Annotated in this window: 46 protein-coding genes and 3 tRNA genes (1 of these 49 running past the window's edge); 13 read left to right on the plus strand and 36 right to left on the minus strand. The window is 47.8% G+C overall.

Features of this window, described 5'->3' with window-relative positions:
• Window positions 1–135 precede the first annotated feature (135 nt).
• The 3 genes from T525_RS0108930 to T525_RS15915 all read left to right on the plus strand — a co-directional run bounded on the left by T525_RS0108930 (window position 136) and on the right by T525_RS15915 (window position 806).
• Window positions 136–354: a DUF1659 domain-containing protein gene (locus tag T525_RS0108930; RefSeq protein ID WP_027406915.1), complete on the plus strand. Its 219-nt coding sequence runs from the start codon at window positions 136–138 to the stop codon at window positions 352–354.
• 20 nt (window positions 355–374) lie between these two features.
• Complete coding sequence (locus T525_RS0108935; protein ID WP_027406916.1) at window positions 375–581, plus strand: DUF2922 family protein; 207 nt, start codon at window positions 375–377, stop codon at window positions 579–581.
• Between the two features lie 75 nt (window positions 582–656).
• Entirely contained in the window at window positions 657–806 is a 150-nt protein-coding gene (locus tag T525_RS15915) for a YvrJ family protein (protein WP_072031649.1), read from the plus strand.
• A gap of 321 nt (window positions 807–1,127) precedes the next feature.
• On the opposite strand, the gene T525_RS0108945 is transcribed toward T525_RS15915, so the two are convergent.
• From T525_RS0108945 to T525_RS0108985, 9 genes are all read right to left on the minus strand, one after another.
• Window positions 1,128–1,214 (minus strand) — tRNA-Leu (locus tag T525_RS0108945).
• A gap of 83 nt (window positions 1,215–1,297) precedes the next feature.
• Window positions 1,298–4,747: a 4-alpha-glucanotransferase gene (malQ, locus tag T525_RS0108950; protein WP_051533523.1), complete on the minus strand. Its 3,450-nt coding sequence runs from the start codon at window positions 4,745–4,747 to the stop codon at window positions 1,298–1,300.
• A gap of 26 nt (window positions 4,748–4,773) precedes the next feature.
• Window positions 4,774–6,207 carry a glycogen synthase GlgA gene (gene glgA / locus T525_RS0108955; protein WP_027406918.1) on the minus strand — a complete coding sequence of 478 codons (1,434 nt, stop codon included), beginning with the start codon at window positions 6,205–6,207 and terminating at the stop codon, window positions 4,774–4,776.
• A 15-nt stretch (window positions 6,208–6,222) separates the two neighbouring features.
• On the minus strand, window positions 6,223–8,706 hold the full coding sequence (gene glgB, locus T525_RS0108960) for a 1,4-alpha-glucan branching protein GlgB (RefSeq protein ID WP_027406919.1): 2,484 nt from the start codon (window positions 8,704–8,706) through the stop codon (window positions 6,223–6,225).
• An 11-nt stretch (window positions 8,707–8,717) separates the two neighbouring features.
• The gene (locus T525_RS0108965) at window positions 8,718–11,165 is read right to left on the minus strand and encodes a glycogen/starch/alpha-glucan phosphorylase (RefSeq protein WP_027406920.1); all 2,448 of its coding nucleotides are present in this window, start codon (window positions 11,163–11,165) and stop codon (window positions 8,718–8,720) included.
• Window positions 11,166–11,250: 85 nt separating this feature from the next.
• Window positions 11,251–12,351, minus strand: a complete 1,101-nt coding sequence (glgD, locus tag T525_RS0108970; protein ID WP_027406921.1) for a glucose-1-phosphate adenylyltransferase subunit GlgD — start codon at window positions 12,349–12,351, stop codon at window positions 11,251–11,253.
• Between the two features lie 31 nt (window positions 12,352–12,382).
• On the minus strand, window positions 12,383–13,546 hold the full coding sequence (locus T525_RS0108975) for a glucose-1-phosphate adenylyltransferase (RefSeq protein ID WP_027406922.1): 1,164 nt from the start codon (window positions 13,544–13,546) through the stop codon (window positions 12,383–12,385).
• 269 nt (window positions 13,547–13,815) lie between these two features.
• Entirely contained in the window at window positions 13,816–14,445 is a 630-nt protein-coding gene (locus tag T525_RS0108980; protein ID WP_027406923.1) for a YigZ family protein, read from the minus strand.
• A gap of 1 nt (window position 14,446) precedes the next feature.
• On the minus strand, window positions 14,447–15,106 hold the full coding sequence (locus T525_RS0108985) for a hypothetical protein (protein WP_027406924.1): 660 nt from the start codon (window positions 15,104–15,106) through the stop codon (window positions 14,447–14,449).
• Window positions 15,107–15,260: 154 nt separating this feature from the next.
• Here T525_RS0108985 and T525_RS0108990 point away from each other — a divergent pair, with 154 nt between their 5' ends.
• Window positions 15,261–16,973 carry an ABC transporter ATP-binding protein/permease gene (locus tag T525_RS0108990; RefSeq protein ID WP_027406925.1) on the plus strand — a complete coding sequence of 571 codons (1,713 nt, stop codon included), beginning with the start codon at window positions 15,261–15,263 and terminating at the stop codon, window positions 16,971–16,973.
• Window position 16,974: 1 nt separating this feature from the next.
• Window positions 16,975–17,262: a hypothetical protein gene (locus T525_RS0108995; protein ID WP_027406926.1), complete on the plus strand. Its 288-nt coding sequence runs from the start codon at window positions 16,975–16,977 to the stop codon at window positions 17,260–17,262.
• A 78-nt stretch (window positions 17,263–17,340) separates the two neighbouring features.
• On the opposite strand, the gene T525_RS14875 is transcribed toward T525_RS0108995, so the two are convergent.
• The 7 genes from T525_RS14875 to T525_RS0109030 all read right to left on the minus strand — a co-directional run bounded on the left by T525_RS14875 (window position 17,341) and on the right by T525_RS0109030 (window position 26,680).
• Window positions 17,341–18,660 (minus strand): SGNH/GDSL hydrolase family protein, encoded by a 1,320-nt coding sequence (locus T525_RS14875; protein WP_051533524.1) that lies wholly within the window; start codon window positions 18,658–18,660, stop codon window positions 17,341–17,343.
• 79 nt (window positions 18,661–18,739) lie between these two features.
• The gene (locus tag T525_RS0109005) at window positions 18,740–20,017 is read right to left on the minus strand and encodes a hypothetical protein (RefSeq protein WP_027406927.1); all 1,278 of its coding nucleotides are present in this window, start codon (window positions 20,015–20,017) and stop codon (window positions 18,740–18,742) included.
• Between the two features lie 36 nt (window positions 20,018–20,053).
• Window positions 20,054–20,419, minus strand: a complete 366-nt coding sequence (locus T525_RS0109010) for a VOC family protein (protein ID WP_027406928.1) — start codon at window positions 20,417–20,419, stop codon at window positions 20,054–20,056.
• Window positions 20,420–20,447: 28 nt separating this feature from the next.
• On the minus strand, window positions 20,448–22,358 hold the full coding sequence (locus T525_RS0109015; RefSeq protein ID WP_027406929.1) for an ABC-F family ATP-binding cassette domain-containing protein: 1,911 nt from the start codon (window positions 22,356–22,358) through the stop codon (window positions 20,448–20,450).
• Window position 22,359: 1 nt separating this feature from the next.
• On the minus strand, window positions 22,360–23,706 hold the full coding sequence (locus T525_RS0109020; RefSeq protein WP_027406930.1) for a hemolysin family protein: 1,347 nt from the start codon (window positions 23,704–23,706) through the stop codon (window positions 22,360–22,362).
• A 12-nt stretch (window positions 23,707–23,718) separates the two neighbouring features.
• A complete protein-coding gene (locus T525_RS0109025) occupies window positions 23,719–26,244 on the minus strand; it encodes a DNA topoisomerase 3 (protein WP_027406931.1) in 2,526 nt (841 codons plus the stop codon).
• Window positions 26,245–26,308: 64 nt separating this feature from the next.
• The gene (locus T525_RS0109030) at window positions 26,309–26,680 is read right to left on the minus strand and encodes a YkvA family protein (RefSeq protein WP_027406932.1); all 372 of its coding nucleotides are present in this window, start codon (window positions 26,678–26,680) and stop codon (window positions 26,309–26,311) included.
• Between the two features lie 207 nt (window positions 26,681–26,887).
• Here T525_RS0109030 and lysA point away from each other — a divergent pair, with 207 nt between their 5' ends.
• The 5 genes from lysA (at window position 26,888) to T525_RS0109055 (ending at window position 31,020) form a co-directional block, all read left to right on the plus strand.
• A complete protein-coding gene (lysA, locus tag T525_RS0109035; protein WP_027406933.1) occupies window positions 26,888–28,150 on the plus strand; it encodes a diaminopimelate decarboxylase in 1,263 nt (420 codons plus the stop codon).
• Between the two features lie 14 nt (window positions 28,151–28,164).
• Window positions 28,165–29,106 (plus strand): AEC family transporter, encoded by a 942-nt coding sequence (locus T525_RS0109040; RefSeq protein ID WP_027406934.1) that lies wholly within the window; start codon window positions 28,165–28,167, stop codon window positions 29,104–29,106.
• Window positions 29,107–29,225: 119 nt separating this feature from the next.
• Window positions 29,226–29,314: transfer RNA gene (locus T525_RS0109045), tRNA-Ser, on the plus strand.
• A 62-nt stretch (window positions 29,315–29,376) separates the two neighbouring features.
• Complete coding sequence (gene gltX / locus T525_RS0109050; RefSeq protein ID WP_027406935.1) at window positions 29,377–30,846, plus strand: glutamate--tRNA ligase; 1,470 nt, start codon at window positions 29,377–29,379, stop codon at window positions 30,844–30,846.
• 99 nt (window positions 30,847–30,945) lie between these two features.
• Window positions 30,946–31,020: transfer RNA gene (locus T525_RS0109055), tRNA-Glu, on the plus strand.
• Window positions 31,021–31,118: 98 nt separating this feature from the next.
• On the opposite strand, the gene T525_RS0109060 is transcribed toward T525_RS0109055, so the two are convergent.
• The 14 genes from T525_RS0109060 to T525_RS0109125 form a co-directional block, all read right to left on the minus strand.
• Window positions 31,119–32,120 (minus strand): GGGtGRT protein, encoded by a 1,002-nt coding sequence (locus tag T525_RS0109060; protein ID WP_027406936.1) that lies wholly within the window; start codon window positions 32,118–32,120, stop codon window positions 31,119–31,121.
• A gap of 34 nt (window positions 32,121–32,154) precedes the next feature.
• Complete coding sequence (locus tag T525_RS0109065; protein WP_037325573.1) at window positions 32,155–32,850, minus strand: iron-sulfur cluster assembly scaffold protein; 696 nt, start codon at window positions 32,848–32,850, stop codon at window positions 32,155–32,157.
• Window positions 32,851–32,955: 105 nt separating this feature from the next.
• The gene (gene gpmI, locus T525_RS0109070; RefSeq protein ID WP_027406938.1) at window positions 32,956–34,488 is read right to left on the minus strand and encodes a 2,3-bisphosphoglycerate-independent phosphoglycerate mutase; all 1,533 of its coding nucleotides are present in this window, start codon (window positions 34,486–34,488) and stop codon (window positions 32,956–32,958) included.
• 19 nt (window positions 34,489–34,507) lie between these two features.
• Complete coding sequence (gene tpiA, locus T525_RS16625; RefSeq protein ID WP_027406939.1) at window positions 34,508–35,260, minus strand: triose-phosphate isomerase; 753 nt, start codon at window positions 35,258–35,260, stop codon at window positions 34,508–34,510.
• 57 nt (window positions 35,261–35,317) lie between these two features.
• The gene (gene pgk / locus T525_RS16630; protein WP_027406940.1) at window positions 35,318–36,511 is read right to left on the minus strand and encodes a phosphoglycerate kinase; all 1,194 of its coding nucleotides are present in this window, start codon (window positions 36,509–36,511) and stop codon (window positions 35,318–35,320) included.
• Between the two features lie 99 nt (window positions 36,512–36,610).
• Window positions 36,611–37,624, minus strand: a complete 1,014-nt coding sequence (gap, locus tag T525_RS0109085) for a type I glyceraldehyde-3-phosphate dehydrogenase (RefSeq protein ID WP_027406941.1) — start codon at window positions 37,622–37,624, stop codon at window positions 36,611–36,613.
• Window positions 37,625–37,881: 257 nt separating this feature from the next.
• Entirely contained in the window at window positions 37,882–39,282 is a 1,401-nt protein-coding gene (scfB, locus tag T525_RS0109090; RefSeq protein WP_027406942.1) for a thioether cross-link-forming SCIFF peptide maturase, read from the minus strand.
• 81 nt (window positions 39,283–39,363) lie between these two features.
• Complete coding sequence (gene scfA / locus T525_RS15920) at window positions 39,364–39,507, minus strand: six-cysteine ranthipeptide SCIFF (RefSeq protein ID WP_071997203.1); 144 nt, start codon at window positions 39,505–39,507, stop codon at window positions 39,364–39,366.
• A 70-nt stretch (window positions 39,508–39,577) separates the two neighbouring features.
• Window positions 39,578–40,384 carry a polysaccharide deacetylase family protein gene (locus tag T525_RS0109100; RefSeq protein WP_232219208.1) on the minus strand — a complete coding sequence of 269 codons (807 nt, stop codon included), beginning with the start codon at window positions 40,382–40,384 and terminating at the stop codon, window positions 39,578–39,580.
• Window positions 40,381–41,337 carry a DNA-binding protein WhiA gene (gene whiA, locus T525_RS0109105; RefSeq protein ID WP_027406944.1) on the minus strand — a complete coding sequence of 319 codons (957 nt, stop codon included), beginning with the start codon at window positions 41,335–41,337 and terminating at the stop codon, window positions 40,381–40,383. Before whiA ends, T525_RS0109100 begins: the two co-directional genes overlap by 4 nt.
• A 36-nt stretch (window positions 41,338–41,373) precedes the next feature.
• Entirely contained in the window at window positions 41,374–42,687 is a 1,314-nt protein-coding gene (gene yvcK / locus T525_RS0109110) for a uridine diphosphate-N-acetylglucosamine-binding protein YvcK (RefSeq protein ID WP_027406945.1), read from the minus strand.
• A gap of 13 nt (window positions 42,688–42,700) precedes the next feature.
• The gene (gene rapZ, locus T525_RS0109115; RefSeq protein WP_027406946.1) at window positions 42,701–43,603 is read right to left on the minus strand and encodes an RNase adapter RapZ; all 903 of its coding nucleotides are present in this window, start codon (window positions 43,601–43,603) and stop codon (window positions 42,701–42,703) included.
• 26 nt (window positions 43,604–43,629) lie between these two features.
• Window positions 43,630–44,427 carry a Cof-type HAD-IIB family hydrolase gene (locus T525_RS0109120; RefSeq protein ID WP_027406947.1) on the minus strand — a complete coding sequence of 266 codons (798 nt, stop codon included), beginning with the start codon at window positions 44,425–44,427 and terminating at the stop codon, window positions 43,630–43,632.
• 32 nt (window positions 44,428–44,459) lie between these two features.
• Window positions 44,460–46,436: a penicillin-binding protein gene (locus T525_RS0109125; RefSeq protein WP_027406948.1), complete on the minus strand. Its 1,977-nt coding sequence runs from the start codon at window positions 46,434–46,436 to the stop codon at window positions 44,460–44,462.
• 193 nt (window positions 46,437–46,629) lie between these two features.
• On the opposite strand from T525_RS0109125, the gene T525_RS0109130 reads away from it, so the two are divergent.
• On the plus strand, window positions 46,630–47,076 hold the full coding sequence (locus T525_RS0109130) for an Lrp/AsnC family transcriptional regulator (RefSeq protein ID WP_027406949.1): 447 nt from the start codon (window positions 46,630–46,632) through the stop codon (window positions 47,074–47,076).
• A gap of 54 nt (window positions 47,077–47,130) precedes the next feature.
• Here T525_RS0109130 and rlmH read toward each other — a convergent pair whose 3' ends face one another.
• The 4 genes from rlmH to T525_RS0109150 form a co-directional block, all read right to left on the minus strand.
• On the minus strand, window positions 47,131–47,610 hold the full coding sequence (gene rlmH / locus T525_RS0109135) for a 23S rRNA (pseudouridine(1915)-N(3))-methyltransferase RlmH (RefSeq protein ID WP_027406950.1): 480 nt from the start codon (window positions 47,608–47,610) through the stop codon (window positions 47,131–47,133).
• 5 nt (window positions 47,611–47,615) lie between these two features.
• A complete protein-coding gene (locus T525_RS0109140; RefSeq protein ID WP_051533525.1) occupies window positions 47,616–48,707 on the minus strand; it encodes a S1C family serine protease in 1,092 nt (363 codons plus the stop codon).
• Between the two features lie 30 nt (window positions 48,708–48,737).
• Window positions 48,738–49,499 carry an MBL fold metallo-hydrolase gene (locus T525_RS0109145; protein WP_027406952.1) on the minus strand — a complete coding sequence of 254 codons (762 nt, stop codon included), beginning with the start codon at window positions 49,497–49,499 and terminating at the stop codon, window positions 48,738–48,740.
• 157 nt (window positions 49,500–49,656) lie between these two features.
• Window positions 49,657–50,094, minus strand: coding sequence for a Fur family transcriptional regulator (locus tag T525_RS0109150; RefSeq protein WP_369751944.1), 438 nt, complete (start codon window positions 50,092–50,094; stop codon window positions 49,657–49,659).
• 200 nt (window positions 50,095–50,294) lie between these two features.
• Here T525_RS0109150 and T525_RS0109155 point away from each other — a divergent pair, with 200 nt between their 5' ends.
• Window positions 50,295–52,490 carry a Tex family protein gene (locus tag T525_RS0109155; protein ID WP_027406954.1) on the plus strand — a complete coding sequence of 732 codons (2,196 nt, stop codon included), beginning with the start codon at window positions 50,295–50,297 and terminating at the stop codon, window positions 52,488–52,490.
• Window positions 52,487–54,427: a nicotinate-nucleotide--dimethylbenzimidazole phosphoribosyltransferase gene (locus tag T525_RS0109160; protein WP_051533526.1), complete on the plus strand. Its 1,941-nt coding sequence runs from the start codon at window positions 52,487–52,489 to the stop codon at window positions 54,425–54,427. Before T525_RS0109155 ends, T525_RS0109160 begins: the two co-directional genes overlap by 4 nt.
• A gap of 87 nt (window positions 54,428–54,514) precedes the next feature.
• On the opposite strand, the gene T525_RS15675 is transcribed toward T525_RS0109160, so the two are convergent.
• Window positions 54,515–57,088, minus strand: coding sequence for an ATP-binding protein (locus T525_RS15675; protein ID WP_027406956.1), 2,574 nt, complete (start codon window positions 57,086–57,088; stop codon window positions 54,515–54,517).
• Window positions 57,081–57,671, minus strand: the 3' portion of a protein-coding gene (locus T525_RS14885; protein WP_051533527.1) for a BMP family ABC transporter substrate-binding protein. Its footprint extends 516 nt past the window's final position; 591 of the gene's 1,107 nt are visible here — the last part of the coding sequence; its start codon lies beyond the right edge, outside the window — the gene reads right to left on this strand; its stop codon occupies window positions 57,081–57,083. The genes T525_RS15675 and T525_RS14885 overlap by 8 nt, the downstream gene beginning before the upstream one ends.

The following is a 57,671-nucleotide window of genomic DNA, read 5'->3' on the forward strand; positions in this document are numbered from 1 at the left end:
TTTTGCGTTGCCAGCAATACTTAATGAGATTGAGCCATAGGCGAAAATCGAATTTAGTAGTGCTCACTTACGAAGTGTGCGTAGAAAACCTTCGGCAAAGTCTTATTTTATCTTATTTTATGAGGAGGTTTTAGTATGACCAAAAAGATTAAAGTAACCAGTTCCATGCGGCTTCAGGTAATCACTGAGTCCGTTAACGGCAAGGAAACCTACAAGACTGTAGCTTTTTCCGGCATTGACTCCAAGATTTCCGATGACGATTTCATGGAGCTGGCAGAGGCTCTTAACTCCCTTATGGAGTATAGTCTGAGCAATGTAGGTAGAGTGAACAGCTATTCCCTTGTTACCGAGTAATGGAAGGAGGACGATGAATTATGGCACAGAAACTTTATTGCGAGTATGAACTCGATAATGATCCTAAGAAGATCAAGACCGTCATTGTTGCAAATCCCGCTGAGGGCATTACCAAGGCAGACGTTCTGGCAGTAATGCAGAAGTTCGTTGACAAGAAGGCTTATGCTGAGGTCACTGGCGTACATGACGCATATCTCAAGGAGACCGTTGTCACCAAGTTGGCCTAAGAAGGCCTAGTGATTGCCCCTCTGCTCGCCCTGTGGCCTGCAGGGGGGTTTTCTTGATAAAGGAGGAGTAAACCTATGGAAGAAACGATTTTATCGGCAGTCAGCACCGTAGGCTTTCCAATAGTAATAACCTTTTATCTGCTGATAAGGTTCCAGACTACCATGGACAAGTTCTGCGACAAGCTGGATGCCCTGATACTGGAAATCCGCAAGGAACACTCGTAAAGCAGTCAGCCAAACTGCCGCCCCGCAAACTACGAACCCAGTAGCTGCGCGGTGTGGCAGTTTTCTTTTGCGCCTGGTACATCCAAAGTACAGCCAAAAAAATAATCCGTGTTGCCATGCCTAAAATTTAGGTGGTGGTTTCACGGATTTTTGTGATTTTCTCCCATTCCCCACTTTGCCCCTCAAAATTGGTCAAAAAATGGGATGGTGTTGTCTCGTGGTGTCTCGTATTTTCCCCATTGCAACCCTATTGCAACCTTTTAGGGGAAAACCGAACAAAAAAGAACGGCCCCCGATTCCTCGGAGGCCTTTGATTTCAAGTGGTGCCGAAGGCCGGACTCGAACCGGCACGTATTTGCATACGGCAGATTTTGAGTCTGCTGCGTCTGCCAATTCCGCCACTTCGGCACTTTTTAGGTTATGCAACTGCGTCACACAACAGTGCTATGTTAACATGATATGCCAATATTGTCAACTGTTTTGGCATAATACTAACGATTATATTTCTCTGCCAGCTCTGCCAACCATTGGGCTGTATCTGACATCAGGGCTCCTGGCAGCATTCTCCAGCTCCAGTTGCCTCCGGAGGTTCCCGGCATGTTCATGCGGTTGTTGCCGTCAAGGGCCAAAATATCCCATACTGGGATAATGGCTGTACGGGCCCGTGATGCATAGGCGCGTTCCACCAGGGCTTTACAAAGGCTCTGGCTGTACTCCCCTTCATGTCCAAGGAGCTTGGCCACCGCATCCCTTGTTTCAATATCAATATCCTCATCAAGCCAACCCACCACTGTATTATTATCATGGGTGCCGGTATAAACAATACAGTTTTCCGGCTCCACGTAATTAATTCTGTGGAATGCGTTGAAATGAAGCTCAAACTGCAATACCTTCATACCAGGGAAGCCGCATTTTTCGCGGAGGGCCTCCACTTCATCAGTGATAATACCCAGATCCTCTGCCACTATTGGCATGCTGCCCAAAGCATTCTGGATCTTGCCAAAAAAGTCCATACCAGGACCCTTCACCCATTCACCATCAATGGCAGTTTCCGCATCCCCGTCAATTTCCCAATAGGACTCGAAGCCGCGGAAGTGGTCAATACGGACCATGTTCACCTGCTCAAACATACGGCATAGACGGTTTATCCACCAACGGTATCCGTCCTTGGCCATTTCATCCCAATCATACTGAGGGTTGCCCCACAGCTGGCCGGTCTTGCTGAAGTAATCAGGAGGTACTCCCGCCACCTTCAGCGGTCTGCCATCCTTGTCCAACTTAAAGAGCTTCTGATGGGACCATACATCAGCACTGTTCTGGGACACGAAGATCGGCATATCACCAAGTATCTTTATGCCCTTTCCGTTGGCATAAATCTTCAGCTCCTGCCACTGCTTGGAAAAGAGATACTGATAGAAGCATTCCCTGCCAATATCCTCAGCCAGTTCTTTTCTGGCTTTTTCCAATGCCTCCGGCTTACGGAGCCGCAAATCCTCCGGCCATTCAATCCAGCCCGCCTGAAGCTGCTGCTTTGAAATAGCCTTGAACAGGGCATATTCCTCCAGCCAATCCTCTTCCTGGCTGCAGAACCCTTCAAATACCGCCATATCATCAGCCTTGGCAGTGCTGAAGAAATTGTCTGCTGCCTTGGCCAGAAGCTTGCCCTTTATCTCACGGGCAAATTTATAATCCGTCTTATTCGTGGCTGGTCTTTCAGGAACCTTTATGTCTTCCTCTGTGAGAAGTCCCATATCCACCAGCTTTTCCAGGGATATGAGCATAGAATTGCCTGCAAAGGCAGATGGTGACGCATAAGGAGAATTGCAGTCATCCACCGGGGTGAGAGGCAATATCTGCCATATTTTCTGGTGTGCCTCCACCAAAAAGTCCACGAACTCGAAGGCCCGCTTTCCCAGATCTCCCACGCCATATTTGGACGGGAAGCTGGTAGGGTGCATCAGCACACCACATTCCCTGTTGAACTTGGACTCCTTCTTTACACATCTGTAAATCTTCACGCTGAAAGGCTTCATTGATACGTGAAGCACATCACGTACCACCTTCAGCTCCCTGCCATCCCCGAAGACATTGACGAAGCTCCCTGCCCAAAGGTCGCGAACGTCCACGTAGACAGTGCGCATCTCCTTGCCCCGGTTCATGAGCACGAGAAAAACATCATTTTCCGCAGGCTCGCCAAAGACGTCCTTGCCGTTATCAATAACCCTTGCATAGCCATATATATCCCCGTCAGAATAAATAGGCAGGAACTTGCCTGTCTGCAGGGCCACATTTTCATTTCTGAGGCGAATCAGCTGCTTATACCACTGGCGCAGCTCCTCGTCTCCGTTCTCCCAGTCATAAGGCAGACGGCAGAATGGATCCTTGAAGCCCTCCATGCCGATTTCATCACCATAATAAATACACGGAACACCCGGGAAGGTCATCTGCCATGCGGCAGCCATCTTCAGACGCTTCTTTCCCAGCTTCAGCTTTTCCTCGTCAAGCTTGAAGGAGGCCTGAAATCTTTCCGGCATTCCCTCACAGGACGGTGCCTCACCCAAAAGAGTCAGTATGCGTTCACGATCATGGCTTCCCAAAAGATTCATCATGGCGTAGAAATTTTGGTCCGGATAATTTTCCTTAAGGCTCATTATTCTGCGGCTGATCTGATAGCCGTCACAATAGCCCAGCAGAAAATCCATTACCACTCTGCGGAAAGGATAATTCATGGCAGAATCAATCTCATAGCCACAGAGATAATGGCGATTCACACCGTAAGCCACCTTATTGGAGGCATCCTCCCACACCTCGCCGATAAGCACGGAGTCCGGATCTGTCTTTTTCAGCTCCTTGTAAAATGCCTGGCTGAATTTTTCCGGCAGCTCGTCAATAACGTCCAAACGCCAGCCGCTGATGCCCTGCTTGTTCCAATAATGAAGAACACTGTCCTCTTTATGGATAATGTAGTCCATATAGGCTGGGGTTTCCTCCTTAACATTAGGAAGATTGGTAAAGCCCCACCAGCTTTCATATTTGTCAGGATAATCTATAAAGCTGTACCAGCTGTAGTAAGGCGAATCCTTGCTCTGACAGGCACCAACGGAATCGTAGTTGCCGTATTTGTTGAAGTAAATACTGTCCTCGCCTGTATGGCTGAACACACCGTCCAAAATGAAGCGGATGCCCATTTCCTTGGCCTCAGCACAGAGCTGGGCAAATTCCTCATTTGTACCCAGAACCGGGTCCGTCTTCATGTAATTTCCCGTGTCATAATGATGGTTGCTGGCAGATTCAAATATGGGGTTAAGATAAACCACCGATATTCCCAAATCCTTTAAATAAGGGAGCTTTTCCCTTATGCCGGCAAAATTGCCCCCGAAGAAATCATAGGCAATTATTTCCATGCTGTCCGGATCCTTGAAATAACGCGGCTTGTCCTTCCATGAGGCATGGTAGAGGGCATTTGGCTTCTCCACCATTTCATTCCCCTTGCGATAAAATCTGTCGGGGAAAATCTGATACATTACGGAATGCTTAAACCAGTCAGGAGTTTTTGCTTCCTTATTATATACAGTAATCTGATAGGCAGCGTGGGGACAGTCGGCAAGCTGCCCTCTGCCCCCCAGCATTTCATCATTGTTGCTGTAAAAACACAACTGGCCATCCACATTGATTATAAAATAGTACCAGAGCAGGGTCCCCTTTTTGGGCATATTAATATACCCCTCATAATGCTCGCCGTCTTCCATGCGGGCCATGGTATAAATGGTTTCCCCCACCCGGTCTTCCCAGAGGCGGACTTTGACGCAGCCAATCTTGGTTTCACTGTCGGTTTCCACCTTCAGTCTCAGCCGCACCTTGCTTTCCGTTGCAGCCGCCCCCACCGGGAAGCGATAAAATTCATTTTGTGAGTCGTGAACAATGTTTAGCAATGCAGCCACATAATGACCTCCTCACAGCATATTAATCAGGATAAAAGCTTATTATACATATCAATATATTCGCTTGCTGACTTCTTCCAATCGAAATTGGACTTAACGGCATTCCTCTGAAGCATGTGCCAAATCTGGATATTGTCATATTCCGTAAGGGCCCGCTTGATGCAGTACATCAGGTCATGGGCGTTGATGTTGGCAAAGGTGTAGCCGTTGCCGGTGTTATCATACTTGTTAAATGGTCTGATGGTATCCTTCAGGCCGCCAGTCTCACGGACAATTGGCACAGTACCATAGCGCAGGGCTATCATCTGGCCAATACCGCATGGCTCGTAGATTGATGGCATAAGGAAGAAATCCGCACTGCCGTAAATCTTCTGGGCCAAATCGTTGGAGAAGAAGATATTTACGGACACCTTTGTAGGGAAGCGCCACTGGAGCTCACGGAACCAATCCTCATATACCTTGTCTCCGGTACCCAGAATAACAAACTGGCATTCCTCATGGGTCAGAAGCTCGTCCAGGATTCTGATAATGAGCTCAATGCCCTTGTTCTCCACCAGACGGGAAACCATGGCCAGCATTGGAACACCACGATTTACAGGAAGTCCCAGCTGCTCCTGAAGTTTCTCCTTATTGTTAAGCTTCTTATCGAGGGAATGGATATCAAAATTCTCATACAGATATTTGTCCGTTGCCGGATTAAATACTGAATTATCGATACCATTAACAATACCACGGATATCCTCACTGCGGGAGCGAAGCAGGCCGTCCAGATTCTCCCCGAAGAATTCGTACTGAATTTCCTGGGCATAGGTGCGGCTCACTGTGCTGATTTTATCAGCATATACAATACCGCCCTTCATGAAGTTTACACAATCATTAAACTCCAGATCGCCGTTGTTGAAATACTTCCAATCAAGTCCCAGTACATCTCCCATGATGTTCTTGTCGAAAATGCCCTGATACTTCAAATTGTGAATGGAGAATACGGTCTTGATATTCTCATAACGGCTGTCCCCCTGGTGCTCCAGCTTAAGGAACACATTTACAAGTGCTGCGTGCCAGTCATTGCTGTTGATAATATCTGGCCAGAAATCCATGGTTGGCAGCAGATTCAGCACCGCACGGGAGAAGAAGGAAAATCTCTCTGCATCATCATAGTAGCCATAAAGGCCATCACGATAGAAATACTCCTGATTGTCTACAAAATAATAGGTAACGCCTTCATATTCCAGCTTGTCCACACCGGCATATTTTTCACGCCAGGAAACTGGCACAGTTATATCCCCAACATGCTCCATCAGATTGCGGAATTCCTCCGGAATATTGCTGTACTTAGGCAGAATAACCCGTGCGTCAACCCCTTCAGCCTTCAGATATTTAGGCAGGGAACCGGCCACGTCAGCCAATCCGCCAGTTTTAATAAAAGGAACTGCTTCAGAAACTACATACAATACTTTCATAACTTGCACCTCTCTCTATGCATCGGCCTTCTTCCGACCCCTGGTTGTTTTCTTAGGCTTCTCACTTACTTCTTTTTCATCCTTGGCCTTTGTCGTTGCGGCCTTACGGGTCCGGGTTTTTGGCTTTGCTTCAGTTTCAGCCTCCTGGGCAGCTGCCTTTGGTTTTCTGCCCCTGGTAGTCTTTGGCTTGGCTTCCTTTTCCCCTTCGTCTTCAGCCTTTGCGGCAGTTTTTCTTGTTCTGGTTGTCTTTGGCTTGGCTTCTGCTTCTTCCGTAGCCTCTGCCTTTGGCTTTCTGCCTCTGGTGGTCTTTGGCTTGGTTTCTGCTTCTTCCTCAGCCTTTACGACAGTTTTTCTCGTTCTCGTTGTCTTAGGCTTGGTTTCTTTTTCTTCCGTAGCCGTTGCCTTTGGCTTTCTGCCTCTGGTGGTCTTTGGCTTGGTTTCTGCCTCTTCCTCAGCCTTGGCAGCCGCCTTTGTGGTTGCTGTCTTCTTGGCTGTGGTGGTTTTCTTTTCAGCAGTTGCAGTTTTCTTTGCAGTTGCTGTCTTGGTAGTTGTGGTCTTCTTTGCGGTGGTCTTGCGGGTGGTCTTCTTCACCCCATCACCGCTGGGGGACTGCAATTCCAGATAAATGGTTGCCAAAGGCGGTACTGTTACCAAAATGGAGTTTTCTTTCCCCTGCCATGGCACATCCTCGGAAATAATGTCATAATCATTTAATACATTGGAGCCACCAAATTCCTCGGCATCACTGTTGAATACTTCGCGGTAAACTCCTGCCATAGGAACACCAAAGCGGTAGCCGTGGCGCACCTCCGGGGTGAAGTTTGTAATAGCTATTACGAAGGAACCATCCTCCGCTTTACGAATAAAGGATACCAAACTGTCATCAGCATTATCACAATCAAGCCACTCAAAGCCTCTCCAGTCAAAATCCACCTCCCACAGGGCTTTGTGGTCAACGTAAAATTTATTAAGGGCTCTTGAATACTCCAGCATCTGGGTGTGCTTTTCGTACTGCTCCACCAGATGCCAGTCAAGGCTGTCATCAAAATTCCATTCAATAAACTGACCAAACTCGCCGCCCATAAAGAGCAGCTTCTTGCCAGGGTGGGACATCCAATAGCCAAAGAAGGCGCGGAGTCCCGCAAATTTCTGCCAGTAGTCACCAGGCATTTTGCTGATAAGGGAACACTTGCCGTGAACCACTTCATCATGGGACAAAGGCAATACAAAGTTCTCGCTGAAGGCATACATCAGAGAGAAGGTAACCTTGTCATGGTGCCACTTGCGGTAAATAGGATCAAGGCTTACATAACGGAGAATATCGTTCATCCAGCCCATGTTCCACTTGTAGTTGAAGCCCATACCGCCCATGTAAACAGGCTTGGAAATATTTGGCCATGAGGTGGACTCCTCGGCAATCATCAGAGCCTGCGGGAAGCTCTTAAATACGGCCTCATTGAGCTTATGGAGGAAGTCAATGGCCTCCAGATTGCCATCGCCGCCAAATTTATTTGGTACCCAGTCCCCGTCCTGACGGCCGTAGTTCAGATAGAGCATATTGGCCACGGCGTCAATGCGCAGACCGTCAATATGATACTGATCCATCCAGAACATGGCATTGGAAATAAGGAAGCTCTGGACCTCAGTGCGGCCATAGTCAAAGTTTACAGTACCCCAGCCCGCATTATCTGCCCGCTGGATATTGTCGGATTCGTAAAGGTTGGTGCCATCAAAGTCACGAAGGCCCTGGTTATCCTTGCAGAAATGGCCAGGAACCCAGTCCATAATAATGCCGATACCATTTTGATGGGCTCTGTCCACCAGATAACGGAACTCGTCCGGCTTGCCATAACGGCTGGTTACAGCATAGTAGCCAGTGGCCTGATAGCCCCAGGAGCCATCAAATGGATGCTCGCAAAGAGGCATCAGCTCAATATGGGTGTAGTTCATGCTCTTTACATAGTCCACCAGCTGGTCAGCCATATCCATGTAGGAGAGGTATTCCCCGTCAGGGGTACGTCTCCATGAGCCAAGATGCACCTCATAGGTGAGCATTGGACGGCTGTAGGAAGGATGGTCCTCCTTAAACTTGGCCCACTTGCTGTCCTTCCACTTATAGTGGTTCATGTCATAGACGATGGAAGCAGTCTCCGGCTTTTTCTCAGCAAAGAAACCATAAGGGTCAGCTTTCATAATATGAGGACCCTCATGCTGTGGCAAAATAGCGTATTTGTATACAGTGCCCTCTCCCAGATCCGGGATAAAGAGGTTCCAGATTTCTCCGTCCCCCAGCTTGGACATCTTATTTACCCTTGTATCCCAGTTGTTGAAATCGCCCACAACTGAAACTTCCTTGGCATGAGGTGCCCAGACGGTAAATCTTACGCCCTTTTTGCCATCCTGCTCCATTATATGGGCGCCAAGCATTTCATAGGCACGGAAATTGGTTCCCTGATGGAACAAAAACAGATCAAACTCACTTAATTCAGATGTATTCATGTAAACCCCTCTTACTTAATTTCTACTGGTTCAATATCCCAAATATCCTCGGCGTACTCAGTAATGGTACGATCGGATGAGAAAATTCCGGAATTGGCAATGTTGATGGCAGAAGATCTGAGCCATGCATCATGGTCCTGATAACGGCGGACAATCTCCTCATGTGCCTCAATATAGGAATCGAAGTCCTTCAGAATGAAGAACTCATCATTACTGTTAATCAGATAATCAAAGATGGTCTGGAAGTTGCCGTATGTGCCATCAGTGAGCTGGTTCATAACGGTGCGTACACGCTCGTTGGTATTGTATTCATCCCAGGCATTGTAGTTGCCGTTTTCATAATAGGCGAGAACCTCCTCGGCTCTGAGGCCAAAGATTACGCAGTTATCATCACCCACCTGCTCGTGGATTTCAACGTTGGCACCGTCCAGGGTTCCAAGAGTAATGGCTCCGTTCATCATGAACTTCATGTTGCCGGTTCCGGAGGCTTCCTTGGAAGCGGTGGAAATCTGCTCGCTGACATCAGCAGCAGGATATACCATTTCGCCCAAAGTTACCCCAAAGTTTTCAAGGAATACCACTTTAATCTTGCCGTTAATGCTTTCATCGTTATTAATCTTGTCAGCCACGGCATTAATAAGGCGGATGGTTTCCTTTGCGGTGTAATATCCAGGTGCAGCCTTGCCGCCGAAGAAATATACCACTGGAACTGGCATATCATAATCAGGATCGTTCTTCAGACGGTTGTACTGATACATAATATGCATTATATTCATGAGCTGGCGCTTGTAGGAGTGAATGCGCTTAACCTGAATGTCGAAAAGGGAATCTATCTTAATACGAACCTTGTTGTGGGACAATACATACTGTGCCAAAGCACGTTTTCTGGCTCTCTTCACCTTGTTAATGGCCTTGAGGAAATCAGGGTCATCCACATATTTATTAATCTTCTTTAAGAGCCTAATATCACGGCGCCACTCACGGGTCAGCTTGTCATCAATAAGGTGTGCCAAATCGTTGTTGGCGCTGACGAGCCAGCGGCGATGGGTAATGCCGTTGGTCTTGTTGTTGAACTTTTTAGGGAATACCTTGTAGAAATACTTCAAGGTACTGGTCTTTAATATGTCAGAATGAATTCTGGCCACGCCGTTGACGCTGTAGGAGCCCACCACTGCCAAGCGGGCCATGTGAACCTGGCCATCCTCGATGATGGAAAGCTCGCGAACCAGTGCCTCATCTCCAGGGTACTTTTTGCGGATACCATCAAGGAAGCGGCGGTTAATTTCCTCCACGATCATGTAGATACGTGGCAGCAGCTCCTTGAAGAGGCCAACCTCCCATTTCTCCAGTGCCTCCGGCAAAATGGTGTGGTTGGTATATGCGCAGGTCTGGGTGGTAATATCCCATGCATCCTCCCATTCAATACCGTAGTCATCCACCAGAATACGCATCATCTCTGGCACTGCAGTGGCCGGATGTGTATCATTGATATGGATGCCGATCTTGTCGGAAAGATCATAAACGTTATCGTGGGTCAGCATAAAGTGACGGATAATACTCTGAACGCCGGCAGACACAAAGAAATACTCCTGCAACAGACGGAGCTTCTTACCATCGGAAAGCCTATCATCAGGATAGAGGTACTCAGTGATACGGCTTACCCACCGACGATACTCCTGACGCTGGTTTATCTCCTCCTGGGTCAGGGTGGCGTAGTCGGAGAAATCCATATTAACCTCTGCATTCCAGAGGCGCAGTGTATTTACAGTGGTATTCTTATAGCCGATAACCGGTACATCGTATGGAACTGCCATAATGTCAGTATAGTTCTCATAAACCAGCTTCAGCTCGTCCTCACCAGGCACTTCCTTCATATAAGCGTGACCGCCTACACGGACATTTACAGCCTTGTTAGGCTTTCTGAATTCCCAGGCGTAGCCATCGCGGAGCCAGTTATCCGGAATCTCAATCTGGGTTCCGTTAATAATTTTTTGCTCAAAAAGGCCATACTGATAACGGAGTCCGCAGCCATGGGCCGGCAATGCCAGTGACGCCATGGAATCGATGAAGCAGGCTGCCAGACGGCCCAGACCGCCATTGCCAAGGCCCGCATCAGGCTCCTCGTTATAGATGTCCTCAACCTTTAAATTCAGCTCCTTCAACACGCTTTTCAGGGCATTCTTCAAATCCAGATTAATCAGATTGGTGTCGAGAAGTCTGCCCAGCAGGAACTCTATGGAGAAATAATAAATCTGCTTGTTATCGTTAACAGCGTACTGTTTATTGGTTTTAATCCAGTTTTCAGTGGTGAACTGCTTTACCACTGCCGCAACGGCGTTGTAAATCTCATTTTTGGAAAGATCCGCCAACTCACGGCCATAAAGAATCTTGGATGTAAGAATAAATCGTTCCTTTAGTTCTTTTTTGATTTCATCAATATCTCTGTCGATAAATGCCATATAATCACTCCCATATAATTATAAAAAGCCAAACAGGCCCCTGACGATAGGATAGCCCTTATCATCAGCGGCCTGAAATCATTTATTAAATAACGGTGCTCTTAGCAATAATCAAAGGATAATTCTCAGCACCTTTTAACCACTGATCCTCAGAAACGACGACGTTCTTGTCGCAGATTACATCTCTGAGCATTGCATATTGCTCTATCTGGCATTGCTCCATAATGATGCAGTCCTTGATTTTAACGCCCTCTGCCACCTTTACGCCTCTAAAGAGAACGCTGTCCTCAACCTCGCCATAAATCTCACAGCCGTTGCCAATAAGGGAATTGGTAACCTTGGCAGTATTCTTGTACTGAACAGGAGCCGCATCCTTGGTCTTGGTGTGAATTGGGAAATCGCTCATAAAGAGCTCATTCCATATATCAGGATTTAATATGGCCTTGTTGGCGTTGAAATAAGCCATGGTGGAATTAATTCTGGCGGAAAAGCCCTTGTGCTCGTAGCCATAAATGCTGAAATCATCCATGTGACGGATAATTCCATCCACCAGCATACTGCTGCCACCCCGTTCAAAGGTGGAGGTGACCAGCTTTACCAGGGTGTCCTTACGCATGAGGTAGATGCCCATAAAGTCATTGGAGCCCTTGGTGGAGGTCATGCGCTTGGCGATGTCCGTAACCTTGCCGTTTTCGGCGATTTGCATGGAAGCAGCCTCCCCAGGCAGGTCCTCACGGGCCTTGCTGTAAACCATGGTAATATCTGCCCCTGTATTCTGGTGGAACAGGAGAATATGTCTAAAATCAATATTGTATACAGTATCAGCCTGTACCAGGAATACGTACTCAGCTGAACTGCGCATAACGAAATCTATATTTTGATAAAGTCCGGCAAGAGGAGTAGCATTTCCGTTATCGCCGTCATTTGGGAGATAAGCCAAGCCATCACGATGACGTGCCAGATCCCAATCCTTACCAGAGCGCAGATGGTCAAAAACTGGTCTTGCCTTTTTTGATACAAGAACACCTACATGGCCAATACCGGAGTTTACCAGGCTGGACACAGCAAAATCCAGTATGCGATAGCGACCAGCAATAGGAAGTGCGGCCACTGGACGGTGTTCACAAAGCTCCTTCAGCATACTATTGGCACCATCGAGTCTTATAATCCCCATTACATTACCCAATATGATCAACTCCATTTCTCGTTTTAATACATCAGCTTACCTGCTGCCCCGCATTTGCCTGCTCTGCCACAATGGTTTCCCCCTCCGGAACCACTGCAATAGCTCCATCAGAACCGGCAACATGAGCACCGGCGGCAATCACACAGTTCTGGGCCACAATGGCGTGGTCAATAACTGCATTTTCCTCAACCACGGTAAATGGCATGATTACGGAATTTGTAACCTTTGCCCCCTTACCAATCTTGACACCGGAGAACAATACTGAATGGTCAACCTCCCCCATAATCATGGAGCCCTCATTCAGCATCGAGCAGGTAACCTTTGCATCCTTGCCCAAGTAATGTGGTGGCAAAGATGGATTGTTGGAATATATCCTCCAAGCACTATTAAAGGAGAATGGAGGCTCATCCTGCAGCAGGTCCATATTGGCCTGCCAGAGGCTTTCAATAGTTCCTACATCCTTCCAATAGCCCTCAAAGGCGTATGAGAACATTCTTGCCTTGTCGTTAAGCATGGCAGGAATGATGTTCTTGCCGAAATCATGGGAGGAGTTGTCATCAGCAGCATCTTCACGAAGGTACTTGTCCAGGAAATCCCTGTTGAAGATGTAAATACCCATGGAGGCCAAGTTGCTCTTTGGCTTTGCTGGTTTCTCCTCAAACTCTACAATATGACCGTCCTTAGGATCGGTGTTCATAATGCCAAAGCGTGGTGCTTCATCCCAAGGCACCTCAAATACACCGATGGTGGCATCGGCTTTGTTGGCCCTGTGGGCTGCCAGCATCTTGGCATAATCCATGGTATAAATATGGTCGCCGGAGAGAACCAGCACATATTCAGGATCTACCATGTCGATAAAATTCAGGTTCTGATAAATGGCATCTGCTGTGCCCTTGTACCAGTCTGCCCCCTTGTCCCTTGCATAAGGTGGAAGAATAAATACACCGCCGTTGGATTTGTCCAGATCCCAGGCATCGCCTGTTCCCAGATAATTATGAAGCTCCAATGGACGGTACTGGGTCAGCACGCCGACCTTGTCTATGCCGGAATTGGCACAGTTTGAAAGTGGGAAATCAATAATTCGGTACTTGCCGCCAAACGGTACAGCCGGTTTGGCAATCTTTTTTGTTAGCGCCCCCAGACGGCTTCCCTGACCGCCTGCCAAAATCATGGCTACACACGTTGTCTTACTCATAAAACTCACCCCTGTGCTTAATCAGCTCCAGGCTCAGCCAATCGTAAACGTTCCCTTATCAGCCTTTACCTGAAATAAAAACTACCTCAATGAAAAATAGACCATATTTTTGTACTATAATTACTTCTATATTATAAAAAAAAATCCTGCAAAAAAGTAGATTTATTGAAAAAATAAACTTTTTCTCCTATCTTTTTTGCAGAATACGTATATTTTTATTATGTCAGAACATTATCAAAAATTATTTTCAAAGCTTTTTTATAAGCATTTTACACAGTAACTTCCAGATATTCAGGGTCAGCCACATGGATTGAACACCTTCCCGCAGTGAGCTCCACCAAATCCTTCTGAATTTTTTCCACATCATGAGGTTCAATGAGAAGCTTCACCGTCACCTTGTCAGTGTACTCCGTTTCTTCGGAGCGAATGCTGTTATTGCGGATCCAGTTTTCCACCGTCCCCAGCAAGGTGTAATCCATTTCTGCGGAAATCTTGCAAAATGGCTTTACCTCCACCTGGGGAGTAGCCTCCAATCCAAGTGATGCTGAATGATTGTAGGCCCGTATGAGACCCCCGGCCCCCAGCTTTATGCCACCGAAATAACGGGTCACCACCACAACAACATTGGTGAGACCATGCTGCTTGATGGCTTCCAGTATAGGATTGCCCGCCGTTCCACCCGGCTCACCGTCATCGTTTGATTTTTGCTGGCTGCTGTCAGTGCCCAATATCCATGCGGAACAATTATGACGGGCATCAAAATGTTTTTTCTTTATGCCCTGGACAAATTCCCGGGCCGCCGCCTCATCCTCCACATGGGCCGTATATGTATAAAATTTTGATTTCTGGATCTCATAATATGCGGTTCCAAAATCAGATGTGGTTTTGTACGGGCGCATATCAGTTTACCTCCGGAATGGTAAGATTGAACCTGAGAGAATTAATTTCATTGGCAGTGAACAGCATATCCGGCGAATTCATCAGCATGGCATCATTAAGATATCCCATCTGTACCTCATGTTCCTCCGTGGGCATCTTTTCCGGATCTGCCATCATTTTTGTGGCCCTTACTGTTTTCAGCTGGGCATCGGAATAGGCCTTGGTTTTTTTCAGAATAGATGCTGTCAGATCATAATTTGTATCATCCAGGCTTATTGGCGGTGCCATCTGATAAATATCATTGTGGAGATTAAGCACGTTGGACTCCAGCTGGTTAAGACGGTTATATGCTTCCCGCAGGGAAATCTCCTCATCCCTAAAATCCCTCATAATGCGGTGATAAGATACCCAGCAATAATCCAGGGCATCAACCTTTTTCTTGTAGTTGGTGTACCATTCACCAAAGGCCAGCTGCTGGGCCGTAATGTGGCGTATGGTGGACTCGTCCATTTTTTCGTAGGAGTTCAGGGTACTGGCATAATAGCCGTAGCCTGCAATGGAAAGAGCCAGCAGCATGGAACCGCAGAAGGCGTAAAAGGCCATCCGGCTCCTGATATTTTTTTCCAGCACCAGCACCGTCAGGGCCAGCACAATAACTGCAATTATAATTGGCAATAACATATAAAATCCCTTCAATAGAATTAAATCAAACAAAATCTATTAAGATATTATACACCAAACCGGGTCAGAGGGAAAATATCCCCATTTTCATACAATACCCTTTGAATGTTTGCTATAATTAATGATGTTATTGTTAATGAGAAGGAGATCCCGTATGAAGAAAAAAGATATTGCAAAAAGCATCTGGAAAATGATGCGCTCTTATTGGAAATCCGAGGAGCGATGGTGGGGCCGGGGGATGCTGGCAGTCATCATCATCCTTAATCTGGCCCAGGTTTATCTGCTTGTGGAGCTGAACCAGTGGAACAATGATTTCTACAACGCACTGCAAAATTATGATCTGGGAAACTTCTGGCCCCTGGTGGGACAGTTTACCCTTATAGCCTTCATGTACATCATAGCTGCAGTTTATGCCATTTACCTTCAGCAAATGCTGCAGATAAAATGGCGTACATGGATGACCAACAATTATCTTGGCAGCTGGATGAAAAAGCAGGTTTACTACAAGCTGCAGGTGTTAAAGTCCGACATGGATAACCCGGATCAGCGTATTTCAGAGGATATCAACTCCTTTGTTGATCTTACCCTCACCCTTTTCCTGGGGTTCCTTAAGCAGTTCACCATATTGGCAGCATTTATATTTGTGCTGTGGAGCCTGTCCGGCGCCTTGGAGATACCTTTGGGCGAAACTGTTTTCACCATTCCTGGATACATGGTATGGCTGTCCCTGCTCTATTCCATTGTGGGCTCCTGGCTGGCCCATTTGGTGGGCCGCAAGCTCATAGATCTTAATTATAATCAGCAGCGCTACGAGGCGGATTTCCGTTTCAATATGATAAGAGTCCGGGAAAACAGTGAGAGCATCGCCTTTTATCGCGGTGAAGCTCCTGAGGGCCAGGGCTTTCAGGACCGCTTTAAGATGGTGGTAAAAAACTTCTGGGCGCTCATGAAGCGCACCAAGCTTCTTAATTTCTACATTAATGGCTACGGTCAGTTGGCAATTATTTACCCTCTCATTATGGCGGCCCCAAAATATTTTTCCGGGGAAATGCAGCTGGGCGGGCTTATGCAGACCATCAGTGCCTTCGGCCGGGTGCAGGATGCCCTGAGCTATTTTGTTGACAGCTATTCCAACATCGCCCAGTATGCAGCGGTTATCCGCCGTCTTGGTGACTTCACCGCCCACATGGAGGAAGTGGATGAGCTGAAATCCTCCTTCAATACCCTGTATGAGAACAACAACAGGGTTACCCTTTCCAATATGGATGTACTGCTGCCTGAGGGCAGAAAGCTTATCGAAAGCCTTAATCTTGAGTTTACACCGGGGGAATATGCCCTTATCAGCGGCCCTTCCGGCTCGGGAAAAAGTACTCTTTTGAGGGCTCTGGCGGATCTGTGGCCTTATGGCAGCGGCACCATCGCAAGGCCTGATAACTGGCGTCTTATGTTTTTGCCCCAGCGTCCTTATTTGCCTCTGGGCACCCTGCGGCAGGCCATTTATTACCCACAAAATGTTCCCGAAAACGATACAGCGGATTTAGGAGCTTATCTGAAGGAATTTGGTCTGGCGGATTTGGCAAGCCGCCTTGATGAGGTGGACGACTGGAGCCGCATTCTTTCACTTGGTGAACAGCAGCGCATCGCCTTTATCCGCATTTTGCTCTTTAAACCACAAATGGTATTTATGGACGAATCCACCTCCGCCATGGACGAGGATATGGAGGCCCATTCCTATGATACCCTTAAAGCCAAATTGCCGGAGATGTCCGTGGTCAGTGTGGGCCACCGCTCCACTTTGGTATCCCGTCACAGCACCATCCTTCGCCTTATAGGCGGCGGTGCATGGATGGTTGAAAGGACTGTATAATATGCCCGGAATGCGTTCAAAATTCCCCATAGAGGATAACAAAAATAAAATTGAGCCTACCTTCAGCAATGGTGAAAAAGCGGGGATGGCCCTGTGTCTGGCCATGTTTCTCTTTGGCCTTTCCGACGGTGATCTGCCCCTTTGCTTTTTCTCCGCCTCCTTCCTTGTATATGAGCTTCACGTTCTTTTGAAAAAGGCCCGGAGAGATGAGGACTGGTTCATGTCCAATCTGCTGAAGGGCATGAGCATTGCCATGTTCGTCGGCTCCATTGCAATGGCCGTGTGCTAACGCACCTGTGTATAACCGCAAATTAGGATCAAATAAAAAATGCTGACCTCATAATAGAGGCCAGCATTTTTTTCGTAATCATTTTGCTGTTAAATTGTAGGAAGGGAAGGTGGTCAGCAGATAATTGCTGATGGTTTCACCAATTATTTTCTTTCCCAGGTGGTCCGGGTGAAGCCCATCCGTGGTAAGCTCAGCCTTTAAATATCCGTTACCATCAGTCAGTTCAGGAGTTACATCCACGTGATACGGCTGGTTCATTATCCACTGATTAAGGAGCTCCTGCTGCTCCTTCCAGTACCAGGCCGGGGTTTCAATTGTTGGCACCCGGGACATTAAATCAGGATTGATTGGCGTTGCAGTTACAAATACGGGAATAACGTTGTGACACTGACATTCTGCCAAAATCTGCTCCATGGCAGCAATGGTATCCCAGCCGTCCTCGCCAGCCCGGAAGTTGTTCACGCCTCCCATTATTATCAGCATTCCCGGTGAAAATGGCATTACATCACGGTCAAAGCGCTGGGCCATAACCTGGACGCTGTCACCGCTGCAGCCCAGATTTTTTATTGGCACCTGACAATAATATTCCCAGCTGTAAATGGCATAATCAGGAGGCACGTTGCATACGCCGCCCCCGTGGGTAATGCTGTCACCCAGGGCCGCTATCCGCACATGGTTTTCCACCTCAAAATATTTTGGCTCAGACCATTCAGTATTTGGAACCCCCGCCTTGTCCTGGGAACGGACCTGCCACATATAGCGACCAGGCCAGGTGTAGCCTCCCTCTTCATAGTAAATGTTGCTCTTGGTGGTCATTTCCTTAACCACGTCAAATCTGCCCGGAGAAAATTTATTCTCACGGCTCACTCTTATTTCATAGCCGCCACTGCCCTCAACGGGAATCCAGGAAAACACCGGATACAGCGGTGAATAGGCCATTTTCTCAAATTCCGTGGTGGCCAAAGGGGCTTTTGGATTTATCTCTTCCCCCACAAGAGGCTTGGGGTCACTGTATGGGCCTATTACATTGCCGTCATAATCCAATGGGCAAATCCGCCAGTAATACTCCTTTGCCTTGTACATGTTGGAGGTGTCCAGCTCATAGCCATTATTTGGTATGCGGTTAAAATGTTTTACCTCAGCATCCTTGCTGGTGGTATCACCATCCATTATAACCAGACGGTAGCTGACAGCTCCCGGAATGGTTTCCCAGCTGATTCTCACTTTTTCCAGGGGCTCACTAAGAGGGCCCTTTTCAACCTCAGCTTCAGCTGCGCTGGTTATAGTGCCGATGGCCTTGCCAAGGGTTTCAATATTGATGTCCTCAGCCACAAATACCCCGGAAAAGGATATTAATCCAGCCAAAACCGCCACAATAATTCTATTGGAAAACTTCATGTTATCTCTCCCAAGTACACAGATAGACTCGCATTATCCATGAAAATTGATTTACCCTATATATACTAGCTTATCACTATTAACGGCAGGTTGCAACGGCCGCGGCGATAGCGGCACCAATGCTTGACCCGTCCTTCACCAGAACCGGTTCCAGACCGCCTGCTTCTTCATCCATGATTTCATAAAGGGCACGTCTCACATTTTCCTGTATGTAAGGCATGTGCTGATACAGGGAACCATCCACAGCTATGTGCTGCGGCTCCACCTTGCTGCTTCCCGCCAAATGCCAGAGGGTCCCGGCCCAGGAGGCGGCCACAATACGGGCAGAACGGATGGCAATGGCCTTGGCCAGCTGGCGGAGCTTTTCAATTACTTCACTATCACTGGCCCCATCACCCAAGACAGTGCCAAAAATTTCCCCAGCCCTGACGGAATCCTCCATTATGGCGGACATATCCACGGCGGAAAATGATGGCTTTTCCGTTAATCCGAAAACTTCCTTGATAAGCCTGCTAAAGAGCTCCCCAATATATTTTCCCGATACCATTTTTTCCAGACGCTGACGCCCCGGCTGCTCAGAAGCCCTGTCCAGCTCCAGATCCCATTTGCTTGGCATCAGCTTGGAAAAGCCCCCGGATTCTGTATTAATGATACAGGCGGGTCTTCCCACATCGGGCATAACCTCCATGTAGCAGGTGTTGTACCCCGTGGCATAAATGCACCCAATGCGGGTATCGGGATATGTGTAAGCAGCAGCCAAAAGCAGGGCCACCGTGTCATTTAAAATAGCCACTGGCTTTATGTTGGCATAGCCCTTGCGAACCAGGGCCTCCCTCAGGAGAGCGTTTACATCCTCCCCCTCAACTCCAGGCACTGCAATTTCCTTGGCCCATTTAATGAGTCTGGCAGTGTTGATATCCTCCTGTTCAGTGCCAAAGGAGAAGGTATGGCCAAGATAATATTCCCTGTCCTTATTTCCTTCTGCAGCTTCTCCCACCGTTTCTGCCAAAAAATCAAAGAGTGCCTCTGATGTGGCGGAGCTGTTAAGGAGATTATATTCCGCTGTAACCAGGGGCTTTTCCACCCAGTTCAGCACCTCAAAATTGCTGTTGCCCAGGAGGCGCACCACGGAAGCCCGCACATTGGAGCCCCCAAAATCCAGGGCCAGAAATTCACCCTTTTCCTTGCCCTCGGGAAGGCCGATAAAGGATGGCAGCATTGCCAGAGAGGAATACTCACTTTTCTTTAATCCCTGCTCCAAATCCCAGCGAAAAGCCCCCGCCGCCTCGGTTATAAATTCTTGGCTGGCCTCCAGCTCCTCCATTATTTCCTTGTACAAGTTCTCATTAAAAGCCACCCCGTACACCCCCTTTAAAGTCCTTCTATAAAGAAATCAAGCCTTTGGCATTATTTCCGTTACATAGCCGTCAGGATCCTGAATAAAGTGAATTCCCGCCGGTTCCACCACTCTTAAAACACAGCCCATTTCCTGATGCATGGCCAGGGCCCCCTTGTAATCATCCACCCAGAAGGACAGATGTACAGGGTTTTCCCCTAAATTGTACTCACCTTCGTGGTCCTTCTTAAGGGTGATTTCCAGCTCATAGCCGGAGTCCTCCTCATCCACCATATAGGTGAGGTTAATATGAGGCAGGTCCTTGACGCTCTTGACCTTAAGGCCCACAGCCTTTTTATAAAACTCCACGGAACGCTCCACATCCTTAACTGCAATACTGCTATGTGCCATGGTAAATTTCATGTAAAAAACTCCTTATAAAAAAATATAATCAAGATTCCTGGGCCTTTTCCCCGAGATAAGCCCAGCGGTCCATAAGCTTGTCCAGCTCGGCGGAAAGGCGGTCCTGTTCCTCCGTAAGCTCCCGCAGCATATCATAATCTGAGCCGTTGATGGTCATCTGCATTTCCACCACCTTCAGCTCACTTTCCTTGCTGGCAATAACCGCCTCAATTTCTCCATATTCCCTGGCCTCATTGGCGCTAAGGCCCCGGCTTTTGCTCTTTGGCTTGGCCTTTTCCGGGGCTGGTGCTGCGGCGGCCCTGGCCCTTTCAGTCTGACGCTGGAGCTGCAGCTTTTCTGCCGCCTGGGCGTCGGCCCTTTCCTTGTAGTCGGAATAGCCACCCATGTAAATCTGCACATGAGCATCATCATCAAATACAAAGACCTTTTTGGCCATGCGGTCAGTGAAAAAGCGGTCATGGGACACGAAGATAATGGCGCCGTTAAAGTCCTCTATAAAATTCTCCAGCACTGCCATGGTGTCCAGATCCAGATCGTTGGTGGGCTCATCCAAAAGCAATACATTTGGCTCCTCCATTAAAATGCGGAGAAGGTAGAGACGCCGCTTTTCCCCTCCAGACAGGCGGGATATTTCCGTCCATTGCAGATCCGGCGGGAAAAGGAATCTCTCCATAAGCTGGCCTGCAGACAGCTTGGTGCCATCAGCCATGGTAATATAATGGGCTGCCTCCTGAATGTACTCCTTGGCCCTGAGGCGTCCGTCCATTTCCACATTTGTCTGGGCAAAATACCCCAGTTTCACGGTCTGGCCAATGTCCACCACGCCGCTGGTGGGCTGGAGACGCCCCGCAATTATGTTAAGGAGGGTGGATTTTCCCGTGCCATTCCCCCCTAAAATGCCGATTCTGTCATTTCTGAGGACAGTATAGGTAAAATCATTAATATAGGTTTTCCCTTCCCATTCATAGGTGACATTTTCCATCTCAATAATCTTTCTCCCCAGACGGCTGCCTGCAAGGCCGATTTCCACCTGATTGCGGTTAAGGTCCACCTTCTGGTCCCGCACCTGCTCATAGCGCTGAATGCGGGCCTTCTGCTTTGTGCTGCGGGCCTGGGCCCCACGGCGTATCCAGGCCAGCTCGTTACGGAGGAAGTTCTGACGCTTTCGCTCTCCCGCCTCCTCCTGCTCAATGCGGGCTGCCTTCATCTCCAAATACTGGGAATAATTGCCATCGTAGCTGTAGGTGCGTCCCTTGTCAAATTCCAGTATGCCGTTGGTTACCCTGTCAAGGAAATAACGGTCATGGGTTACCGTCAGAAGGGCACCCTTCCAGTGGGCCAGATATTCCTCCAGCCAACCAATGGTTTCACTGTCCAGATGGTTGGTGGGCTCGTCCAAAATCAGCAAATCACAGGGCTGAATCAGGGCCGTGGCCAAAGCCATGCGCTTTTGCTGACCGGAGGACAGGCTCCCCACCTTGGCCTCGAAATCGTGAATTCCAAGATGGTTAAGTATGGTCTTGGCCTCATTTTCCATGTTCCAGCCGTTGACGCTGTCGATTTTGGCAGAGGCATTAACCAGTGCCTGCTGAACCTCCTGGGACTGATCTCCCGCCCCGGTTTTGGCCAGAGCTGACTCATATTCACGGAGGGCACTCATAAGAGGGCTATCATCCTTAAATACCTCCATTAGCACGGTGTTTTCCATGTCAAAATCCTTGGACTGCTCCAAAAAGCTGATGCGAAGATTTCGCATGGTTACCATATTGCCCGTGTCAGCTGTAAGCTTCCCGGCCACCGTCTTCAAAAAGGTGGACTTGCCCGTGCCGTTTATGCCCACGATACCGATTTTATCGTTTTCATTTACATTAAGATTTACGTGACTGAACAAGACCTTTTCACCGTAGCTCTTGCCCAGCTCCTCCACTGTCAAAACCAAGTTATATTTCCTCCTCGGCGCTTATCTCCGGGTGGTCCTCCACCAGTGGCTTCCTTAACTGAAGCAGTATTCTGGTAATGCGCAGGTTGTCGATTTCCTCCACGAAGAAGTCCACGCTGTCGCAGGTGGATTTCATGCCTATCATAGGTGGTGACTGTACGTTGTTGTAGAGCCATCCCCCAATGGTATCAATGTTGTCCGCCTCAATTTCCATTTCAAAAATATCGCTGACCTCCTCCAAAAGGAGCATGGCATCAATGGAATAAATAAGGTCGGAGCGCTTTTCGATGGAAGGACGCTCCTGATCAAATTCGTCCTGAATTTCACCCACGATTTCCTCAATAACGTCCTCAATGGTAACCATGCCGGATGTGCCGCCATATTCGTCCACCACAATGGCCAGCTGGGAACGCTGTTTCTGCATCATCTTAAGAAGCATGCTGATCTTCATTGTTTCCGGCACCACCAAAGTACGGCGCACCAGCTTCCTCAGTACAGGACGTCGGCGTTTGTAAAGTGACTGCATTAAATCCTTAATGTGCAAAAAGCCTACTATATCGTCCTTGTCCTCACCGCATACAGGATAACGGGTAAGGTGCTCCTCCATGGCCACCTTGATATTTTCTTCAAAGCTGTCCTCCAGATAGAGGCACACCATATCGGTGCGGGGAATCATGATTTCACGGACGTTACGGTCCGCAAAGTCAAATACGTTGTCCACAAAATCCAGCTCTGTTTTGTCAATATATCCCTGCTTGTGGCTTTCCTCCATAAGGCGTCTGATTTCGTCTTCTGTATGGGCCACCTCGTCACCATTGTTGGAAATATCAATACCGAATAATCTGGCCACAAACACAGCTACCTTGTTCAGCACCCACACAGAGGGGTACATGATTTTCTGGAAAAACATCAAGGGGAAGGCTATTGCCATCATTACCCGTTCCACCTGCTGGATAGCCACATTTTTCGGTATCAGCTCACCAATAATAATGGTGGCCGCTGTAACCAGAGAAAAGGCGATAATAAAGGATATGGTTGTGGCCAGGGTTCCCCCAAGGCCTATAAATTCAAATACCGGCTCCAGCACGCGGCTGATGGTGGGCTCTCCCAAAAGGCCAAGGCCCAGAGATGCCAGAGTGATGCCCAGCTGAGTCACAGACAAGGACACATCAACGTGCTCTACCAATGGCTTGGCGTAAATAGCCCGCCGGTTCCCGGCCTCTATCATGGAATTTAAACGGGACATGCGCATTTTAACAATGGCAAATTCCGAAGCCACGAAAAAACCGTTAAGCCCCACCAATATTACTATGATTATAAGCTTAATTATAATCTCTGTTATATCCAAGAAAATTTCCTCCTAGTTATTAAAAACAGGCATGTTCTTTTCGTCATCAAAGGTGGCAGTACAACGGGGATAGTTGCTGCACCCCCAGAAATTGCCGTTTCTTCCCTTGATACGACGCAAGCTGCCCTCCCGGCACTTTGGACACAAATATTTTGAATCAGCCCCTGCTGTTTCGCCATTTAAATGCTCCATAGGTGCCGCCGAAGCCTTTGGCTCATCCTTGCCCCAGTTACCTTTATTTCCGCTGCTGCGTGGCTTTCCAAAGGAAGGCACTTTTTCATTGTAACCAGCTGAGCCGGAGGCCGTAAAGGAATCCATAAGCTGGAATTCCTGGTTGAAGGCCGCCATTTCCTCCTCGCTGATATAAGGATTGCCGAATGGTGCATCATCAAAGGTGGCAGCTGAAGTGGCAGATGCAGCGGCCGTTCTGATTTGTGTGCCACCACCGCCGTAGGAGCCTTTAACTCCGCTGTTGCGGCTTTGGACACGGGCCTTTGCCCCCTCAAAATCAGGCTTACCATCCTTGTCATCACAGCTCATGCGGCATTTTGGAAAGGCTGAACAGCCCCAAAAATCCCCGTTTTTGCCATGACGCTTTACCAGCACACCGCTTTTGCACCGCGGACACACACTGGCTGCCTCGCCCCCCTCTGTGGTGGAGGCCACCTGCAGTCTGGCTCCATAGGCCTTGTTGCAAAGCTCCGTGGTAAATTTCACCTGATTGTCGATAAAGTCCCCCAAAGAACCGTCTCCGTCAGCCATGGAATGAAGCTTGTCCTCCCAAATGGCTGTGAAATCCGGATAGGAAAGCTCCTCCGGCATTGCATCAATCAGCATATAAGCGGACTGGGTTGGCTGAAGGTACTTCTTTTTCCCCGTCTGGTTCATAAACTTGCGACGGATAAGGTCATCTATAATGGTGGCCCTGGTGGCCTCCGTGCCGATGCCGTACACATCCTTCAGCTTCTTCTTGGACTCCGGGTCCTTGACGAATTTATGAATATCCTTCATGGCAGCCAGCAGTGTTGAGGTGGTGAATCTCACAGGAGGCTTGGTGGCCTTCTGGCTCATTTCTCCCTCAAGATATGTTACCCCATCCTTTTTCTTCATGAGGGGCAGTGATGCACTGTCATCCTCCTCATTGTTTTCCCCGCTGTCGCTGTTGTCCTCCGTTCTTTCTTTGGACTGGGAAGTATAAAGTGCCTTCCAGCCAAGGTCAAGCTCCACCCTGCCGCTGGCAGTAAAGAGCTCATCTTTGTAATCTATCTCAATTTTTGTCTGATTATAGGTATGCACAGGATAGAACTGGGCAATATAGGCCTGGGCCACCAGGAAATAAATATTTCGCTCCACCGCCGTCAGCTTGTCCGCCCCCGCCGGAACACGGGTAGGGATAATGGCGTGATGGGCTGATATCTTCTTGTCATTCCAGGCACGGCTCTTAATGGTGCTGTCCGCCCCAGCGGCCCACTTGGCCAGCTGCTCATCCCCGAAATTCTGGAGATTTTTCAAAATAGCCCCATTATCCTTGAACTGATTCGTTGGCAAATATTCGCAGTCGGAACGTGGATAGGTGGTAAGCTTGCGCTCATAAAGCTTCTGGGCCGTATCCAGCACCTGCTGTGGGTCATAGCCAAACCGCTTTCCCGCCAGCACCTGAAGTGATGACAGGGAAAATGGCAATCGCTGCTGCTCCTGCTTCTTGCTCTTTGTATATGCGGAAATTATCCCGTCAGTAGGGGCCTCCAAAAACTCTGCCATTTTGGCATCCGCCACGGCCTTGTCCACCAGACGCCCCTCAGAGTCCAGCCCCGCCTGAATATCCTTTGGCTTCCACACGGCATAAAAATCACCGTTTTCATGGTGGAACTTGCCCTTTATGGTGTAATAGTCCACGGGCTTAAAGTTTTCTATTTCCCGCTCCCGCCTTACCACCAATGCAAGGGTAGGAGTCTTGACACGTCCCACAGGAAGCACCAACCTTCTGTGGCCTGCCCGCTGTGCCGCCAATGTGTAGGCCCTGGACAAATTCATGCCAATAAGCCAGTCTGCCCGGGCTCTGGCCAGAGCTGACTGCTTCAGATTGAAAAATTCGCTGTTTTCCCTAAGGGCGCTGTTGGCCTCCTTGATGCTCTTTTCATCAAGGGCATTCAGGAGAATGCGCTTTACGGGCTTAGTGTTCCCCACAAAATCCAGCACCTCGTCAATCAGGAGCTGTCCCTCACGGTCCGGGTCACCGGCGTGAACAATTTCATCGGCCTTGTCTATAAGTCCCTTTATTATATTGAACTGCTTGGCACAGGAATCGTCCACCAGCAGCTTCCACTCCGTAGGAACTATTGGCAAATCCTCAGCCCGCCAGCTTTTATATTTTTCATCGTACTCCTGGGGCTCAGCCTGCCTTAAAATATGGCCAAATCCCCATGTAACCACGCCCCCCTTGGTTTCAATAAAGCCGTCCCCCCGGCGCATTGGCCCCGGAAGGCATTTGGCGATTTCAGCACCCATGCTGGGCTTCTCTGCTATATATAAACGCACTGTAAAAACCTCTCGAATAAAAACTTTCTTTATCTTTTTATTTCTTTATCGCTTTAAATATTTATTAAGTAAAAATCAGCTTGTAAATTCCATATACCACCAGGAAGGTCCATAACAACAGCAATATGGTGGCAATTACCACCACCATGGGCAGAAATTTCCCATAATGTCCGGCACTGTGCTCACAGTCCTCCAGTACCTCCGGGGGCAAAAGCTGACGCAGCCCCGCCAATATAGCTGGCACTATTACCGCATCGTCCACCAGCCCCGCTGCAGGAATTGCATCGGGTACAATATCTATTGGACTGACGAAATAAATAATGGCCGCCAATATGGCCAGACGGAAAGCCTTTGGGGTACGACGATTTATAAGAGCAAAGAGCATTACCACAATGTCCTTGCGTATCATACGAAAGATCATAAAGAGCCGGTTCATAAATTCATCTCCCTCTGAACTTGCTACAATAATATACTTGCCTATCTTTGTATTTTACCATATTTTCAACATATACCACAAAACCAACAGTAAATAATCCTAATATAACAAAAAATATATAATTGACATATTTTCTATGACAATTTATACTATCTATGTAATTAATAGTGCTTATCAATTACCAATTTAAATATGGAGGGCTTGTTTATGAAAGAAAAGGTTTTCCCAATTTCCCAGCAGCGTCTGGAGGAAATTATTGCAAAGTACCCTACGCCATTTCACATTTATGACGAAAAGGCAATCAGGGCCAATATCCGCCGTCTTTTCAAAGCATTCAGCTGGGCTCCTGAATTCAGGGAGCATTTTGCTGTAAAGGCCACTCCAAATCCAAAGCTTATGCAGATTCTGGCTGAGGAGGGTGCCGGCTCTGACTGCAGCTCCCTGGCTGAGCTGTGTCTTTCCGAGGCTGCGGGCATTACCGGTGAAAAGATAATGCTCACCTCCAATGATACCCCTGCAGACGAATTCCAAAAGGCCATTGAGCTGGGGGCAGTTATCAATCTTGACGATATTACACACATTGAGTATCTGGAAAAGCATGCGGGTATGCCAAAGATCATGTCCTTCCGCTACAATCCTGGCAATCTTATTGCCGGCAACGATATTATCGGCAAGCCAATGGAGGCAAAGTACGGCCTTACCCACGACCAGATACTGGAGGCCTACAAAATGGCCCAGGACCGCGGGGTAAAACGTTTTGGCCTTCACTGCATGGTAATTTCCAACGAACTGAGAACCGAGGGCTTCGCCCTTACTGCCTCCATCATGTTCAATCTGGCCAAGGAAATCAAGGAGAAGCTGGGCATCACCCTGGAGTTTGTAAATCTGGGTGGCGGCATTGGCATTCCTTACGAGCCTTCCCAGGAGGAGGTCAATCTGGAGGAAGTGGGAGAGGCCATTCATAAGCTTTACGACAAAATCATGGTGCCATCAGGCCTGGGCAAGTGTGCCATCTGCTTTGAATCCGGCCGTGCCATTACCGGCCCTTATGGCTATCTGGTGTCCACCGCTATTCATGAAAAGCACACCTACAAAAACTACATTGGTCTTGACTCCTGCATGGCCAATCTCATGCGCCCTGCCCTTTATGGTGCTTATCACCATATTACTGTTGTGGGGAAGGAAAAGGCCCCTAAGGACCATGTATATGATGTAACCGGTTCCCTGTGCGAAAACAACGATAAGTTTGCCATTGACCGTCAGCTTCCGAAAATCGATATGGGTGACCGTATCGTTATTCACGACACCGGAGCCCACGGCCATTCCATGGGCTTTAACTACAACGGCAAGCTGAGAAGTGCTGAGCTGTTATTACGTGAGGACGGCAGTGTGGAAATGATCCGCCGGGCCGAAACCCTTGATGATTACTTCGCCACACTCACCGGTTTTGATGGGGCAATTATGAAGTAAAGCTGGGATAATTAATGTACAGTAATTTTATAGTTTCTCTGGAGGCAGTTCTTCCCATAGCCATTCTTATAGGACTGGGACTGCTGGCAAAAAAGATGCAGCTTCTCACCCAGGAGGAAATAGCCCATGTGAACAAGCTGGTATTTAAAATTTTGTTTTTCTGCCTCCTGTTCCAGAATATGTATCAGGCGGATTTCAGCATCGCCTTTCAGCCGCAGCTGCTGATGTTCACCTTCGTTGCAATTCTGGCCACTGTGGCCATAGCCGCCCTTATTGTGTGCAGGCTGGTACAGGATGGCAAGCGGCGCGGGGCCATGATACATTCCATCTACCGCAGTAATTTCATCATTATCGGAATTCCCGTGGCCGCCAATCTTTATGGCTATGATAAAATTGCCATAACCGCCATGCTCATTACAGTGGTTATACCTCTGTATAACGTTTTGGCCGTAACCATTTTTGAAACCTTCCGGGGCAATGAGATAAAGCTGAAGCCTGTGCTGCTGGGTATAGCCCATAATCCTATGATACTGGGCTGCGTTATTGGTATAATATTCAACCTTTGCCATATAGTGGTGCCCAATGCCATTTTAAAGCCAATATTTCAGGTGGGCAGTGCCACCACTCCCCTGGCTTTGATTCTGTTGGGAGCCTCCTTTACCATTTCCAGCATTGTGAAGGACCATCTTTCAATAATGCTGTGTACTCTGGGAAGACTTGTAATAGCTCCGGCAATTATTTTACCTATAGCTGTGTGGCTGGGTTATCGAAATATTGAGCTTGTCTCCCTTATGACTGTCTTTGCGGCACCATGTGCTGTGGTGGGCTTCACCATGGCCCAGCAAATGGACAGTGACTATGAGCTGGCAGGCAACTGCATAATAATGACATCGGGACTGTCCTGCTTCACCATTTTCGGCTGGATTTTCCTGGGAAAGACCTTGGGGCTTATCTAAGCCCCTTTTCTATTGTAAATAAATCCCCTGTGCTTTCATCTTGCTTCTTTATTTTAAGCCCATTTTAGTGTATAATATCTCTGTTATGCAGATGGTATCCATCTAAATAACAATGCTATGGAGAGGTGTCCGAGTGGTCGAAGGTGCTTGACTCGAAATCAAGTGAGGTTCATAGCCTCCGTGGGTTCGAATCCCACCCTCTCTGCCAGCAACACTTAATGTATTTTACAGATTGCTCACCAGCAATCTCTTTTTTTAGGAGGAGTAATTTTGTCAAATCGCGTTCGTACCCGTTTTGCACCAAGCCCAACCGGCTACATGCACATCGGTAATCTTCGTACCGCCCTTTACGGTTATCTTTTTTCCAAGTCCCAAAAGGGTGATTTCCTGCTTCGCATCGAGGACACTGACCAGAAGCGTTACGTGGCTGATGCAGTGGAATTCATTCAGAATACCTTAAAGGCAGCCAACATCATTCCTAACGAGGGTCCTGATATCGGCGGTGACTGCGGTCCATATATCCAGAGCCAGCGTCTGGATATTTACAAGAAGTACGCAGAGGAGCTTATTGCAAAGGGCCACGCTTATCGTTGCTTCTGCAATGACTGCAGCGAGGAACAGCACGCAGCCCAGGAGGCGGGAGACGCCAAGAGCTTTGGTGGCTACAACCGTGCCTGCCGCGATTTGGAGCAGTCCGTCATCGACCAGTATCTGGCTGAGGGCAGACCTTATGTAATCCGCCAGAAGATGCCTCTCACCGGGGAGGTTACCTTCCATGATGTGGTTCACGGCAATATTACCATCGCCTGTGACACTCTGGAGGATCAGGTTATCCTTAAGCGTGACGGCATGCCTACCTATAATTTTGCAAATGTCATCGATGATCATCTTATGGACATCAGCCATATATTCCGTGGTACAGAGTTTATTACCTCCACCCCTAAGCACGTGCTGCTGTATCAGTTCCTGGGATGGGTGCCTCCTGTATTTATCCATCTTCCGCCTGTAATGGGCAAGAACGAGGACGGCTCCGTTTCCAAGCTGTCCAAACGTCATGGTGCCACTGGCTTCAGCCAGCTGGTGGAAATGGGTTACCTCCCGGAGGCCATTACCAACTATGTGGCACTTTTGGGCTGGTCCCCTAAGTCCGAGCAGGAAATCTTCACCATGGAGGAGCTTATTGAACGCTTCTCTTTGGAGGGACTCAGCAAGTCCCCTGCTGTATTTGACTACAACAAGCTGGACTGGGTAAACGGCGAGTATTTCAAGGCCATGAGCGACGAGGACTTTGCCAAGAAATCAAGTGCCTTTGGGGGCATTATTGCCGAATCCCTTGGTGATAAGTGGGCCTACCTTGCAGCTCTCCTGAAGACCAGAGTAAGCCGCTTCAATGAAATTCCAGAGCAGATTGGCTTCTTCAAGGATTTGCCGGATTACGATGTGGATCTTTTCAATAACAAGCGCAACAAGGTTACTCCTGAGAAGGCCGCTGAAATCCTTCCTGTAGTTATTGATGTTCTTGAAAAGGTACAGACCTGGACTCCTGAGGGTATTGATGAGGTACTTCAGCCAGGAGTTGCTGACAGCGGCATCAAGATGGGCACCTTCATGTGGCCTGCCCGTATTGCCCTTTCCGGCCAGAAAGTTACTCCAGGCGGTGTAACCGAGCTTCTTTACCTCCTGGGTCGTGAAGAATCCATGAAGCGTTTAAAGCTTGGTCTTGACAAGGTTCAGGGCTAATCCTGCAGACAAATAAACCTATAAATAATAAAGTTCCAAAAACTTTTTTAAAAATATTTGACAAGATGCCTTAAAAGAGGTATTATATTCCTTGTCAACGGCGCGTTGGTCAAGTGGTTAAGACTCCGCCCTCTCACGGCGGCTTCAGGGGTTCGAATCCCCTACGCGTCACCAGAAAATTCAGCTCAAGGCTTTCGCCTTGGGCTTTTTTATTACATACAAAAAGGGCCTCCGCAAAAGCGGAAGCCCTGATTTTATTATGTAAGCAAATCTTACTTGTTCATTGCCTCTGCAACAGCAACTGCAACAGCAACAGACATACCAACCATTGGGTTGTTACCAGCACCAATGAGGCCCATCATGTCAACGTGAGCAGGTACGGAAGAAGAACCAGCGAACTGTGCATCGGAATGCATACGTCCGAGAGTATCGGTCATACCATAGGAAGCAGGACCTGCAGCCATGTTATCTGGATGCAGGGTACGGCCAGTACCGCCACCGGAAGCAACGGAGAAGTACTTCTTACCCTGCTCGGTGCACTCCTTCTTGTAAGTACCAGCTACTGGATGCTGGAAACGGGTAGGGTTAGTGGAGTTACCGGTGATGGAGATATCAACCTTCTCCAGATGCATGATAGCAACACCCTCTGGAACGGAGTCAGCACCATAGCACTTAACAGCAGCACGAGGGCCGTCAGAGTACTTAACTTCCTTAACAACATTAACCTTGCCAGTCTTGTAGTCATACTGGGTCTGAACATAGGTGAAGCCGTTGATACGGGAGATAATCTGGGCAGCATCCTTACCAAGGCCGTTAAGGATTACGCGGAGAGGGTTCTTACGAACCTTGTTTGCAGTCTGAGCAATACCGATAGCACCCTCAGCAGCAGCAAAGGACTCGTGGCCAGCCAGGAATGCGAAGCACTCTGCATCCTCAGTGAGGAGCATAGCGGCCAGATTACCATGGCCCAGACCTACCTTACGATGATCAGCAACGGAACCAGGTACGCAGAATGCCTGAATACCTTCGCCGATAGCTCTTGCAGCATCAGCAGCAGTCTTAACGCCCTTCTTGATAGCGATAGCAGCACCAAGAGTGTAAGCCCACTTAGCGTTCTCGAAGCAGATTGGCTGCAGATCAGTTACGATAGCAGCTGGGTCAAAACCCTTTTCCTTACAAATATCAGCGGCAGCTTCAATGGAAGCAATACCATATTTCTTGCAAACTTCATTAATACCGTCAATACGGCGCTCATAGCCTTCAAATAATGCCATTTTATTTTCAGTCCTTCCTGTTCGTTATCTCAAATTATTCCTTACGAGGATCGATGTAACGGGCAGCATCTGCGTAACGGCCCTTAGTGGAGGTGTTCTTCTTGATTGCTTCGTTAGCATCAGTACCGTTGGCAATAGCTTCCATAGCCTTGCCGAGGTGAACAACTTCATAACCGATTACGCGGTCTTCTTTGTCAACTGCCATCTTGGTAACATAACCTTCAGCTAATTCGAGGTAACGAGCACCCTTCAGCTTGGTGGAGTACAGAGTACCTACCTGGCTGCGGAGACCCTTACCAAGGTCATCCAGACCTGCGCCAACTGGCAAACCATTATCAGAGAATGCAGTCTGAGTACGGCCATAAACGATCTGCAGGAACAGCTCGCGCATAGCAGTGTTGATAGCATCGCAAACCAGGTCAGTGTTGAGAGCTTCCAGAATAGTCTTGCCTGGGAGAATCTCAGCAGCCATAGCTGCGGAATGGGTCATACCGGAGCAGCCGATGGTCTCGATGAGAGCCTCTTCGATGATACCATCCTTAACATTCAGAGTCAGCTTACAGCCGCCCTGCTGAGGAGCACACCAGCCGATACCGTGAGTCAGACCGCTGATATCCTTAATTTCCTTAGACTGTACCCATTTGCCCTCTTCAGGAATTGGAGCTGGACCATGGTTTACTTCTTTTGCAATGCAAGTCATGTCTTCAACATGCTTATCATAATAAATCATTTTGTATTCCTCTCTTCGCTAATAATATAATACTCAGTGCAGGCGACCCTAAAGCCAGGTCCGGGCCGCCAGACACCTTCAAACACATCTGAATGGCAAGCCAGATTACTTAAGCTTGACCATAGGAGTACCAGTCATCTCTGCAGGAATTTCCATGCCTGCCAAAGTCAGCAGGGTTGGAGCAATGTCACAGAGAGCGCCATCGCTGGCAATCCAGCCTACGCGGTCGGATACAACGATGAATGGTACAGGATTGGTTGTGTGAGCGGTGAAAGGTGCACCAGTCTCAGGGTCAACCATCTGATCTGCATTACCGTGGTCAGCAGTGATACATACGTCGCCGCCAACCTCACGAATAGCCTCAACAAAGCGGCCAACGCAGGTATCAACAGTCTCAACAGCCTTTACAGCTGCCTCAATAACGCCGGTGTGGCCAACCATATCGCCGTTAGCATAATTCAGGATAATGAAATCATACTTGCCGGACTTAATGGCCTCCACAACCTTGTCAGTAACCTCAATAGCACTCATTTCAGGCTGCAAATCATAGGTAGCAACCTTCGGGGAAGGAACCAGAATACGGTCCTCGCCCTTATAAGGCTCCTCAACACCGCCGTTGAAGAAGAAGGTTACATGGGCATACTTCTCAGTTTCTGCAATGCGCAGCTGGGTCATGCCATTCTTGGAAATAACCTCCCCAAGAGTGTTGGTGATGGACTCAGGCGGATATGCAACTTTTACATTAAGGCCTTCCTCGTACTGAGTCATGGTAGCGAAGGAAAGCTTAAGAGCCTTGCGATCGAAGCCACCAAAGTCAACATCAGTAAATGCATGAGTCAGCTCACGGGCACGGTCAGGACGGAAGTTGAAGAATACAACACCATCGCCATCCTTCATACCCTTGTAGTCCCCAACAACAGCAGGAACTACAAACTCATCAGTTACCTCATTTGCATAAGATGCCTTAACAGCGCCTACTGCATCATCAGCAGCAACGCCCTTGCCCAATGCAATGGCCTCATAAGCCTTCTGTACACGATCCCAGCGGTTATCGCGGTCCATTGCATAATAACGTCCGGACAGGGAAGCAATCTTACCACAGCCGATTTCAGCAATCTTAGACTCCAGCTCTGCAACGTATTCAGCAGCAGAGGAAGGATCAACATCACGGCCATCAAGGAATGCATGAACATATACATCCTTGAAGCCCTGGTTCTTAGCGAACTGTAAGAGACCATAGAGATGCTCACTATGGCTGTGTACACCGCCTGGGGAAACGAGACCCATGAGGTGCAGTGCGCCGCCATTGGACTTAGCCTCAGAAGCCACACTTACCAGAGCCTCATTCTTGAAGAAATCACCATCCTTGATAGCCTTGGTGATACGGGTCAGTGCCTGGTAAATAATACGGCCAGCACCAATGTTGGTATGACCAACCTCAGAGTTACCCATCTGACCGTCAGGAAGACCAACGAACTCGCCGGAAGCCTGAATGTGGGTGGAAGGGAAATTCTGTCTGAGACTATCAATAACAGGAGTCTTAGCTATCTGGATAGCATTGTTTGGATCACAGGTTTTGCCGTTGCCATAGCCATCCATGATAATTAATGCAACAGGTGCATTTTTTAATTTTGCCATTATTTTATCAACCTCTAAATTAGAACTTTACAATTGCGGAGAAGTCAGCAGCCTTCAGGGAAGCGCCACCAACCAAAGCACCGTCAACGTTTGGCTGAGCCATGAGATCCTTAATGGTAGCTGGCTTTACAGAACCGCCATACTGGATACGGATAGCATCAGCAGCACTCTGGCCAAATACTTCAGCTACAGCCTCACGGATAGCCTTGCAAACTTCTTCAGCCTGCTCGAAGGTAGCAGTCTTGCCGGTACCGATAGCCCAGATTGGCTCGTAAGCGATAACCAGCTTAGCAACCTCGTCAGCGGAGAAGCCATCAAGAGCAGCCTTAATCTGCTTTACAACATGAGCGATATAGGTGCCAGCCTCACGGATTTCCAGGGACTCACCGCAGCAGATGATAGGAGTAATGCCAGCAGCGTAAGCAGCACGAGCACGCTTGTTAACGCCCTCATCAGTCTCACCGAAGTAGTCACGACGCTCGGAATGGCCAAGTACAACGTACTCTACGCCGATTTCCTTCAGCATGCCGGTGGAAATTTCGCCGGTGAAAGCACCTTTTGGCTCCCAATGAACATTCTGAGCACCAACATGAATCTTAGTACCCTTGCAAGCATCAGCTACAGCAGCCAAAGCAGTTGCAGTTGGGCAAGCTACTACATCTACAGCCTCAACGTCAGCTACCAATGGAGCCAGCTCCTTAACAAGCTTAACGCCCTCAGCAATAGTGTTGTTCATCTTCCAGTTACCAGCAATAATAGGTCTACGTGCCATAATAATTTTATCCTCCTCAAATTATCTATATATTTATTAGTTTAATACTTTACAATTTTATGCGTCTGCAATTGCAGCGATGCCTGGGAGCTCTTTACCCTCAAGGAACTCGAGAGTAGCGCCGCCACCAGTGGAAATATGGGAAATCTTGTCGGAAAGACCAGTCTTCTTCAGGGCTGCAATGGAGTCACCGCCACCAACGATGGAAATTGCACCATTCTCGGTAGCCTTGGCAACAGCCTCAGCAACAGCCAAAGTACCCTTTGCAAAGGCATCGAACTCGAATACGCCCATAGGACCATTCCAAATAACGGTCTTTGCACCCTCAAGAGCCTTTACGTACTCATCACAGGTCTTAGGACCAGAATCCAGAGCTTCCCAACCCTCTGGAACCTTATCAACATCAACGATCTTGGTGTTGGCAGTAGCAGAGAAGTCATCAGCAATGGTTAGGTCAACAGGGAGAACAACCTTTACCCCCTTCTCCTTGGCCTTCTTCAGCTGGCCAAGAGCCTCTTCGAACTTATCCTTCTCGCAGATGGAGTTACCGATTGGCAGGCCCTGTGCAGCATCAAAGGTATGAGCCATACCGCCACCGATGATGATGGTATCAACCTTGTCAATCATGTTGGAGATAACGCCAATCTTATCGGAAACCTTTGCGCCGCCGATGATAGCAACGAATGGACGCTTTGGAGCCTCCAGGGTCTGGCCGATGAACTTAATCTCCTTTTCCATGAGGAAGCCGGCAACGGACTCAAGGTACTGGGCAACACCAACGTTGGCTGCATGAGCACGGTGGGAAACACCAAATGCATCGTTTACGGCAATGTCAGCCAGGGAAGCCAGCTGCTTTGCAAATCCAGGGTCATTCTTCTTCTCTTCCTTGTGATAACGGAGGTTCTCTAAGAGGAGAATCTCACCTGGCTTAAGGTCAGCTGCAGCCTTCTCAGCCTCAGGACCAACACAGTCAGAAACCCACTTAACATCAACGCCCATAACCTCAGATACGCGCTTAACGATGTGCTTGGTGGAGAACTTGTCCTCGCAGGCCTCAGTAGGACGGCCAATGTGGCAAGCCAGAATAACTGCTGCACCCTGATCCAGCATATACTTAACAGTTTCCTTGGTAGCCTGAATACGAGTATCGTTGGTGATATTCATATTCTCATCAAATGGTACGTTGTAATCTACGCGGCAAAATACCTTCTTACCCTTAAGATCTACATCTTTAATGGTTTTCTTGTTCATACCCATATTAATAAAAACCTCCGTCAATAAAATAGGTCCGGCCCAAACAAAGGCCGGACCTCAATGGATCTTTAAACTATTGTTTTTCGATGACGATTATCAGCCTAACTCAGCGAAGTACTTAATGGTACGAACCATCTGGCTGGTGTAGGAGTTCTCGTTATCATACCAGGAAACAACCTGAACCTGAGTCAGGCCATCACCTACAGGGCTAACCATGGTCTGGGTAGCATCGAAGAGGGAACCGTAACGCATACCAACGATATCGCTGGATACGATCTCGTCCTCGTTGTAACCGAAGGACTCAGTAGCCTGCTTCTTCATAGCCTCGTTAACCTGCTCTACAGTTACATTGCCCTTAACTACAGCGTAGAGAAGAGTAGTGGAACCAGTAGGGGTAGGAACGCGCTGTGCAGCACCGATAAGCTTGCCGTCCAGCTCTGGAATTACAAGGCCGATAGCCTTTGCAGCACCAGTGGAGTTAGGAACGATGTTAACAGCTGCAGCACGGGAACGACGGAGGTCACCCTTGCGCTGTGGGCCATCAAGAGTCATCTGGTCACCAGTGTAAGCATGGATAGTAGCCATGATACCGGACTGGATTGGAGCCAGATCGTTCAGAGCCTTGGCCATAGGAGCCAGGCAGTTGGTGGTGCAGGAAGCTGCGGAAATAACCTTGTCTTCCTTGGTGAGTACCTTGTGGTTTACATTGTAAACGATAGTAGGGAGGTCCTTACCTGCTGGAGCAGAAATAACAACCTTCTTAGCACCTGCAGTCAGATGTGCAGAAGCCTTCTCCTTGGAAGTGTAGAAACCAGTGCACTCCAGAACAACGTCTACATCATGCTGGCCCCAAGGAATCTCTGCTGCGTTAGCGCAAGCATAGATCTTGATCTCTTTGCCGTTAACAGTGATGGAATCTTCACCAGCAGTTACCTTGTCAGCGTACTTGTAACGACCCTGGGAAGAATCGTACTTCAGAAGATGAGCCAGCATCTTAGGGCTGGTCAAGTCGTTGATTGCAACAACCTCATAACCCTCTGCGTCGAACATCTGACGGAATGCCAGACGACCAATACGGCCAAAACCATTAATAGCTACTTTTACTGCCATTTGTAAAATACCCCCTAAAAATATATAGATAATAATTTGAGAACACGTCAGAAAAAGACACCCATCTACCTGAATGGCAGACAGATGACGTTCATATATCCTAGTGTCCCTTATCTTTTAAGTAAGTTAATATTACACCAATTCAAGATGCCTTGTCAACGCAAATTCATAACCTTCAGTTAAGTATAGCATAAATAATATGTATCATACTAAAGTAAGCTTACAATCCGTATAAAGTAATAATTTATGCCCCTTTATCAGCAATTTACGGTGGCCGGCTTATACTCCTTTTTTCCTATCTTTTCCATGGACAGGACAGACTGAACCGCTATGGCACATTCAAGGCGCTTTTTCTGGATTTCACAGCCCACCTCGTAAGGCTTTCTGATATCGTCATGGAACAGATCTGCGTTGGCATGACAGCCGCCGGAGCAGAAATACTTGGCCCAGCAGGTCTTGCAGCGCTCCTTGTTCATTACGTGGGACTCGCGGAAATAACGGGTGATTTCCTCAGCTCCCTCATCCAGATCATCAAATACATTGCCCAGCTTGTACTTGTTGCGGCCTACAAACTGGTGGCATGGATAAAGATCCCCATTGGCAGCCACCGCATAATATTCGTGGCCGGCACCACAGCCCGCCAGACGCTTGGCCACACATGGACCGTTGGAAAGATCCATATTAAAGTGGAAGAAGAAAAAGCCCTTGCCATCACGATGACGCTTCAGATAAAAGTCAGTAAGTCTGTCATACTCGGCAAAAATCTCCGGCAGCATCTCTTCAGTAAGACCATAAGGAGAATCCTTCAGAACCACCGGCTCCATGGAAAGGATATCAAAGCCTGCATCTGCCATTGCCTCAACGTCCTTGGTAAAGTCAAGATTCTCTGCGGTGTAGGTGCCACGCATGTAATAATTATCACCGTTACGGGAATCCACACACTTCTTGAAATTATTCATTACTTTGTCATAGGTGGGCTGACCGCCGCAGTCAGGGCGCATGTTGTCATGAGTCTCCTTGCGGCCGTCGGTGCTGAGAACCAGGCTTATATTATTGTCGTTAAGCCACTTAATATTGTCGTCGTTGAGGGCCAGACCGTTGGTGGTGAGGGTCAGCTTGAATTCCTTCCCCGTTTCCTTCTCCCGCTTTCTTACATACTCGGTAACATCCTTCACCAGTGGCATATTAATGAGAGGCTCTCCGCCAAAGAAATCGATTTCACAATGCTTTCTTGGGCCGCTGTGCTCAATAATATAATCTACTGCAGCACGGCCTACCTTGCTGTCCATAAGCTGACGCTCGCCGCCGTACTCACCGGTGTCACCGAAGCAATACTTGCAGCGCATATTGCAGTCATGTGCAGTCATAAGGCACAGGGACTTAACCAGGCCCTTGGCCTTGAAGGTTGGGGGAACATCGATATCAGGGGCAAAAAGCTGGTTCTTGTCCATGAGAATATGGAGTTCCTCCAGAGCCTCCTTCAAATCATTTTCCGTATACTTTGATTTAAAATTACTTATAACCTCGTTATCATTATCACCATTAAAAATATCCATTATGTCATAAATCATTTTATCGATTACATGGACTGCTCCACTGTTCACATCCAGCAGGATATACATGCCGTTCTGGACGAATTTGTGGATTTTTGTGCTCATTTCATTACTCATAATAAAATTGTACTCTCCTAAAAACACAAGAAAAAAGCTCCCTCCCGGGGAGCCCTTTTCGCTTAATAATTATTTCTTGCTTTCACAAACCTGATTGCCAACAGTACAAGAAGTCTTGCATGCGGACTGGCAGGATGCCTGGCACTCGCCGCAGCCGCCAGAAGTCTTTGTAGCCTGCAGAGTAGGCTCATTTACAGTCTGAATGTGCTTCATATTAGGTAACCTCCTCACCTTAAATAAAGTCCTAAGCTATTTTACCCTTTTTTGTCTTTATATGCAAATTTTAATGCTGGTTTATTCCCAGCTGGGTCATAATTCTGCCCTTTATCAGACGCCATTTAAATTCCGTAAGCCCAAACATCGGGTGAGGAATGTTGATGCGCTGGAGGAGATAAGGGTTGGTATCAAAGGTGTTAAGGCCTGCATCTCCCGTAACTGCTGCAAGGTATTCTTCCTCCTTCAGCATATCCAACAGCTCCTGGGTATATTTGCCGTTAGGATAGGACAGGGTATAAATGGTATCCACCCCATTCCATTCCATTAAGAGCTTGGACAGCTTCACCTCATCCCGCGCTGTGGTCAGATCCATTTCTGTCAGCGGCAGATGGTTGGCAGTGTGGCTGCCTATTTCAACTCCCCTGTGCTGGATATCCTTCAATTGATCCCAGGACATGTAATTTTCCTTGCCGATGTCATTTCCTACCATAAAAATAGTAGCCTTCAGTCCCCGCTTTTCCAGGATTGGGAGAAGCTCCGTGTAGTTTGTTTCATAGCCGTCATCAAAGGTGAGAATCACCGGCTTTTCCGGAAGCTGCTGCAGCCCCTTCTTTGCCCTTAAATAGTCCCTTATAGAAATGGTGGTATAGCCCTGCTCTTCCAGATAATCAAGCTGGGCCTCAAATTCTGCCGGCGGTACATTGTACTCGTAGGCCTTGTCCGGGTTCTTTTCCTGTACCATGTGGTACTCCAAAATAGGGAAGCCCTCGGGAGCCGGCTGGGATAAAAGATACTGAATCCCTGCAAACAGTACCACTGCCCCAAGGACAACAACCAATAATGCTATCTTAATAAACCTCATATACTTCTTCAATCATCTTCACCTTTTTCTTTATTTTTCCCCCGCAGCTCCTCTGCCAGGGTCACCAGCTTCCTCAGCCGATGATTGACACAGGACTTGGTTACCAAAAGCATTTCCGCCAGCTCCGCCAATGTGGCATCGGGATTATCCTGCCGACATTGGGCTGTCTTTCTGAGGGCCTTGGTAAGTCCCTCCAGCTTTCCCTCGTCCTTTAGATATTTTATGCACTCATTTTGATAAATGGCCGCGTCCACGGTTTTTTGGAGATTGGCAGTTTCGCAGTTAACCAATCGGTTAACCTGGTTGCGGACTTCCTTAAGATTGCGGCCTCCCTCAAATTCCTCCAGTGATTTGGACGCGCCGATTATGGACAAAAAATCCATAATGGCCTCCCCGTCCTTCATATATATAAGGTAATGGTTCTTACGGTCGGTAAAGCCTGCAGGAAAGCCCATACGCTTCAGCACCCCTGCAATGGTGTCCGCAAAACCGTAATTTGAAGTAACCATTTCCAGATGGCACTCCGCCTCAGGCTTGTTGATACTGCCTCCCCCCATAAAAGCACCACGAAGATAGGCGTGGCGGCAGCAAACTTTCTTCAGCAGGGCCTTGTCCCGGCCCAGGGAACCCTCCGTTTCCCCCAGCATCCCCAGCTTTTCCATCAGGGGACGCACCAAAGGAGAGGGCACCACCCTAACCATGTAGCGGTTGTTTTTCTTCAGCCGCTTGCTGCGTGTTACAGTAACCTCAGTCTGCACGTCACTGGTGGCTTTCAAAAGGCTAAGGGTCTTTCTGGCCACCGCCGCGTTTTCAGTTACATAATTCAGCCCCAGGGTCATGTTTGGCCCCAGTGTCATGGAGGCACCCATACGCAAAAGCGCTGCCAGCTCCGCAGTCTGGCAGCATAATTTTTTATCCAGTTTGTGGGCCAGCTCATTTTTCACATCAGCTGCAAAAGATGGCATATTTTTCTCACCAAACTTCTATTTATAATCTTTCTTTTAATGTCTCTTGATTTCGTCCAGACCGGCCTTTATGCCGTAAACTGCCCGCATAACACTGCTGGCCAGCTTGCGGGAGTCATGGTAAATTGCATCCTTGCCGCTTATAAGGTCTGCCTTTATAAGACCAACCCCCAGAGCATTCAATGCATCATCGTCCACCTTCACCGGATAAGCACCCTTTTCCGCGTATTTCTGGGCCAAATCCTCCGGAACAGGAGTGGAATTTACAATAACATAATCTATGGCCTGTCGCCCTGCATGATCCAAAATGGCCTTTACATGCATGGAGGCGGTGTAACCATCGGTCTCCCCCGGCTGGGTCATAACATTACAAATGTAAATCTTAATGGCCTTGCTGCGGCAGATGGCATCGCCTATACCCTCCACCAAAAGATTTGGCATTATGCTGGTATAAAGGCTGCCAGGCCCCAAAACTATGGCATTGGCGTCACGGATAGCATCCAGTGAGGACTGGACCGCCTCCACATGCTCAGGGAAAAGCTTAACCCGATGAATCCTTTTATGAACCTCCGGAATGTGGGATTCGCCGCAGACAATGGTGCCATCCTCCATAATGGCATCCAGTCGAACGTGCTCCTTGCTGGCAGGAAGTACGCGGCCCTTCACCGCCAGAACCTTGGAGGATTCAGCCAGAGCTGTTTCCACATCTCCTGTTACCTCCGCCATGGCAGCAATAAAGAGATTTCCGAAGCTATGGCCAGACAGAGAGCTGCTGCCGCCAAAGCGGTGCTGGAAAAGTTTCTCCATTAATGGCTCCTTATCAGCCAAGGCTACCAGACAGTTACGCATATCCCCCGGCGGGATAATGCCCAGCTCCTCACGAAGCCGCCCGGAGGATCCTCCATCATCGGCCACAGTAACCACCGCCGTAACGTTGGTGGTAACCTCCTTGATACCGCGAAGCAACACGCTGAGGCCATGACCGCCGCCCACTACGGTGACAGCAGGGCCCTTGCCCAGCATGCGCTTTTCATAGATTAAATCCACCAGCTTTTCCGAGGATGATGGATAAACCACATCGATAACGGACTGGATTATAAAACGGGCCGCCATGGCCATAATCAAAAAGCCAATGACCACCATTACTGAGCCTATAACCGCCGTGGCTGTATAGGTATATTCCCCGGAGAAGGTATAAACAGCCCAGAATATGGACTCCTCTATACTATCTATGTATTTGTAGTTGAACATAATTGCTATGCCCAGACTGGCCAACATAACACCGGCGGCAAACAGCAGCAGCCAGCGCTTGAATCTCATGCCTGGATACAACCATTTCAAAAAATTCATTGTTTGTTACTCCTTAACATTCCTCGCGAACGTGTTCCCAAACATCATTTTTCATAAGATCACGGTGCTCCAAATTCACCAGATATCCCTTGTCCTTCAACCTGTCATATATGTGTTTTGCAATAAACACAGATCTGTGCATGCCCCCTGTGCAGCCCACAGCAATTACCAGCTGGGTCTTGCCCTCTTTCTCGTACTGGGGCATAAGAAAATCTATCATATTGTCCAGATGTTTCTCAAACTCCTTGGTCACAGGATATTGCTCGATATACTGGCCCACCTCCGGCACGGCACCACTCTTATGGCGCATGGATTCCACGTAAAATGGGTTTGGCAAAAAGCGCACATCAAACACCAGATCAGCATCCAGTGGCATACCAAACTTAAATCCAAAGGACATTACATTTGTGTTGAGTCTGTCCCCTGGCTTGGAGGCAAAAATATTCAGGATTTTTTCCTTCAATTCAATTTTCTTCAAATCTGAGGTATCAATAATATATGTGGCCTTGTTTCTGATTGGGGCCAGACGTTCACGCTCCTTGGCAACTCCCTCGGGAATTCTGGAGCTTGGGGCCATTGGATGACGGCGGCGTGTTTCCTTGTAACGGCGGATAATGGCCGCATCAGAGGCATCCATAAAGAGCATTACATAGGGCTGATTATCCCTATCCATGTTTTCCAATACGTGGATAAAGGTATCGAAGAATTCCCGGCTCCTGGTATCCACCACCAGTACCACCTTGTTTACATGACCATCGGAATGACGGCAAAGCTCAGCAAATTTAGGTATAAATACAGGAGGCAGATTATCGATAACAAAATACCCCACATCCTCCATGTAACGGCACGCCTGGGTTTTGCCCGCCCCGGACATGCCAGTTACGATAATAAAATCCATTCTTTCATCTCTATCCATAACAGCCTCCTTCTTCAATCAGCCTGTTAGTCCAGACAGAATCTCTCAATAGCCTCTGCAACACCATCATTGTCGCAGTCAGCCACCTCATATCCTGCAATTTTCTTTACGTTTTCGTTGGCATTGCCCATAGCCACCCCAAAGCCTGCCGTCTCAAGCATGGTGAGATCGTTGTTTGAGTCCCCAATGGCCAAAACCGCTTCCATTGGTATATTATACTTTTCAGCCATCCTGGCAATAGCAGTGCCCTTATTTACTCCCGGTTTAATAAGCTCAATATAAATCGGGGTTGATTTAACAGCCACAATACGGCCCTTAAACTTCTCCGAAATAGTTTCAACCACCCTGTCCCCTTCCTCAGGGTTATCCACCATAATCAAAAGCTTTGGCACATTGTCCATGTACTTTTTCAGCTCATCCCCCACGGCATTGCCCTTAACCCCTGCGGCACGGCAGTAATAGGCAGATTTGTCATTTTCCTTGCGGTAATAGAGGTTATCGTTACTATAAACCTGAATGTACAGCTTTTGGGACTCCGCAAACTCCACCAGCTCCTCCACCAGGCTGCGGTCCAGATATGAGGCGAAAATTTCTTCCCCTTCCACGGTCTTTATAATAGCTCCATTACAGGTGATAATAGGCACATTAACCCCCAGATCCTTTACAAAGGGCAGGGCAGAAATGTGCATTCTTCCCGTGGCTACAGTGAAAATCACCCCCGAGTCCATGGCCTTTTTGACAGCCTTCTTAATCCCGTCACTAATCTGACGTTGGCTGTTCAGCAGGGTACCATCCATATCTGTAACAAAGAGCTTAGCTTTCATAATACCTTTCCTTTCATTAAATAGCTCAACCATTACGGCTTAAAATAAACCGTAACACTTGTCCCGGGATCCACCACTGTATTGGCGGGGATACTCTGGCCAGTTGATAGCCCCGAGCCCTGAATATTCATTCCCAGTCCCATTTCTCCCAGCTTCTGTGAAACCTCACGGATACTCATGCCACTAAGATCAGGCATTATTTGCTTTCCCGGCGGGGCAGTATTTGCAACTTGCTGAGATGTCTTTTTATTTTGATCCTTATCCATATCTGCAAATGGATCTGAGGTTGGCTCAATATGCTTATAACGCAACAGCTGGGCAAAGATTTCTCCTGCCACCGGTGCTGCAATCTGACCGCCGTAGAATGCTCCGGCGGTAGGATCATCGATTATTACCAAAACCACCAGCTGAGGATCATCCACAGGGGCAAATCCACAGAAGGAGGCTATATAGCGGCCCTCCATGTAGCCGGCAGTATCCTTATTGATTTTCTGGGCTGTACCCGTTTTTCCCGCCACACGATAGCCCTTAACCTGTGCCTTTTGACCACCGCCAGTGGCAACGACCTGCTCCAGAAGGCCCATAAGTGTTTTATCCGTGGCAGAGCTCAATACCCTACGTACCTCCTCACGGCCATTTTCCTTGTATAATGAACCATCCGCATTGGTAATACTCTTTACGATATGAGGCTTTAACAATACACCATCATTGGCAATGGCAGACATAGCTGTACAGAGCTGCAACGGTGTAACCGCAATACTCTGGCCAATGGACATGGTGGCAATATCGGAATCCAGCATCTTATCTGTTTCAAAGAGCATACCGGAGGCCTCACCAGGCAGCTCCACTCCAGTTGGCTCGCCAAAGCCAAACTTACGGGCATATTCATTTAGCTTTTCCCCGGTCAGAATCTGGCCTATCATGGCAAAACATGTATTGATGGAATTTTTAACGATATCCGTAAAAGTAACTGTACCAAAGCTTTCACCGTTCCAGTTCTGAATATGCTTGTCCGATACGTTAATACGGCCCGGATCATAGAAGGTCTGCTCCGGACTTACTACCCCTTCTTCCAGGGCTGCTCCGGCAACAATGGACTTAAAGGTGGAACCAGGCTCGTAAATATCTGACACAGCGTGGTTCTTGATTACGTCCATATTATAGTCGGCAAATTTATTTGGATTATAGCTTGGGCGGGCAGCCATGGCCAAAATTTCGCCATTTTTTGGATCCATAACAATGGCGGTAACACTTTGAGGCTGGTTCTCCACCATGGCCTTGTCCAGAACCTGCTCCACAATGAACTGCATGGTGGCATCTATGGTAAGGGTAACTGTCTTGCAGCTGTCCCCCTTGTAACGCTGCTGGGAACGGGAGAAAATGGAATCAAAAATAGTACGGCCCCTCATGTCCGTAAGCACATCTTCTTCCTGCACATCCCCCTTTACGATGCTGTCCATGGAGTATTCCAACCCCTCCAGCCCCTTATCCTCCATACCGATAAAGCCAATTATATTCGCGGCCAGCATATCGTTTGGATAGTAGCGCTTTACCTCATCATCCATCCAGAGGCACTCATAGCCCTTATCCTTTTTCAGCTGATTAATGGCGGCCTCCTCATCACTTTCAAGACCATGCTTCACCGCATAATAAGCTCCGCCCTCACGGATACGGTTGGCGATGGTCTCAGCGGGTATATTAATAATAGGGCTCAGTTCAGCGGACAACACCTGAATGTCCTCCTCACTGCCCACCTTGTCCGGGCGTATGACCAGAAGCTTGGCTATACGGCTGATGGCCAGCTCACGGCCGTTACGGTCCAGAATCTTCCCCCGGGGAGACTGACGCACCACGTTATCCCGGGCTATGTTCATGATTTTTTCTTCCATTTCGCTGTGCTGAATTACCTGCAGGATAAAATATCTGCCAATAGTAACAACAAACAGCGCCATAATTACCACGATAAGAATATCTATGTTTCTCAGAATTTTAGGCTGTTTATTTTTCATTATTCTACTCCAAATTTATACTATTCTAACTTATTATTTTACACCAATATAGTACAAATGCCAAAATTTCGCTTACACAAAATAAAATATCAAAATTGTATCTATTTAAAGAATTTTTTTACGATTTTTAAGATAAAAGTTTACTTTTGCATCTTTTCGCTGGTATAATGTAGCTAGAATGGTGGTGTTGAAAATGGATGATATTGATAAGAAGATCCTTAAGCGCCTGCAAGAAAACGCCCGTGTCACAATTTCGGTTTTGAGTTCGGAGATTTCCCTCTCCATGCCAGCTATCAGTGAACGTTTAAAAAAGTTGGAAGCTTCTGGTGTCATTAAACAGTATACCGCTATTTTGAATCCTGAGCTTGTGGACAAGCAGCTTATGGCTTTGGTGTTCCTTAGCTTTAACAACCCTAGCCATGGTGACAGATTCAAGGATTTTGTGGTGGATGAGCCCGACATCAAGGAATGCTTCTACATCACTGGTGACTTCGATTATTCTTTGAAGATAATCACTCAAAATACTACTACTCTGGAAAATCTTCTGACACGCATCAAGGAACAGACCGGCGTGAGCAAGACGCAAACTATCGTGGTTCTGTCATCTATCATTGACAGGCCTTCCGTAACCGTTGAATAATTCTGTATAATAAAAATGGGACTGCCTTAGGCGGTCCCATGTTTTGTTTCCTCATTACCAATGGTACTTTTCCCCACGGTTAATTTTAAATGCCCTGTATATCTGCTCCACCAGCAGGAGACGCACCATCTGATGGGTAAAGGTCATCCTGGAAAAGCTGAGGAGCATATCTGCGGCGGCCCTTACTTCAGCGGACAAGCCAAAGGCACCGCCTATAAGGAAGGTTATGTTGCTTTTTCCCGACAGGCCCAGGCTGTCAATCTTGGTTGCCAGCTCCTCAGAGGACAGCTCCTTGCCATACACGTCCAGAACTATAAGATAGCTTCCCTCCGGCACCTGCTTTAAGAGACGCTGGCCCTCCTGGGTCAGTGTCTGCTGTTTTTCAGCCTCGGAGGGATTATCCTTCATTTTTTCTTCGCTGATTTCAGTAATCTTCACATTGGCGAAGGGACCCAGCCGCTTCAAAAATTCATTTATGCCCTCAGTGAGATATTTTTCCTTTATCTTCCCTGCGGTAACTATATTGATTTTCATCCTGATTAACCCTCAACAGGCTGGGCATCCAGAGTAACATTTACAGTCTTGGTGGTACCGTTGGAGTCGTATTTGACCTCCACTGTTTCACCCACCTGATGAGCTGTTATTGCTGCCCGCAGCTCTCCCACGGTGTTAACCTCTGTTCCGCCTACAGCCAGAATAATATCACCGCGGCGGAAGCCGGCACGGCCTGCAGGACCATCCAAAGATACATTAAATACATATACGCCCTTGTCAATATTCAAAATATATCCGCTGCGGGCTGCAGATTCCTTGTCGAACACACTTACACCAAGATATGGTCTGGTTACATGGCCCTGGGCTATAAGCTCCTCCACCACACTGCGAACAGTGTTTATTGGAATAGCAAAGCCCATGCCCTCTACGGCATTTGTAACAATTTTCTGGGAATTGATGCCAATAACCTTGCCATCGGCATTTACCAAAGCACCGCCGGAATTTCCCGGATTAATTGCCGCATCTGTCTGGATGAGCTTCATATTACTTTCGCCCTTATTGAGGACGCGATTAACTGCACTGATTACACCAGTAGTAACACTGCCCTGGAATTCCAGCCCCATTGGATTGCCAATGGCAATGGCAGGCTCACCCACCATAATGTCATCAGAGTCGCCGAACTCCGCTGCCGGCAAATCATTGGCATCAACCTTTACCACTGCCAAATCAGTGATTTCGTCTGCTCCCACCAGCTTGCCGTTTAGGCTGCGGCCATCGGACAGGGAAACAATTATCTCCTTGGCCCCGTCAATAACGTGATTATTGGTTACGATATAACCATCGCTGCGGAAGATTACGCCGGAACCATATCCCTCCACATCACGAATATTGAAGAAGAAATCTCTGGCAACGGCTTTATTGGTAATACCCACCACTGCAGGGCCCACGTTCTTGGCCGCCCTGACAACTGGCGTGTTTCTGGCATCTGATACATTAGTGTTGTAGCTTGGACTGGAGGCAGGGATTCCTTCGGCTACATTATTTTTGCCGCATCCCCCCAGCATTACTGAGCCCGCTACCAGGAGACCCATTACAACCGGCAGACAAGACTTAAAAATTCTCTTCTTTGTAATCATTTTCTCTCCCTCCAAAATATATAAAATATATCAAAAATCCACACTGACACATCTGTCCTGGGCCGTGAGGATAAGCTCCATGTTCTTTACCCCCTGCTGGTCCAGAATCTGCCGAACGGTTTTCATCGCCAAATCCGGCATATTATTTGATTCACTGAGATGTGCCAGCAAGACCTTTTGCGGTGGTTGTTTTAAATGAACCAGAGTCCATGCTGTGTCCATATTGGACAGGTGGCCCCGGTTGCTCAATATACGCTGCTTTAATGGCCAGGGATATTCGCCATTTTTCAGCATATCAACATCATGGTTGGCTTCCAGTATCATTACCCGGGCTGATTCCAGCTCCTGTCTGAGGTTGCTGTCCACAAAGCCCATGTCCGTGGCTACCACACATTTCACACTGCCATTTATGGAATAGCCCACCGGGTCCGCCGCATCATGGGGAATTCCGAAAGCCTTTATGGTCAATTTATTTATTCTGACCCTATCCATAATTGGATTAATACACTCCTGGGGAATGTCCCTATAGCAGCTCATGGCCCGAAAAGTTTCCGGACGGCTGTATACCGGTACACCATATTTCTTTGTCAAAGTGGCAAGCCCCTTTATGTGGTCACTGTGCTCATGGGTTATAAAGACCCCATCCAACTCTTCAATGGAATGACCTATATTTCCAAGCTCTTGCCTTATGCGCCTTGCGCTGATTCCAGCATCCACCAAAAGACGGCTGCCCTCCATATCTATGAAAGTACAGTTTCCCTTGCTGCCGCTGGCCAAAACCGAAACCTGCATCTTTCCTCCTATAAACCAAGTATAAGAAGCCCTGCTGAAAAAATTCTGTAAATAATATTATATTTTTCTTAGAACCCCATATACCATAACAAAAAAGATGAAAAAGGTCAAAAAGAAAGGGCAGGGCCACTTCCTTGAACGACCCTACCCTTGTTACTCAGTTATATTTTTTCTCTTTTCTCTGACATTTAGGACACTCACCGTAAAAATACAGCTGTCTGCCAGTCATCTTGTAATCTGAAAGCTTGGCCACCTGATCCATAATGGCTTCATCGTCGAAATCCATAATATCATCTACCCTGCCACAGGTGTTGCAGCGTACATGGGGGTGATTTTCCATTCTGGCGTCATAGCGGTAGCTGTCCTCGCCAAGGTTCAGCACCTGAGCCAGACCGATCTTGTCAAAAATCTCCATGGTCTTATATACAGTTGCCAGACTCATGGCAGGATAAGTTGGCAATAACTTATTATAAAGCATTTCAGCATTTGGATGTTCCGTTGTATTCTGCAAAGCATCATAAACTGCAAGACGCTGTGGTGTTACCTTGAAGCCATGATCGCGAAGTATATTTGCTACACTTTGCATATCCATCATCATAAAATATTTCCTCCAGACTTAGTTGTACGTTATAACTATCTTTTATAATTATCAATTGATAATTAATCTCCATTGAGTATTTTACATACAATTAACTTTCATGTCAATATATAGGATAATAGTTTCATTTCTACCCAAAGGAAATAATATGGTATAATTACATGGTTATTGCTTATTTAATGGAGGAATAAATCAGAATGAAAACAGAAAACATCAGTAAAATAATTTCCGATGAATTAAAAATAAAAGTTTTTCAGGTGGATGCTGTTACAGAACTTTTGGACGAGGGCAACACCATCCCATTCATTTCCCGTTACCGAAAGGAAAAAACCGGGGAACTGGACGAGGAAAAGGTGCGCATTATTTCCGAAAGGCTGGCATATCTCCGCAATTTCGTAAAGAGGCAGGAAGAAATCCTCAATAAAATAGAGGAACAGGGCAAGCTTACCCCTGAACTCCAGCAGGCCATTGAGAAGACCACCAAGCTCCAGGAGCTGGAGGACATCTATCTTCCTTACAAGCAGAAGAAGCGCACCAGAGCCCAAAAAGCCAAGGAAAAGGGACTGGAGCCACTGGCCAACACCATTATGCTCCAAAGCCTTAACAACGGCACTCCGGAGGATGTAGCTGCTGAATACATTAATCCTGAGCTGGAAGTGGAAACTGCCCAGGATGCCCTGGAGGGGGCCCAGGATATAATTGCTGAAATGATTTCCGAGGAGGCCCAGCTTCGTCAGGAGCTGCGCAAGTTCCTCTGGAACAATGCTTTTATTACCACCTCCCTTGACGAGGAAAAGGAAAAAACTGATGAGGGAAAGGTATTTCTTATGTACAAGGAATACAGGGAGCTGGTCCGCACCCTACCATCCCATCGCATTCTTGCCATTAACCGAGGTGAAAAGCTGGAATGCCTTAAGGTAAAGCTGGAGGCCGATGAGGAAAAAATCCTCTCACTTATTGGCAAACGCTTCATAAAGGGTACTTCCATTTTCCAAAGCCTGTTAAAAGACACCGTGTCTGACAGCTGGAAGCGCCTTATTCAACCATCCCTCGAACGTGAAATCAGAAATCAGCTTACGGAAACTGCGGAGAAGCAGGCTATTGATATTTTTGGCACAAATCTGCGCCAGCTTTTACTACAGGCCCCACTGTCCGGCTTCACCGTAATGGGACTTGATCCCGGCTACCGCACAGGCTGCAAAATGGCCATTGTGGATCCAACGGGCCACGTTCTCGACCACGGTGTTCTTTATATTACCCACGGAGAAAAGGGCGCTGCAGAGTCTGCCAAGAAGGCACTGGCCCTTATCAAAAAATACAAGGTAAATCTCATCTCCATCGGCAACGGCACAGCCTCCTTTGAGACGGAGGAATTTGCCGCCAAGCTAATAAAGGACAACAGCCTCGATACCCATTATATAGTTACCAGTGAGGCGGGAGCTTCTGTTTATTCCGCTTCCCCTCTGGCCAAGGAGGAACTGCCTGAATACGACGTTACCATCCGCGGTGCCGTATCCATTGCCCGCCGTGTACAGGACCCTCTGGCGGAGCTGGTAAAAATTGACCCTAAAGCCATTGGGGTTGGTCAGTACCAGCATGACGTAAATCAAAAGGAGCTGGCCAATACCCTTGACCAGACCATTGAATCCGCCGTAAATCACGTGGGAGTAGAGCTGAACACCGCTTCCCCTGCCCTCCTGAAGCATGTGGCAGGCATTAACGCCACCATTGCCAAAAATATTGTGGCCTACAGAAACGAAAACGGACCATTCAGCTCCCGCAAGGAACTTTTAAAGGTGGCCCGTCTGGGCAATGCCGCCTACACCCAGTGTGCCGGCTTCCTCCGAATCGGCGGAGGCAAGATGCCATTGGATAACACCCCTGTCCATCCTGAATCCTATGAACTGGCCAAAAACATTCTGGGAAAATTAGGGGCAGACCTGAATATATTTAGTGACAAAAAGCAGCTTGAAATACTCCAGGCCAAAATCAAGCTGGCCAACCCGGAAAAGCTGGCCAAGGACCTGGATGCCGGTGTACCAACGGTAAAGGATATTTTGGATGCCCTTGCCAAGCCGGGCCGTGACCCCCGTGAGGATCTGCCGGTACCACTTACCAGAAAGGCCATCGTTAAGCTTTCCGATATTAAAGTGGGCACTATTATGCGGGGAACCGTACGCAACATAACCGATTTTGGCGCCTTCGTGGATATTGGCATAAAGACCGCCGGGCTTGTGCATATTTCCGAGCTGAGCAACAAGCACGTAAAGCATCCCCTGGATGTAGTGGCAGTTGGAGATATTGTTACCGTGCTGGTTATCAGCGTGGATGAGTCCCGTGGCCGCATTGGTCTCAGCATTAAGCAAGTACCTCAGGAGGCCAGGGCTATATGACAAACTTACCCATAATTGAGGAAAAGGAATTCAAATCCCTTATAGCCCAAATACCTCCCAAGGACACTGACAGCATAGCTGAGGTTGAAAAGGTACTTGCCTCCTCCACCATAAAAAGGGAAGATTTTGGTGCCCTCAGATTTTTGCTGAAAAAATATGCCGGTGCCACAGGTTCTGCTGCCTTTGACAACCCCCCAATAAAGGCTGTCACTCTTTGCTGTGCCGACCATGGTGTGGCCAAAGAAAATGTCAGTGCCTATCCGCCTGAAACCACGCTGCACATGGTTGGCAATTATCTGATTTCCCACGGTTCTGCCGCCAATGTCTTTGCAGATTTCACCAGGGCCCACCTCTGTGTGGCAGATTTAGGAATAAACAGCGATAAGGCCAAGGAAATCCCCGGTCTTATCGACTTTCATATTGCCTCGGGCACCAACAACTCCGCCCAAGGCCCTGCCATGACCAGGGAACAGGCAATAAAATCCCTGTACTATGGCTATACTTTGGCTAAACAGCTTCATGAGCAGCAGGGCATAACCCTGTTCTTGCCAGGAGAAATGGGTATTTCCAACACCACCGCCAGTGCCGCCATCACTTCAGCCATTCTTAAGGAATCCCCGGAACACACCACTGGCAGAGGCACCAACATCTCCGATGAACGTTACAAAACCAAGCTGGCCACAGTGGCAAAAATATTGTCTGCAAATAAGCCGGATGCCAATGATCCAATTGACGTCCTTGCCAAGGTAGGCGGTTTTGAGCTGGGTGCCATTGCAGGTCTTATGCTGGGTGCCGCCGCCTCCCGTTCCCTCACCATACTGGATGGCTTCAATTCCAGTGCCGCCGCCCTTATAGCTTTAAGACTGGCTCCTGTTCTCAAGGACTATCTAGTCCCGTCCCACAGGGCCGGAGAACAGGGTCAGCATTTAATCCTCAAGGAAATGGATTTTACCCCCCTGATGGATTTAAACATTAAACTCGGTGAAGCCATTGGCTCCTCACTGGTGGCAGACATGCTGGATGCCGCCATAAGGGCCTATAATAATATCCAAAAGGACCAGACTGCCAAGGAACTGATGGCAGATTCCATCGAAAATGATGTTATTCCTGATATTGCCATTACCCTTACAGATAAGACCTTCGATTATTACACCCACACCATGCCTTCCCTTGACAAGGAGGCAATGGAACGATGCCAGATGCGTCTGGACAATTTGTCCAAGCCTATCTACAGTCTGGGAGTAATTGAGCAGATAGCCGCCCAGCTAAGCGGTATCACCTCCAACGAGCTGCCAAATGACGTTTCCAAAACCATGCTTTTTATCGGCATGAAAAAGGACATCCCTATGGACAGGGATCAGGCCGCTTTTGTCCATAGCTTTGCCTCCCAAACTGGTGCCGACTCCATTGCAGCGTATCTAACCGAGGAAAGGACCCAGATGGATGCCTTCGAATTTGGCCGGCTTCATGGTGAAAATATATCCCTGGGCAACCAGATTATGGGGCTTTCCCTTATTGATAATGACACCGCCTTTATAGATGCCATGGCAGATATGCTCTGCGACAGTCAGGGAAATCTAACACTGGAGGCATCCTCCTTTATGACACAGCTGCCGCCGGAAATGCAGCTTGTTGCCTCAGCTGTTCTTGGGGCAATGATTGCCGCCACCCACAACCGCACAATGATCATTCTTGGTGATAGGGCAGTTACGGCCCTGGCCAGTTATGCCGCTCAGCTGGTGCCGGAAATCCAGCCATTTTTGCTGCCAATTGAGCCGCCCCTTTATCATCTGGCGGTGAAAATCCCCGGCATAACAGCCTGTACGGGAATGCGTCTTATAGATGCCGCCATCCGTACAGTAAATGATATGAAAACCTTTAGCGAAGCCCAAGTGGCCACAGCCAATGACGGCCCTGGAGCCGGAAGGCAGATATAACATAACTGGAGTATTTTCAACGCCAAACAGGGCAGGATAACCATTTTAATGGTTTTCCTGCCCTGTTTTATTTATATCCGTATTGCTTTATTTCTCTTCAGTCATTTCCTGGGCCATCTGAGCCACATGGCGGTACATATCCATTATTTCCCTATGGTGGGCCTTCATGTGCTCCACCGCCTTTATACGCTGGGCCTCCGTGGCTTCCTCAGAAACATAGTCCTTGCCGGCCTGTTCCTGCGCCTTGGCTAATTCGTGAAGCATGGTACAGCCTATATTCATAGCGCCTGATTTAAGGGCATGGACCTTTATTCTGTAGGCATCCCAGTTCTCCTCCCCAAAGGATTTTTCCATTTCCTTGATATTGGCCTCACAAAGCTTGTGGAACATTTCCAGAACGCGCTTATAAAGCTTATCACTGTTATTGCAGAATTTTAACCCAATGGACATATCTATCTTTGGAGAGTTCAGAGAAAGGGACGTGTTGGCAGCAACCTCATTATCCGTAGTTTTAGGCTCCTCCAGTACCTTAACCTCCTCAATGTCTTTCACTTGGTGATTCTCCAAAGGATGCACCAAATTAATAGGCAAATTCCGTTTCACCACAGTATCCAGTTGCTTGCCCGTCATTGGCTTACTAAGATAATCATCAAAACCCTCTGCCAGGAACTTTTCCCGGACCCCAGCCAGGGCCGTAGCCGTCAAAATGACAAACTTCGTCTTTTCCGTACCCTTCAGCTTTTTGGCCTCATGCAGAGTGGCAATCCCATCCATGCCTGGCATCATATAATCTGTCATGACCAGATGGAAGAAATCCTTCTTCAAGAACTCCAGAGCCTCAATGCCGCTGTGGGCTACCGTCAGCTTAGCCTTGGTATCCGAAAGCATACTGGTGGCAACGAAACAGTTCATTTCGTTGTCATCCACAATGAGAATAGACGCCTCAGGAGCGGTAAAGCTAGTGGCAACTACCTCCTCCAGTTCCTCCTCTATATCCTGTTCAGCATCAAAATCACCTATAAGCTCATGCCCCACAATCCTTTGAGGCAGATCAATAATAAAGGTACTGCCCTCTCCATACGTACTTTCCACATGAACAGTTCCCCCCATCATGGTAAGAAGCCTATGGGTAATGGCCAGCCCAAGTCCAGTGCCCTCCACCTTGCAGTTTTTCTGCAAATCAAGGCGTTCAAAATCCTTGAACAGCTTTTCCATGTCCTCCGGCTTAATGCCAATACCCGTATCAGATACTGCCAGTCTTAAGTTCAGCATATCCTCCACGGACTGACCGCTGACATCAAAGGTGACAGATCCCTCATCAGTATATTTAATGGCATTGTTGATTACATTGATGAGAATCTGGCGTATACGCCCTACGTCACCGTAGAGTTCATTAGGCAGGCTGCTGTCCACATTAATGGTAAACTCCAATTGTTTTGCCTTGGCCCTGAAGCCCACCAGAGTTGTTACCTCCTTAAGCAGAATCCTCAAGCTGTATTTATCCGAAACCAGCTCCATACGGCCGGATTCGATTTTGGAAAAATCCAGAATTTCATTAATAATTCCCAAAAGCGCTGTGGAGGCAGAATGAATATTGCTGGCATAACGCCGTATATCCATGTCCCTGCTACGCCTGAGAATCATCTCATCCATGCCGTTAATGGCATTTAAAGGTGTTCTTATTTCATGACTCATATTGGCCAGGAACTGGCTTTTAGCCTGATTGGCATCATCTGCCGCCTGTCTGGCCTTTTTAAGGGCTTCATTCTCCGCCACCTTGGTCTGGGCCATAAACAGATAAATGCTGACACAGGCAAACAACAGCAGCATCAAAGTAAATACCCACTGCACCATCTGATATACACTATTGATTTTTCCTGCCACTGCAGACCAAGGAATATATCCCACCAAGGAAAAATCTGTTTGTGGAAGGTCTGCACCGAAAACATAATATTTCCCTTTGCTTCCTTCTGTATAAACAGCTGCAGCCTTGCTTGTTTCCAGCCTGGAATGAACCTCCACCATACCGGCCTTTATATCCTGATCATCCCAAAATTCGTGATCCTTTGTGGAAAAATTCTCATAAGGAACGGCCAAACTACCATCCTTATACTGAATCATAATGCGGCTATATGGGTTATAATCTGCCAGTCCAAAAACCTTGGTTAAATTTCCCCTTGGAAAAATCTGATAGAGAACATACCTTACGTTATCCCCATAATAAACAGGAACAGCCACAATTATGCCCCCGTCAGGGTGGTAATCCACCACGTTATTTCCCTGAAAAGCCCTGAGCAACTTGGGAAAATCATGCTTGCTGACTACAGCTCCAGTTACGTTTCCCTCGTAATCCATAACCCCGGCTCTGCCGTATACATTTTCCTGATTAATGGCCTCCAAAATATTATTTTTCTGCTCCTCATGCTGCTCCAAATAAATGGAAGCTGCCTTTAGGGTGCTAATGTAGCGCATAAACCGCTCATCTGCCAGCTGGGCCATATCCGCCGTCATTTGAGATACGGATTCCTCAGCAGCATCATTTAACTTACGGCTTATTTGATTCTGGAGAATATTGCCGGTAATAAACAAAATTATGGTCAGGATAATTATCTCGATAAAAGCCTTTTGGGACAGTCCCAATTTACTGATTCTACTATTCAAGGACGTCCACTCCCTTCACCAGCCAATCCATGTGCTGCAACAGATACTCGTCCCTGATAACCTCATTAGGCTGACAGCGGCGTTTCCCCTTATTATCAAATATCTCACCAGCAAAGACAAAACGCCCAGCCAACATTTCCTTTTTCAATTGTTTCAATACAGTACGCTGTTCATAAGTCACAGCATCAGAAAGCTGACTGAGCTCCACCAGATCAGCCTCCATGCCTACCCATCTATTGTCCACAAAATTCATTTCGCCCTTGAGATAATACCTTACTATATCCTCATAGTAACGGTCCCAATTGCACATAATTGAGGTCAAATCATGTTCTGACCCATTTTGAATGTCCTCATAATAGCCAATATAATCTACTCCCATTTTTTCCGCCACAGTGGCGGCCATTGGTTCATCCTGATGGTAGGTTATTACATCGGCCTTTTCCTGAGTAATAAGCCTGTAGGTATGTTCTTCCTCTACTTCCTCATTTTCCCAGCTTCCCGTATACATAACCACTACCCTGGCATTGGGATTAGTTCTCTGAACCCCCAGAGTAAAGGCATTAATTCCCCGATTCACTTCAGA

The sequence above is a fragment of the Anaerovibrio sp. RM50 genome (assembly GCF_000622005.1).
Classification (GTDB): Bacteria; Bacillota; Negativicutes; order Selenomonadales; family Selenomonadaceae; genus Anaerovibrio.

Coding starts and splice junctions, on each gene's coding strand:
- T525_RS0108995 (WP_027406926.1), top strand. CDS start 16,975: ATGCCCGGAATGCGTTCAAAATTCCCCATAGAGGATAACAAAAATAAA.
- T525_RS0109120 (WP_027406947.1), bottom strand. CDS start 44,427: ATGAAAGCTAAGCTCTTTGTTACAGATATGGATGGTACCCTGCTGAAC.
- glgA (WP_027406918.1), bottom strand. CDS start 6,207: ATGAAAGTATTGTATGTAGTTTCTGAAGCAGTTCCTTTTATTAAAACT.
- T525_RS0109010 (WP_027406928.1), bottom strand. CDS start 20,419: ATGAAATTTACCATGGCACATAGCAGTATTGCAGTTAAGGATGTGGAG.
- rapZ (WP_027406946.1), bottom strand. CDS start 43,603: ATGGATAGAGATGAAAGAATGGATTTTATTATCGTAACTGGCATGTCC.
- T525_RS0109030 (WP_027406932.1), bottom strand. CDS start 26,680: ATGAACCGGCTCTTTATGATCTTTCGTATGATACGCAAGGACATTGTG.
- T525_RS0108980 (WP_027406923.1), bottom strand. CDS start 14,445: ATGCGCCCGTACAAAACCACATCTGATTTTGGAACCGCATATTATGAG.
- gap (WP_027406941.1), bottom strand. CDS start 37,624: ATGGCAGTAAAAGTAGCTATTAATGGTTTTGGCCGTATTGGTCGTCTG.
- T525_RS0109130 (WP_027406949.1), top strand. CDS start 46,630: ATGGATGATATTGATAAGAAGATCCTTAAGCGCCTGCAAGAAAACGCC.
- T525_RS0108985 (WP_027406924.1), bottom strand. CDS start 15,106: ATGTTATTGCCAATTATAATTGCAGTTATTGTGCTGGCCCTGACGGTG.
- tpiA (WP_027406939.1), bottom strand. CDS start 35,260: ATGGCACGTAGACCTATTATTGCTGGTAACTGGAAGATGAACAACACT.
- T525_RS0108930 (WP_027406915.1), top strand. CDS start 136: ATGACCAAAAAGATTAAAGTAACCAGTTCCATGCGGCTTCAGGTAATC.
- T525_RS0109065 (WP_037325573.1), bottom strand. CDS start 32,850: ATGATTTATTATGATAAGCATGTTGAAGACATGACTTGCATTGCAAAA.
- T525_RS0108990 (WP_027406925.1), top strand. CDS start 15,261: ATGAAGAAAAAAGATATTGCAAAAAGCATCTGGAAAATGATGCGCTCT.
- T525_RS0109140 (WP_051533525.1), bottom strand. CDS start 48,707: ATGATTACAAAGAAGAGAATTTTTAAGTCTTGTCTGCCGGTTGTAATG.
- T525_RS0109060 (WP_027406936.1), bottom strand. CDS start 32,120: ATGGCATTATTTGAAGGCTATGAGCGCCGTATTGACGGTATTAATGAA.
- lysA (WP_027406933.1), top strand. CDS start 26,888: ATGAAAGAAAAGGTTTTCCCAATTTCCCAGCAGCGTCTGGAGGAAATT.
- T525_RS14875 (WP_051533524.1), bottom strand. CDS start 18,660: ATGAAGTTTTCCAATAGAATTATTGTGGCGGTTTTGGCTGGATTAATA.
- rlmH (WP_027406950.1), bottom strand. CDS start 47,610: ATGAAAATCAATATAGTTACCGCAGGGAAGATAAAGGAAAAATATCTC.
- T525_RS0109160 (WP_051533526.1), top strand. CDS start 52,487: ATGACAAACTTACCCATAATTGAGGAAAAGGAATTCAAATCCCTTATA.
- T525_RS0109040 (WP_027406934.1), top strand. CDS start 28,165: ATGTACAGTAATTTTATAGTTTCTCTGGAGGCAGTTCTTCCCATAGCC.
- yvcK (WP_027406945.1), bottom strand. CDS start 42,687: ATGAATTTTTTGAAATGGTTGTATCCAGGCATGAGATTCAAGCGCTGG.
- pgk (WP_027406940.1), bottom strand. CDS start 36,511: ATGAACAAGAAAACCATTAAAGATGTAGATCTTAAGGGTAAGAAGGTA.
- scfB (WP_027406942.1), bottom strand. CDS start 39,282: ATGAGCACAAAAATCCACAAATTCGTCCAGAACGGCATGTATATCCTG.
- T525_RS0109125 (WP_027406948.1), bottom strand. CDS start 46,436: ATGAAAAATAAACAGCCTAAAATTCTGAGAAACATAGATATTCTTATC.
- T525_RS0109155 (WP_027406954.1), top strand. CDS start 50,295: ATGAAAACAGAAAACATCAGTAAAATAATTTCCGATGAATTAAAAATA.
- gpmI (WP_027406938.1), bottom strand. CDS start 34,488: ATGGCAAAATTAAAAAATGCACCTGTTGCATTAATTATCATGGATGGC.
- T525_RS0109150 (WP_369751944.1), bottom strand. CDS start 50,094: ATGATGGATATGCAAAGTGTAGCAAATATACTTCGCGATCATGGCTTC.
- T525_RS15915 (WP_072031649.1), top strand. CDS start 657: ATGGAAGAAACGATTTTATCGGCAGTCAGCACCGTAGGCTTTCCAATA.
- whiA (WP_027406944.1), bottom strand. CDS start 41,337: ATGCCATCTTTTGCAGCTGATGTGAAAAATGAGCTGGCCCACAAACTG.
- scfA (WP_071997203.1), bottom strand. CDS start 39,507: ATGAAGCACATTCAGACTGTAAATGAGCCTACTCTGCAGGCTACAAAG.
- T525_RS0108965 (WP_027406920.1), bottom strand. CDS start 11,165: ATGGCATTTATCGACAGAGATATTGATGAAATCAAAAAAGAACTAAAG.
- T525_RS0109145 (WP_027406952.1), bottom strand. CDS start 49,499: ATGCAGGTTTCGGTTTTGGCCAGCGGCAGCAAGGGAAACTGTACTTTC.
- T525_RS0108975 (WP_027406922.1), bottom strand. CDS start 13,546: ATGAGTAAGACAACGTGTGTAGCCATGATTTTGGCAGGCGGTCAGGGA.
- T525_RS0108935 (WP_027406916.1), top strand. CDS start 375: ATGGCACAGAAACTTTATTGCGAGTATGAACTCGATAATGATCCTAAG.
- glgB (WP_027406919.1), bottom strand. CDS start 8,706: ATGAATACATCTGAATTAAGTGAGTTTGATCTGTTTTTGTTCCATCAG.